Consider the following 54,014-nt stretch of genomic DNA (forward strand, 5'->3'; position numbering starts at 1 on the left):
CGGGCCAACATCGGCCTGGACCGGCCCGGCATCAGCGACGAGGACGTCTGGGCGGCGCTGCGGCTGGCCGAGGCGGACGGGTTCGTCGCCGCGCTCCTTCGAAGGTGGCGGGCGCCGGTTCAATTCGTGCTCAGTCGCGCAGCTGCCCGGCGATCACCGCGGCGATCCGCCGGCCGGCCGCCCCGTCCCACAGCGGCGGGGTGGGCCAGGTCTCGCTGCGGCCCTCGGCCAGCACCTCGGCGACGACCTGCGGCAGCGCGTCGCGGGTCACCAGCCGGTTGGTGCCGTGGGTGATGGTCACCGGCCGCTCGGTGTTGGGCCGCAGGGTCAGGCACGGCACGCCGAGCATGGTGGTCTCCTCCTGGACGCCGCCGGAGTCGGTGACCACCGCGGCGGCCCCCCGGACCAGGCCGAGGAAGTCGACGTACCCCAGCGGGTCGATGACCCGCAGCTTGGGGTGGTCGAAGAGCCCGGCGGCCTCCAGCCGGGCGCGGCCCCGCGGGTGCAGCGGCAGCACGATCTCGGCCTGGTCGGCCACCGCGTGCATCGCCTTCACCAGCGCGGCGGCGTCGGCCGGGTCGTCGACGTTGCCCGGGCGGTGCAGGGTCGCCACGATGTAACGGTCGTCCAGCCCGTACTCGGAGCGCGCCCGGTCCGCGTCGAAGCGGTCCAGGTTCGCCAGCAGGGTGTCGATCATCGGGTTGCCGACCAGGTGGATCTTGTCCGGGTCGGTGCCCTCGTTGCCGAGGTGGGCGATCGCGTCCGGGCTGGTGGCCAGCAGCAGGTCGGAGAGCCGGTCGGTGACCAGCCGGTTGATCTCCTCCGGCATGGTCATGTCGAAGCTGCGCAGGCCGGCCTCGACGTGCGCGACCGGGATCTGCAGCTTCGACGCCACCAGCGCCGCCGCGACCGTGGAGTTGACGTCGCCGTAGACCACGACCATGCCCGGCCGGCGGGACAGGAAGATCTCCTCCAGGCCGGTCATGATCGCCGCGGTCTGCACCGCGTGGCTCCCCGAGCCGACGCCCAGGTTCACGTCCGGCTTCGGCAGGCCGAGCTCGCGGAAGAACACATCCGACATCCGCTCGTCGTAGTGCTGGCCGGTGTGGATGAGTTCCTGCGGCACGCCGAGTTCGGCGAGGGCGCGGATGACCGGGGCCGCCTTCGGGAAGTTCGGCCGGGCACCGGTGACGTGCAGGACGAGATCGGGCATCAGAGCCTTCCAGCAATCGATGGTCGGGCGCCCCAGCGGCGCCCCTGCCCCTCCGGCAGCATGCCAGAGGTGTGGCCAGTTGTTTCCTCAGGTGGGCTCAGACCGGCTGGTCGGCCGAGGTGAGCTCCGCCGCCGGCCGCTCGCCCACCTTGTCCCGGACGATCCGCGCCAGCACCTCGGCGGCCGCCGCCACGTCGCCGACCGGGGACTGGAAGTGCAGCGGCTGCCGGCTGAGCGGGCTGCCCGCCTCGACCAGACCCCAGACCGGGCTGCCACTGCCCTTGTAGTCCGACCACTTCGACGGCAGGTACGGGTTCTGCGCGTGGCTGTCGCCGGTGATCGCGTCGTTGACCAGCAGACAGTCGAACTTGGTGGTCAGGTTCAGGAAGCCCAGGTACTGAGCGTACGGGCCGACCCGCACCGCGTCGGAGATGCCCAGCTCGGCGGCCCGCTTCTGCAGCTCCTCCGGCTTGGTGGTGAACACGTGCATGCGCAGGTGGGCGCGGGTCCACGAGTCCTGCGCGGCGATCCCCGCCAGCACGTCGTCCAGCCCTCGGGTGGCGTAGAAGTTGCCGAAGTACGCGATGTGCGCGACACCGGGCTCGAGCGGGTAATCGGTCTCGGTCATCGAGTAGAAGTTCGGCGACAGCGTCGGGTGCGGGGAGACGACCGCCTTCTTCCGGGCGATCTCCGCCAGCTCCGGGTTGGAGCAGTAGCTGAGCATGTACTCCATCTGGTTCTCGTTGGTGAAGATGATCTCGTCCGCCAGGGCGTACGCGACCTCCTCGGTCCAGATGAAGCAGTTGGTGGTGTCCGGCACCGGCAGGCCCAGCTCCGTCAGACCGGTACGCAGCCGGTCGAGCAGTTCGCCTTCCTTGATCGGCGTACCGCGCTCCTGGTCGGAGATGTCCCGCGACAGCGGGTCGGAGAACTCCGCGGTCCACTTCACGTCCGGGTTCGCCAGCTTGTACGCCGCCGCCAGGAAGTGCGAGTGGGCGAAGTGCGCCCGGCTGTACATCCACGGGTACGGCACCTTGCGGGCGTCCTGCCACTCCGCGATCTGCTTCAGACCGGCCAGGGCGAACTTCTCCATCGACCCGAAGTCCGAGAAGTACGACGGCGTGGGCAGGGCCGCCTTGCGGTTGATGAACGGGCCGGAGATCCGGGTCAGCGACTCGTCGGTGGGCCGGATCCGGTCCATCGCGTTGTAGATGACGTCGGCGGTGCGGCCCATCATCCGTACCCGCTTGCCCATCACGACGCCGCTGGTGTCGGCGTACGGCGGGAAGGCGTAGGCGATCACCAGGCCCCGCTCCAGCACACCGTTCATCCGCTCGTACGGCATGTGGTAGATCGGGTAGCTGTCGATCTCGTCGACCACCCGGCGGTACTCGTCCCGGTGCCGCTTGAGGTACTCGGCGAGGAAGGCCGTCTGCGCCCGGATCCGGGTGGCGAGCAGCTCCTGGGAGCGCACGTCGCACTCGGGCAGCAGCCGCTCCAACCGGGTGATCACTTCCAGCCGCTGGGTCACCGAGAAGTCGAAGGTCGGCTCCGGCCGGGAGACCGAGCCCGCCCGCATGGTGCGGTAGTAGACCGCCTCGGTCGGGCAGGGGTAGAAGTTGATGTGCCCGCGCACCACCACGGTCATCCAGAACAGCACGTCCTCGCCGCTGGCCAGGTCGGTGTCGTAGTAGACGTCGCGGAGCAGGCTGGTGGCGACCAGCTTGCAGGCGTTGAAGGTGGTGCACACCCGCGCCTCGGCCGGCGCGGTCAGCTTGCTGTCGTGCTCCAGCAGCATCGTGTTGATCGGGTTGGCCGCGTCCTCGACGCCGTCCGACCCGACGTTGACCAGCCCGGCGATCGGCACCACCTGGGGGCTGGCGTGGCTGTACAGCACCTCGAGGAAGTTCGGCGAGATGTGGTCGTCGTCGTCGACGAAGGTGGTGTACTCCCGGCGCGCCGCGGCGATACCGGCGTTACGGGCGCGGGACGCCCCGGCCCGGCTCAGCCGCACGATCCGGACCGTCAGCGCGGGGTGGGCGGCGCGGAACTCCTCCAGCACCGCCCGGGTGCCGTCCTCCGGACCGTTCAACACCACGATCAGCTCGAACAGCGCCGGGTCGAGGGTCTGCGCGGCCATCGACTCCAGGCACCGCCCGATGTGCCCGGCGCCCCGGTACGACGGGACGACGACGCTCACCCCAGGGCTGAGCACCCGGCTGTGCGACCCCTCGACGGTGAGGTCGGCCTGGATCTCGTTGTGCAACGCGTCGACCTGCTTGCGCCACTCGGTGATGCCGGCGCGGTCCACGGCGGCCGCCGACGGCCTGAGCCAGGGACGGTCGCCCGCCTTCTCGCTCCGCAGCCCGCTGACCTCGGGAGACTCCCCACCTGCCACGCTTGCACTCCTCGGTATCATCGCGTCGCCGCGGGCGACTGCGGACGGCGCCGCACGAACCCGGTCCGGCCCGACCCCCGTGGAGCGGGTGCCGCGACCCACACTCGCCGGCACATGCGCTAATCTCGCCGCGCATCGTAACCAGGACTCGGGCCCGGAGGTAACGCAGGATGACGATCGATACGGCAGCGGCCGTTGACGTTGAACACCACCTGCGCGGTCCAGGCGCCGATGAGCAGGACCTGCTCATCATCACCGATGACCGGCACCACGGCCACGACTCGCTGACCACGCCCTTCCGGGACGCGGTCGTCCTCGAGGTCGGCGCCGACCCGGACGAGGTCGTCATCGAGGGACAGTTCGACACGATCATCATCGAGCGCAGCAGCGTCGAGCCGCGGTGGCTGGCCGCCGTCAACGTCCGGATCCAGGCCGCCCTGCGTCCCGACGGGCGGCTGCTGGTCGCCCTGGACCCGTCCGGGCCGGCGCTCGGCGCGGAGCACACCGCCGCCGCGCTGACCGGCCTGGAGTGGTTGGGCCTGCAGGCGTTCAGCGGCTCGCCGTGCGCCGTGCTGCGGCCCGGCCCGGCGAGCTCCGCCGCGGCCACCGGCGCCCTGCTCGCCACCGCCGAGGCCGCGGTCCGGCTGACCACCGCCGGCACCGCCCACAGCAGCAGCAGGATCACGCTGGGTGAGGCCCGGGCGGTGGTCGGGCAGTACCTGGAGGACCAGCGCCGCAGCGAGCACGCGCTGCTCAAGCACCTGGACACGCTCGCGCAGGAGCTGGAGAAGGAGCGCGCGGCGCGCGCCCAGGACCACACCGTCAAGGGCGTGCTGCGCATGTCCAGGCAGGGCCGACGGCTGCTCGGCGTGCTGCGTCGCGGCAAGAATTTCGCCCGCAAGGCCAAGCGCAAGGTCAAGCGCACGCTGGGTCGTTGATCACCTGCCAGGGGGTAGCGGGGTGGGGCAAATCCCCGTGCGGCGGGTACGCTGCGTCAGAGTCCACGCTGAGCCGACGGCCGTCGCCGTCCGGGATTCCCCGCAGCGGACGGGCAGAAACGCCCCATAGCACCCCACTTCTCGTCATTCCGGCCGGTCGGCGACAATAGGCCCGAACCGCGCGCCATGCAGTGAAGGAGCAGGCAGTGACTGTCGATGTCGTGATTCTCGGGCTCGGGTACGTCGGGCTACCCCTCGCCCAAGAGGCGACGAAGGCGGGGATGACCGTCCTCGGTTTCGACATCAGCAAGCGGGTCGTGGACTCGCTCAACGCCGGCAAGTCGCACGTCGACGACCTGTCCGACAGTGACATCGCGGACATGATCGGCACCGGCTTCCGCGCCACCACCGACGCGTCCGAGATCAAAGGCGCCAAGGCCGCCGTGATCTGCGTGCCCACCCCGCTCTCCGAGGACCAGGGCCCCGACCTGCGCGCGGTGATCGGCGCGACCGAGGCCGTGGCCGGCAACCTCACCGCGGGCATGCTGGTCATCCTGGAGTCGACCACCTACCCGGGCACGACCGACGAGGTGGTCCGGCCGATCCTGGAGAAGGCCTCCGGCCTCACCGCCGGCACGGACTTCCACCTCGCCTTCTCCCCCGAGCGGATCGACCCGGGCAACGAGAAGTTCGGCGCCCACAACACGCCCAAGGTCGTCGGCGGCCACACCCCGGCCTGCTCCGAGAAGGCCGCGGCGTTCTACGGCCGGTTCATCGAGACCGTGGTGCGGGCCAAGGGCACCCGGGAGGCCGAGACCGCCAAGCTGCTGGAGAACACCTACCGGCACATCAACATAGCGCTGGTCAACGAGATGGCCCGGTTCTGCCACGAACTGGACATCGACCTGTGGGACGTCATCCACGCCGCGTCCAGCAAGCCGTTCGGCTTCCAGGCGTTCTACCCGGGGCCGGGCGTCGGCGGCCACTGCATCCCGATCGACCCGAACTACCTGAGCCACAACGTGCGGGCCAAGCTCGGCTACCCGTTCCGCTTCGTCGAGCTGGCCCAGGAGATCAACGCGACGATGCCCGCGTACGTCGCGCACCGGGCCCAGAACCTGCTCAACGACGCCGGCAAGGCCACCAACGGCGCCTCCGTGCTGCTGCTCGGCGTGACCTACAAGCCGAACATCGCCGACCAGCGGGAGTCGCCGGCCGTCGCGCTGGCCCAGAAGCTCGACGCGCTGGGCGCGAAGCTGAGCTACCACGACCCGTACGTGAACCAGTGGAAGGTCTCCGGCGTCGACGTGCTGCGGATGGACGACCTGGAGAGCGCCGTCGCCGGCGCCGACCTGGTCATCCTGGTGCAGAACCACCGCCAGTACGACGCCGACCGGCTGGCCGAGATCGCGCAGCGCTTCTTCGACACCCGGGGCGTCACCACCACGGACAAGGCGTACCGGCTCTGAGGCCGGTCCCGCCGGGCCGCTCACGGTCCTGAACAACCGCCGAAGCCGCGTCGCGCCACCGTGCGACGCGGCTTCCGCGTCCCCCGCCGGGGGTCACCAGACGCGCCGGCGCCCCGCCCGGTGGCTGCGCACCTCGCAGGGCCGCCCCGGCGGCGCCGTGCCCGGCCGGCGCAGCCGGGCGCCCACCAGCACGGCCACCAGGACCACCGACACCCCCGCCACGGCCGCCCAGGGCAGACGCTCCCGCCGCTCGTCGGTCACCGCGGCGGCAACCGGCACCTCCGTCCCGGCCCCCGGCCGGCCGCTGGCCGGGGTCGTCCCGGCCCCGCCGCGCGGCGAGGCCCCGGCCGCCGCGGTGCTGCCGCCCGGAACCCGGAACACCACGTCCGAGCAGGAGTAGTACGTGTCCTGCGTGTTGGAGTTCTGCCAGATCGTGTAGATCAGGTGCCGGCCGGTCCGGTTCGCCGGTAGTCGGCCCGGCATCTGGTACGCCCCGTCGCGCACCGGCGGGTCGGTGGCCACCAGGAACGTCGGTGGCCACCAGGAACGGGCGCTCCGGCAGGTCCGCCCAGGTGAGCCGGCGGCCCGGCTGGTAGCCGTCGCGGGTCAGGTAGAACCGGAAGGTGCCCCGGTGCGGGATGGTGGTCCGGTACCGGAAGGTGAACCGGGCGCCCGGGGTCAGCTCGGTGGCCGGCCAGTCGTCCCGGGCCAGGTCCAGCCCCCGGTAGGCGGAGAGCCCGCCACTGCACAGCTCCCCGTCGGGGATCCGCTCCCGGTCCCGGCCGTCGATCCGGGCCACCCGCACGTTGTCCCACTCCCGCACTGCCGCGCCGGCGGCCACCGCCGCCCGGCACGGCGGGGTGTCGGCCGACCGGCCCACCGGGCCGCAGGCCGCGGCCCGACTCACCGGGCTGGTGGGGGCGCCGTGCGCGGCGGCGGGCCCGGCAACCGGCAGCACCACCGCGGCGCCCGCGACGACGGCACCGAGAAATCCACGTACGGCCATCAGAAACGACCTCCCGCCCACCGGTAACGTGCCGGAGCCGGCAAAGGTTCGACGGCCGCCGGCCCGGTCAGCTGCCGAGGGACCGGCGGGTGGCCTGGACGTGTCGAACAACTCCTCGAAACAGTCCGGCCCGTGCCGACGGCCGGCGACGTCGGGGTTGCCGACGACGATGTGGCGGAGGATGTCGAGAACGGCCGGGCGGCTCCGTCCCAGGGGGCGGATGCGGCCACCGGGGCCGCAGCACACCGAGGAGACCCAGCATGACGATCCAGCGGATGGACAACGTCCTCATCGTTGTCGAAGACCTCGACGCCGTCATTTCGTTCTTCGTCGAACTCGGCATGGAACTGGAGGGCCGGGGGCCGATCGAGGGACGGTGGGTGGAGCGGGTCATCGGGATCGACGGCGTCCGGCAGGACGTCGCCATGCTGCGGACCCCGGACGGCCACGGCCGGGTCGAGCTGACGATGTTCCACGCCCCGAAGGCGGTCCGCGCCGAGCCGAAGGACGCGCCGGCCAACACGCTCGGCATCCGGCGCATCATGTTCGCCGTCGACGACATCGAGGACGTGGTCGCCCGCCTGCGCGACCACGGCGCCGAACTCGTCGGCGAGCTGGCACGGTACGAGGACGCCTACCGGCTCTGCTACCTCCGCGGCCCGGAGGGCATCGTCGTCGGACTGGCCCAACAGCTCGGCTGAGGGCCGCCCCCTTCTGCATCCCGGGCTTCTTTCCCAGCCACCGCAAACAGTCAAGGGCTGGCCATGAAGGCCAGCCCTTGATCAAAAACCCACCAGCGGTATGGTTCGCATACCGCATATCTGGTGGAGCCGAGGGGACTCGAACCCCTGACCCCCACACTGCCAGTGTGGTGCGCTACCAGCTGCGCCACGGCCCCTTGCTGTCGTCCCCGGTCGCCCGGGCACGCAGAGAACTATACACACGCCGGTCGGCATGGTCATCTCGCGGGGTCCCCGCCGGTGGCGGCTCAGTTGAGCGCGATGTCCGGCGGAAAGTGGGCCACGGCGGCCAGCATGCCGCCCTGCCGGCGCAGCACCATCGGCCACAGGTCGTCGGGGCGGTCGACGAACGCGTCGCCCGGCAGCGCGTCGAGGACGAACCAGGAACCCTCCTCGATCTCCTGCTCCACCTGCCCGGCGCCCCAGCCGGAGTAGCCGGCGAAGACCCGGATGACGCCGATGCTCTCCCGCAACCGCTCCGGGTCCACCGACAGGTCGATGGTCCCCACCGCGCCGGAGACCCGCTGGAAGCCCTTGAGCGGCTTGATCGGGTGCCGCATCCGGGCCAGGCAGATCGCCGAGTCGGGCTGCACCGGCCCACCCTCGAAGAGCACCGCCGGATGCCGGGCCAGATCCCCCCAGTCGCCGAGGACGTCGGCCACCGGCACCTCCGTCGCCCGGTTCAGCACCACGCCGAGGGCGCCGCCCGGCTCGTGCGCGACGAGCAGCACCACCGTACGGTCGAAGTTCGGGTCCTTCAGGGTGGGAGTCGCGACGAGCAGCCGCCCGGTCATCGACTCCATCGCGCGGCCACCGATCGCCTGTCCCTCTCCCTGCATCTCGGACATCCGTCAGCCGTGCACCGGGACGGATGCGACGCCGCCGGCAATCCGCGCTGTCAACCCCATGCCTGGCACCATAGCTTGCGCTCCCGCCGGTGGTTAAGGTCTGACGGGCGGATGATCGAGCGGGATCCAGGGGAGGACCGATGGGGCCAACGGCCGAACTCGCCGTGATCGGCGGCTCGGGGCTCTACGCCCTGCTCGACGGGGCCACCGAGCACCAGGTGGAGACCCCCTACGGCCCACCGTCGGACCCGATCACCATCGCCGAGGTGGGCGGCCGACCGGTGGCGTTCCTGCCCCGGCACGGGCGGGACCACCGGCACCCGCCGCACCTGATCCCGTACCGGGCGAACCTGTGGGCGCTGCGGTCGCTGGGGGTACGCCAGGTGCTCGCCCCGTGCGCGGTGGGCGGTCTCCGGCCGGAGTTGGGCCCGGGCACCTTCGTGGTGCCCGACCAGCTGATCGACCGGACCAGCGGGCGGGCTCAGACCTACTACGACCGGGGCGCGGTGCACGTCTCCTTCGCCGACCCGTACTGCCCGACCGGGCGCCGTACGCTGCTCGACGCCGCCGCGGGGCACCGCGTGGCGGCGGTCGACGGCGGCACGGTGGTGGTGGTCGAGGGGCCCCGCTTCTCCACCCGCGCCGAGTCCCGCTGGTTCACCGCGATCGGCGGGTCGGTAGTGAACATGACCGGCCATCCGGAGGCGGTGCTGGCCCGCGAACTGGCCCTCTGCTACACCTCGATCGCCCTGGTCACCGACCTGGACGCGGGGGTGGACCGAGCCGGGTCGGTCACCCAGCAGGAGGTGTTCCGGGTCTTCGCGGAGAACACCAACACGCTGCGTGCGGTGCTGCTGGACGCGGTGGCCGCGCTGCCGGCCGAGCGGGACTGCCCGTGCGGCGCGGCCCTGGACGGGATCCAACTGCCCTTCCCGCTGCCCTGACCGGCGGAGCGTGGCCGGCGACTTCCGGCGAGAGCCGGGAAGCTCCCGAAAAGCCCGCACCGTCCCGTTAGATTCGATCGGGTCGGGGAACTAATTCGTCGAGCCGTCTCCGACACCGGTGCGGCAGACGGGGGCAGTCGGCGATGGCAACGGTCCGCGACACGACGTACGACCTGCTGCGCGACCTGGGCCTCACCACGGTCTTCGGCAACCCCGGTTCCACCGAGGAGCCCTTCCTCCGGGACTTCCCGGCGGACTTCCAGTACGTGCACGCCCTGCAGGAGGCGACGGCCGTCGGCATGGCCGACGGGTACGCCCAGGCCACCGGCCGAGCCGCGCACGTGAACCTGCACACCGCCCCGGGCACCGGCAACGGCATGGGCAACCTCGTCACCGCCTGGCACAACAAGACGCCCCTGATCGTCACCGCCGGCCAACAGAACCGCGAGATGCTGCTGATCGAACCCCGGCTGGCCAACCGCCGGGCGGCCGAGCTGGCCCAGCCGTACGTGAAGTGGAGCTACGAGCCGGTCCGGGCGCAGGACATCCCGGCGGCGCTGATGCGGGCGTACGCCACGGCGATGCAGCCGCCGGCCGGTCCGGTCTTCCTCTCCCTGCCGATGGACGACTGGGACCAGCCCGCCGGCCCGCCTCCGCAGGTCCGCACGGTGGCCACCCGGTTCGCCCCCGACCCGGCGCGACTGCGGGACTTCGCCGCCGTGCTCGCCGCCAGCCGGGCGCCCGTGCTGGTGCTCGGCGCGTCGGTGGACCGGGCGCAGGCCTGGCCCGCGGCGGTCGGCCTGGCCGAACGGCTGGCCGTCCCGGTCTGGGCCGCCCCGGCGCCGGAGCGGGCCGTCTTCCCCGAGGACCACCCGAGTTTCCGCGGCGTCCTGCCGTACGCGATCGGGCCGCTCGCCGACGCGCTGCGCGGCCACGACACGGTGCTGGTGGTCGGCGCGCCGGTGTTCCGCTACTACCCGCACGTGCCGGGCGACTACCTGCCCGCCGGCGCCCGGCTGCTGCACGTCACCGACGACCCGGACGAGTCGGCGCGGGCCCCGGTGGGCGACAGCCTGCTCGGCGACGCCGGGCTCGCGCTGGACGCGCTGCGGGAGCTGGTGCCGCCCGCCGACCGGCCGCCGCCCGCGCCCCGCCCCGACCCGGACCCGCCCGAGGTCGCCGAGCCGCCCGGCCCGGACGCGCTGTTCGCCGCGCTGGCCGCGCACTGGCCGGCCGACGGGGTGCTGGTGCAGGAGTCCCCGTCGAACCTGTCCGCCCTGCGCCGCCGGCTGCGGGTCAGTCGGCCGGCGTCGTACTTCACCATGGCCAGCGGCGGGCTGGGATTCGGGCTGCCCGCGGCGGTCGGCGTGGCGCTGGCCGAGCGGGACACCGGGCGGCGGCGCCCGGTGGTCGCGGTGATCGGGGACGGCTCGCTGCACTACTCGGTGCAGGCGCTCTGGACGGCCGCGCGGCTGGGGCTGCCACTGCCCGTCGTGGTGCCGGTGAACCAGCAGTACGCCATCCTCAAGGCGTTCGCCGACCTCAAGCACACCCCCGGCGTGCCCGCCCTGGACCTGCCCGGCCTGGACGTGGCCGCCATCGCCCGCGGCTACGGCTGCGCGGCCACCGTCATCGACCACCTGGACCAGCTCGGCGAGGCCCTCGACGCGGCGCTCGCCGCCGACCGGCCGACCGTGCTGCCGGTGCCGATCAGCACCGACGTGCCCCGCATCCTCTGAGCCCGCCCGCGGTCAGCGCCAACGGGCAGCCTCGGCGAAGGGCAGCGGGGTGCCGGTCACCACGTCCAGCACGGGCCGGTCGCCCAGCGGCGCCCGTAGGGCGATCTCCACCGGCTCCAGCTTCAACATCATGTCGCAGACTCCGGTGCTGCGGACCACCCCGGCGCCCACCACGACGAGGTCGTCCCACTCGGTCACCAGTGGGGTGATCCCGGTGTCGCAGCTGCCCACCCCGACCGTGTACCGCAGCCGGGCCCCGTCCACCCGCTCCAGGCGCTGCGCGCCGGCCACCTCCGCCGGGGCGGGCCGGTCCGGCCGGGCGGCGTCGGACGGCTCGGTGACGGCGGCCGGCGCGACGGCGACCCGGGCCACCGGCACCGCCAGCTCCGCCACGGTGAACAGCCAGGCCGGCACCTCGGCCGTGCCCCGGGTGGTGCGCAGCTGCACGGTGCCGAGCCGCGCCTCGGTGACGGTGAGCGGCACGCAGGCGGTGGACGGCTCGCTGTGCACCGCGCTGTCCGGGCCGGGCTCGATCGTCGGCCCCGCCACCTTGGGCCGCCCCGCACACGGCGGCGGATCACCCAGATCCAGCTGCCGGTACGCCTCGGCGGCGCTGATCAGCGGCACGGTCATCGTCGCGTCCGGGAACCGTACGGTGCCCCGGCCCGGCACCGCAGCCGGCAGCTCGATCTGGTCCCGGTACCAGCCGGCCTCGAACGCCGCCTCGGTGTCGGGATCGAACTTCGGGTCACCGGTCAGCACGGTCGGGCCCTGCAACGGCACGAAGCCGATGGCCCGCCCGGGATCGGCCCGCCACGCGTCGGCGATGTCGGCCGACCGCTGGTGAAACGCCTCCCAGCGATGGTCCATCGGGTCAGCCGCCAGGCCGGAGCCGACCGGCGCGCAGCCGGCCGCGACGACCAGGACAGGCAGGCCCAGCAGGGCGATCACACGACGCATACCACTTCGACGCCGGCCGTCCCCCGCCGGTTCCGCCGCCCGCTCAGGTCTCGCCACCCAGGTCCGTCTGGTACGCCTGCCAGATCAGGTCCGCTCCGCGCTGCCGGTGCCGGGACATCGCCCGCAGCAGCTGCCCGGCCCGGCCGCGCAGTTCCTCCGCCGGCACTCCGGGCAGCTCCGCGGCGCGCTGGAGGCCGGCCAGGCCGGCGGCGATGGCCGCGTGTTCCCGGGTCAGCAGCCGGACGCCCCGGTCCAGCCGCGGCGCCTGACCGAGCAGCTCGGCGTACCGGCCGGCGGGCCCCTCGGTGACCCGGACGTGGTCGGCGAAGCCCGCGCGGACCGGGGCCAGCCGCAGGATCAGCCGCTCCCGCCAACGGGCCTCCCGCAGCGGCACGGCGAGCACCCCCGCCAGCGCGCGCACGTCGGCGCCGAGGGAGGACCGGGGCGGGTGCCCCGCGGGCGGGCGGACGGCGTACGGCTGCTGGATTCCACCGGTGACCATGGGCACCTCCCGCGCTGTGCTACTACCGCGTACAGCGATGGTGGCCCCCGTTCGTTCGCCCTGTCCAGGGGCGGTGGCCGCCTCATTCGACCCATCCGTACCAGTGGCCCCGCTGGTCACGCCGCACTCCGCCCGGGGCGGCCGGGTCAGCCCAGCGGCCGGGCGGCCATCTCGCGCAACTGCCCGGCGAGGGCGTGCACGTCCCCGTCGCGGCCACCGGTGGGGCGGCCGGTGGTCATCGCGTCGGCGAGGGCGCGCAGCTCGTGCGGCGGCAGGGTGGCCAGGCCCATGCCGCGCAACGGGATGGTGACCTGCCGGCCGCTGCTCGGGTCCCGGGCGACCACGGTGGGCACCCGGAGCACCGTCTCGTCGCCGGTCCGGTACGCCGCGGCCCCCGCACCGATCTCGGCGGTGGCCAGGTCCACCGTCCGGGTGAGGAAGGCGCCGCGCACCTCGGCCCGGGTCCCGTCCAGCCACGCCGCGGTGCGCAGCACCCGCAGCACGAACCAGATCCCGAGCAGCACGAACGGCAACCCGCAGAGCCCGATCAGCCGCATCCCGCCCAGCCCGTCGTCGGCCGGCGATCCGGCCAGGTCGGGCGGAAGCATCCCGGGCGGCAGGTCACGGGCATCCTCGTACGACGGCAGCGGGTCGCCGAAGCCGGTGATCCGGCGCAGCAGGGCGTCCGCGGTGAGGGGCAGCAGCACGAAGGCAGCGCCGAAGGCGGTGAACAGGATGCCCACCACGGCGGTGAAGGCGCGTTGCCCGGGCGCGGCGCCGACCGACAGGCGCAACCTCTGGTACGTCACGATCCGCAGGGTAGGCCGTCCGGTCCAGCCGCCGTCCGGCGGGCGTACCCCCGTGACCACGGACGGCGTGACCGGCTGGCCACGGCGGGGGCCGGCGCGACCGGCCGCAGAGACGGCTGTGCGCCCCGGTCCGCTGATGGACCGGGGCGCACAGGCCAGGTGGTGGAGGTGCCGGGAATCGAACCCGGGTCCTTCGCCGCCTTGTCAGGGCTTCTCCGAGCGCAGCTCGCTGTGCCTCTACTCGGCCCCTCCGATCACGCGAGCGAGTCGGTGTGACGGGCCCAGTCGCTGATTGATCTCGCCGCACGGACCCCGCGACCGGGTCCGATTGGCCAGCCTCCTAGCTGATGCCGGCTAACTGGGTCGAAGGCGCTCCCAGGCCGACAGACTCACTACTCGCCTCAGGCGGCGAGAGCGAAGTCAGCGCGATTGTTCTTGGCGCTTATTGGTTTCCGACGACCGATTCACGAGACGACGTCGGCTTCCTCGGCTCGCTTCCCCTGCCGCAACGTACGAAGTCGAAACCAGTCACCCCCTCGACAGGCCGCCGTGCTGGCGGCACTGACAAGCCTAACGCCTGCCGCAACCGGATTCATCCCGAGCCCCGCCGGATCCTGCCGACCGGACGAAACGGGATGAATCACTCGTTCATCCCCTTACCGCGCCGGCCGGCCGCCCGCTGGATCTCCCGGTCCGCGTCCCGCTTGGCGAGGTCCTGCCGCTTGTCGTACGACTTCTTGCCCTTGGCCAGGGCGATCTCGACCTTGGCCCAGCCGTCGGAGAAGTAGACCTGCAGCGGAACCATCGTCAGGCCGCCCTCGCGGGTCTTGCCGATCAGCCGGTCGATCTCCAGGCGCTTGAGCAGCAGCTTGCGGGTACGCCGGGGCTCGTGGTTGGTCCAGGTGCCCTGGGTGTACTCCGGGATGTGCATGGCGTGCAGGTAGAGCTCGCCGTTGCGCTCCTGGGCGAACGCGTCCACCAGCGAGGCCCGCCCGGCCCGCAGCGACTTGACCTCGGTGCCGGTCAGCGCCATACCCGCCTCATACGTGTCGAGGATGGCGTAGTCGTGGCGGGCCTTCTTGTTGGAGGCGACCACCTTGCGGCCCTTTTCCCGTGGCATCGGCGCCACCTCCCTCCCGTTCGGCCCCCGGCCACCGGCCGCGGAGCGGAGATCATGCTACCCGAGGGACAAGGGCCCCTCCGCGCCGTTTATTCCTGGCGCGAAGGGGCCCTCCGGAGAGCTGACGCGGTAACTAGACCGCCGGTAGCACTAGACCCGCAGGTAGAAGCGGAGGGTCACCCAGGCGGTGATCGCGGTGACCAGGCTGCCGATGCCGGCGATGATCGGGAACATCAGGAAGATCTCGGACCAGGAGATCGGCGTGATCAGGCCCTCCAGGGAGGCCATCGACCCGCTCCCGAGCAGGTACTTGCCGACCACCAACCAGCCGAGTGCCAGGACCGCGCCCATCAGGCCGGCGACCACCGCCTCCAGCACGAACGGCGCCTGGATGAACCAGTTCGAGGCGCCGACCAGTTTCATGACCGCGACCTCCCGCCGCTTGCTGTACGCGGCCACCTGGATGGTGTTGGCGACCAGCAACAGGGCGGCGGCGGCCATCACGACCGAGATGAACAGGGTGAAGTTCTGGATCCCGGTGAGCACGTTGAACACCTTGTCCAGCAGCTTGCTCTGGTCGACGATTTCTTCGACGCCACCGGTGTCCTTGTACTGGTCGTAGATGTTCTTGTACTGCTCGGGGTTGACCAGCTTCAGCCGGAAGGACTCCGGCAGCTGGTCCGCCTTGACGGCGTTCACCAGGTCCGGAGCGTCCTTGTACATCTCCTGGAAGCGCTCGTACGCCTCCTTCTTGTCGACGTACGTGCTCTCCTTGACCAGCGGGTCGTTCTTGAGCTTCGCCTCCAGCTCGGTGCGTTCCTCCGCGCTGACCTCGGTGTCCAGGAAGATCGAGACCTCGACGTTCTCGTAGTAGAGGTCCTTCATGTCGCCGACCTTCTGGTACAGAAGGCCGCTGAAGCCGAGCAGGAACAGCGACACCGTCATCGTGATGATCATCGCGATGGTCATGGTGACGTTGCGCCACAGCCCGACCATCACCTCGGTCAGGACATACTTCATCCGCATCGGGAAATTCCTCCGGCTCTCCGGCGTGAGGTGTTCGTCGTCAGGGATCTACGGCTCGGCGAAGCGTTCGGCTCAGCCGTAGACGCCGCGGGCCTGGTCGCGCACGATGCGGCCGCTCTCGATCTCCACGACGCGACGGCGCATCTGGTTCACGATGTTGGAGTCGTGCGTGACCATCACGACGGTCGTGCCGGTGCGGTTGATCCGGTCGAGCAGGCGCATGATCTCGATCGAGGTGTCCGGGTCCAGGTTTCCGGTCGGCTCGTCGGCCAGCAGGATCAGCGGCCGGTTCACGAACGCCCGCGCCACGGCGACCCGCTGCTGCTCACCACCGGAGAGCTCGTGCGGGTAGCGGTGCTCCTTGCCGCCCAGACCCACCAGCTCGAGAACCTCCGGCACGACCCGGCGGGCCACCGCCTTGGTCTTGCCGATCACCTCGAGGGCGAAGGCCACATTCTCGTACGCGGTGCGGTTCGGCAGCAGCCGGAAGTCCTGGAAGACGCAGCCGATCGAGCGCCGGAAGGCGGGTCGCTTCCAGGAGCGCATCGAGGTGACGTCCTTGCCGTTCACGACGACCCGACCCTTGTTGGGGGCGACCTCGTGCAGCAGCATCTTGATGATCGTCGACTTGCCGGAGCCGGATGGTCCGATGAAGAAGACGAACTCACCCTTCTCGATCGCGACGGACACGTTGTCGAGCGAAGGCCGGGACGCCTTCGGGTACGTCTTCGTCACTTGCTCAAGCTGAATCACGGGTGGTGAGTCTACGCCGTGTAACGACGGAGCCAAGCGCCCCGCCCCGGCGATGCGAGGCGCGTCATCGATTCACCCGGTCAACGAAAGATCGACGACGCGCTCCGCCCACGCGTGATCACGCAGCGTCGCCGGCCAACTGTTGCTGCTTACGCCACCGGATCCCGGCCTCGATGAAGGGGTCCAACTCCCCGTCGAAGACGGAGGCCGGATTGCCGGTCTCCTGCTCGGTTCGGAGATCCTTCACCATCTGATACGGGTGCAGGACGTACGACCGCATCTGGTCGCCCCACGAGCCGGCGGCGTCGGTCTTCAGGCCCTGGAGCTTGGCCTGCTCCTCCTGCCGCTTGCGCTCCAGCAGCCGGGCCTGGAGCACCCGCAGCGCGGAGGCCTTGTTCTGCAGCTGGGACTTCTCGTTCTGGCAGGTCACCACGATGCCGGTCGGGATGTGGGTGAGCCGCACCGCGGAGTCGGTGGTGTTGACGCTCTGCCCACCCGGGCCCGAGGACCGGTAGACGTCGACCCGCATCTCGTTCTCGGGGATGTCGATGTGGTCGGTCTGCTCCACCACCGGCAGCACCTCGACGCCGGCGAAGCTGGTCTGCCGGCGACCCTGGTTGTCGAACGGGCTGATCCGCACCAGCCGGTGGGTGCCGGACTCGACGCTGAGCGTGCCGTACGCGTAGGGCACCTTCACCGTGAAGGTGGCCGACTTCAGGCCCGCCTCCTCGGCGTACGAGGTCTCGTAGACCTCGGTCGGGTAGCCGTGCCGCTCCGCCCAGCGCAGGTACATCCGCAGCAGCATCTCGGCGAAGTCCGCCGCGTCCACGCCACCGGCGCCGGCCCGGATGGCGACCAGCGCCTCCCGGGAGTCGTACTCGCCCGACAGCAGGGTGCGGACCTCCATCTCCTCGATGGCCTTACCCAGCCCGGCGATCTCCGTCTCGACCTCGGTCAGCACCCCCGGGTCGGACTCGGCCTCAGCGAGTTCCAGCAGGACCTGCGCGTCGTCGAGCCGGGAGCGCAGGCTGCCCAGCTTGTCGATCTCGCCGTTGACGTACGACAGCTGCGAGGTCACCGCCTGCGCCCGGGCCTGGTCGTCCCAGAGATCCGGCGCGGACGCCTGCTCCTCCAGCCGGGCCTTCTCCTCGCGCAGCTTGTCGAGGTCGAGCACCGCCTCGATGTTGCGCAGGGTGGCGTCGAGTTCCTTGAGCTGTTCGGCGTAATCGGCAGCTGTCACGACAGACAAGCGTACTGTGCCACCGGCGGCTTGTTCACCTCAGCCGCCCGACCCGCCGCAGGCGGTCAGCCGACGGGTGCACTCTTGAGCCAGGACAGCGCCGCCTTGTGATAGGCGACCGCGAACTCCAGCGCGCTGGCGTCGTACCCGTCGCCCTCCTTCTTGGCGTTCTTCACCTGCTCGCGGACGGCCGCGAGGGCCTCGGTGTGGTACTCGTTCGCCGTCGCGTACAGGTTCTTGAGCTGGCTGGCCGAGTGCAGGCCGCCGAAGGCGATGCGCAGGGCCACCGGGTTGCGGATGGTGTCCCGCCCCGGGTTCTCGGCCAGCCAGCGGGAGAACGTCCGTTTTCCGGCCGCGGTGATCGCATACGGCTGACTCATCCGGGGACCCGGCTTGCCCAGCCGCACGAAACCCCGCTCGGCCAGCACCGGAAGCTCCCGGTAGACCTGACTGCGCGTCATCGACCAGTACGGCGCCAGCCGGCGCTCAGCGGCGGCCATCAGCTGGCCGCCTGTCATCGGTCCGTCGTGCAGCAGGCCGAGCAGGGCCGCCGCCGTCGGGTTGACTCCGGATTCCGCCATGCCCTCTAAGCTGCCACTTTGCCGACCCGACGTCCAGGATTTGCCGTTTTCGCCACCCATCGGGATTTCCAATGTGCACTGTCGGCCGACGACAGTGCACCGCGCCCGCCGCCCGCCACCGGGCGCCCGGGCGCGGTTAGCAGGGGCGCCTTGTCAACAGACGTCTGTTGACAAGGGGCCCCTCCTTACACCTCAGCCCATGTGGGGGTAGGTGTGGTCGGTCGGCGGGACGAAGGTCTCCTTGATCGTCCGCGGCGACGTCCAGCGGACCAGGTTGTGCCAGGAGCCGGCCTTGTCGTTGGTGCCGCTGGCCCGGGCCCCGCCGAAGGGCTGCTGGCCGACCACCGCGCCGGTCGGCTTGTCGTTGATGTAGAAGTTGCCGGCCGCGTACCGCATCTTCTCCGCCACCTGGTCGACCACCCGGCGGTCGGTCGCGAAGATCGACCCGGTCAGCGCGTACGGGGCGATCGACTCGGCCTGGCGGACCACCTCGTCGAAGCGCGCGTCGTCGTAGACGTGCACGCCCAGGATCGGGCCGAAGTACTCGGTGGTGAAGGTCTCGTGCGCGGCGTCCGAGCACTCGAAGAGCGTCGGCCGGACGAAGTATCCGACCGAGTCGTCCGCGGTGCCGCCAGCCAGGATCTTGCAGCTGTCGTCGCCGGAGATCAGCTCCAGCGCGGCGCTGTGCCGGCCGAACGCCTTGTCGTCGATGACCGCCCCGCCGAAGTTGCTGAAGTCGGTCACGTCGCCGTAGGTCAGCGAGTCGGCGGTGGCGGCCAGCCGGTCGCGCAGCCCACCCTCCCAGATCGACCGGGGGACGTACGCCCGGGACGCGGCCGAGCACTTCTGCCCCTGGTACTCGTAGGCGCCCCGGATCAGCGCGGTGTGCAGCGCGTCCACATCGGCGCTGACGTGCGCGACCACGAAGTCCTTGCCGCCGGTCTCGCCGACCAGCCGGGGGTAGCCCCGGTAGCTGGCGATGTTCTCCCCGACGGTCCGCCACAGCTGCTGGAAGACCTTGGTCGAGCCGGTGAAGTGGATGCCGGCCAGGTCCGGGTCGGCGAGCACGACGTCCGAGACCTCCTCGCCGCGCCCGGTGACCATGTTGATCACGCCGGGCGGCAGGCCGGCTGCCTCGAACAGCCGCATGGTGAAGTGGGCGGCGAACTGCTGGGTCGGACCCGGCTTCCAGACCACGGTGTTGCCCAGCAGCGCCGGCGCCGAGGGCAGGTTGCCGGCGATCGCGGTGAAGTTGAACGGGGTGACCGCGTAGACGAAGCCCTCCAGCGGGCGGTGGTCGAAGCGGTTCCACACGCCCGGCGAGGAGAGCGGCTGCTCGGCGAGGAGGTTGCGGGCGAAGTACACGTTGAACCGGAGGAAGTCGATGAACTCGCAGGCGGCGTCGATCTCGGCCTGCACGGCGGTCTTCGACTGGCCGAGCATGGTGGCCGCGTTCAGGGTGTCCCGCCACGGGCCGGCGAGCAGGTCGGCGGCGCGCAGGAAGATCGCGGCCCGCTCCTCGAACGGCAGCGCCCGCCACATCGGCGCGGCGTCCTTGGCGGCCTTGACGGCGGCGCGCGCGTCGTCGTGGGTGGCGTGCCCGGTGACGCCGAGCACGTGGGCGTGCTTGTGCGGCTGCACCACGTCGATGGGCGCACCACCGGCCATCCGCTGCTCGCCGGCGATGGTCATCGGCAGGTCGATCCGCTCGGCGGCCAGCTCGGTCAGCCGCCGCTGGAGCCGCTCCCGGTCGGCGCTGCCGGGCTCGTAGTTGTGGACCGGCTCGTTGCGCGGCTCGGGTACGGAGAACACGGCGTCCATCACAGGCTCCTGTGCGATCTCGACGGCGGTGGCGAAATCGGACCCGCGGGCAGCGACCGGGCGGCCGGCTGCCGGGCGCCACGCGGCGGACCGGTCGCGGCGGCGGGACCTCGGCCGATTGTCCCACGCCGACGAGGCCACCGGTCGCGCGCCCGCCACCCGGCCGCTCCGTCGATCGTGAGGTCCGGACAGGTCATCGGCAGCGATCCTTTTCCGGGCAGGCCCGACAACCGAAGGAACGGAGGGTGCGCGCACGGCGGCGGGGCCGATTCGCCGGGCGCGTAGGCTGGTTTGCCGGTGATGTGCCCGCCTCCCGCGGGTCCGGTGTCGAAGGGGAGACGATGAGCAACCAGCCCGGCAGCTCGACGGCCGCGCAACCGGACCGGCCCGCCGACGCCGACCCGGGCGTCGCCGGCGGCCCGCCGGCCGGCGACACCGTGACCGGACCGGCCGACGGCGCCCTGACCCGGCCGGCCGGCGACACCACAGCCGGGCCGGCCGCGAAGGCCGGGCCCGAGCCGGCCGAGGACGCCCCCGGCGACATCGAGCCGACCACCGGCGGAACCGTCTGGGCCCCCGGCGCGCCGGTGCTGGCCCTGGTGGCCGCCGGCTGGCTGGCGGCCATGCTCTGGTCTACCCGACAGGCGATCGAGTCGGCCGCCGCCGGCGTCACCGCGCTCAGCCTCTCGGCCTTCGCGCTGCCCGGGGTGATCTCCGCCGCGCTGGTGGCCGGCACGGCCGTCGCGCTGGCCACCACCGACCTGGTCGCCCGCCGCGGCGCCGACCGGGCCACCCTGCGCTTCCTGGTGGCGATCGGCACCGGCCTGCTGGTCGGGCTGGTCACCGCCGTGGCGATCAACCTGACGTACCCGGACAACGCGACCACCAACACCATCGCCGGCACCAGCGCCGCCGCCGCGATCATCGGGGGCGCCCTCGCGGGCGCCCGCACCGCCGCCCCGGTCGGCGCGGTCGTCGCCGCCACCCTCGGCACGCTGGTATTCGTGGTGGCCTTCAGCCGGGCCCGCGACCCGCTGTTCGACCTGTTCGGCGCCGACGGCACCCAGGCCGGCATGGTGGCCGCCGCCCGGTGGGTGTCCCGCACCGAGTCCCTGCTCGCCGGCCTGCTGGCCGGACTGATCGCCTTCGGCTACCTGAGCTGGGCGCGCCGCCGGGCGGCACGCCGGGACCCCGCCGCACCGGCGCTACGCTGGCCGGCGTACCTGCTCGCCGGGGCGGGGCCGGGCCTGCTCCTGCTGCTCGCCGAGCTGATCATCCGGGTGGGCGGTCGCCGGCTGCTGGACCTGGCCGCCGCGCTGAGCGACGCGGACGCCGTGGCGCAGACCTCGATGGGCGCGTCCCGAATGGACAACGCCATCTGGGTGCTCTTCGTCGGCGCGCTGACCGCGCTGATCGCCTTCGGCCGCACGCTCGGCCCGACCCAGCAGGAGGACGAGGAACCGGCCGACCGCTGACCGGCGGTCGCCACCGATTCCGCCGGCCGGGGTCGGCGGTCAGGAAGCCGCGCGCAGCAGCAGCTCCAACTCGGTCACGTCGTACCACTCCAGCTCGTGGTCCTCGGCGCCGTCGACGGTGAACTGGGCGTCCGGGTCCCCGGCCAGCGCCTCCCGGGCCACCGCCGCGGCAGCGGCCACATCCTCGACCGCCTCCGCGCCGTCCACGTGCAAAGCGGCCACCGCACCCACCGGCACCGGCCCTCGCAGCAGCACCGCGCTGGAGCCGAGTTCGCCGTCGGCCCGACCGACCGACGCGGCCGGCAGGTCGGCCGAGACCACCACCCGGCGGCTGGGCGCCGACGGGTCGTCACGCAGCAACAGCAACGCGTCCTGGGCCGCCCGGGTGAAGGCGACGTACTCCAACTCCTCCTCGTCGCCCTCGGCGTACCACTCGCGCAGGCCGGGGGTGACCGCGTGCGCCCCGGACCCGATCAGGCCCTCCTCGCGCAGCCGCCCGAGCATCGGGACGGTCGCCGGCACGTACACCCGGACAAGCTCGTCGGTCACCGGTCGTCTCCCCTGCTCGAACCCGGACCGGCGGCCGCCGGTCCCGGGCGCAGATCATGCCGTACGCCGTGACCGTCATACACCGCGCACCGGCCAGGCGGAAGTTCCACGCCGGCGTGTCCCCCGACAGCGGCCCGGCGTGCCGGCGCGCCGGGCGTTGGGCCGCCGAAGCCACCGATGGCAAACTGAGGCAAACGACGTCAACCCCGGGAGTTCACCATGGAACCGAGGTTCCTCCTGCTCTCCGACGTGGCCGCCGAGCTGAACGTGTCGGACTCGCAGGTGTACCACATGGTGCGGAGCGGGGAGCTGCCCGCCATCAAGATCGGTGGGCGGGGCCAGTGGCGGGTCGAGCGGGCCCGCCTGGAGGAGTACATCCAGCAGAAGTACGCGGAAACCGCCGGGTGGGTCCGGGACAACCCGCTGAGCGACCGCGACGGGGAGTGACCCCACGGCTGCCGCCGGCATTGACCAGAGGCGTTCTCATGCCGGAGAATCGAGGCTGTCGAAGGCAAACGTAAGCAAACGTAAGGATCGAGGCTGACGATGGCCGACTCCCGCCGTCCCGTGTCGCCGCGTCCGCCGGTCCGGCTGCGCCCGGCCCCACCGATCGACCCGCCGTTCACCGACGAGGAGGCCGGCCCCTGGCTCCCGCCGGCCGGCCTGCAACTGGCCCTCGACCTGTTCGAGCGGGCCCGTCCCGAGCCGGCCCGTCCCGCCGGGCGGCAGCGTGGGCCCCGGCCGGCGCCCGCCGGGCCGGGACGGCAGGGGTCAGCTCCGATCCCGCCGACCGCCCGGGCGTCGGCCACCCCGGAGGCCGCCCGGGCCGCTCACCGGTTCGTCGCCACCTGCCTCGAGATCCTCAACGGCTACCGGCCGATCGGCCAGATCCGCCCGCTGAGCGAGCCCGGCCGCTCCGCCGACGTGGTCGAGCAGCTCGCCCGGGCCGCCGCCCGCTCCGGGCCGGTCCGCCGCCGCTCGACCCGCCCCGCCGTGCGCCTGCGCCGGCTGCGGGTGTGCGAGCCCCGACCCGCCGCCGTCGAGGTGGCCGTCGTGCTGGGCAACGCCGCCGGGCGCAGCTGGGCGATGGCCCTGCGCCTGGAGCAGCGGCGCGGCAACTGGCTCTGCACCACCATGCAGGTGCTCTGACCGCCCGCCGGCCCGCGCCACCGAGACCCCGAGCCCGGAAACGCGGACGAGCCCCGACCCCCGACCTCGCCGCCGAGACCCGGGGCCCGGGAACGCGGACGGGCCCCGGCCGAAGGCCGGGGCCCGTCCGGGCGGACTGGGTCAGTTGCCGCCGCCGGCGGCGCCGTGGCAGCGCTTGTACTTGCGGCCCGAACCGCACGGGCAGGGCGCGTTGCGGGACGGCCCGTTGCTCGCCTCCGCCTGGCCCGGGGCGCTCGTCCGCCGGGACGCGCCGGCCGCGGCCATCGCCTGGCCGCTGGCACCGGCCGCGCGGCGCGGCCCGTTGGCCCGGGCGGCCGGCCGCTCCTCGGAAACGCCGATGCCCAGCGCCGGCGCCTGCTCCTCGGAACGCTCGATCACCGGGGCACCCCGACCGGCCTCGCCGTCGACGGCGGGAGCGGAATACTGCAGGCCCTGCTGCTGCGGCGCCCGGTTGAGACCCTTGGCCCGGATCTCCACCGGCTTCTCCAGCAGCTGCACCTCCTCGGCCTCCGGCTCCGGCTCCTGGACCTGCACCTCCAGGTTGTAGAGGAAGCCGACCGTCTCCTCCTTGATGCCGTCCATCATGGTGGCGAACATGTCGAAGCCCTCGCGCTGGTACTCGATGACCGGGTCGCGCTGGGCGTACGCCCGCAGGCTGATGCCCTCCTGGAGGTAATCCATCTCGTAGAGGTGCTCGCGCCACTTGCGGTCGATGACCTGGAGCAGCACCATCCGCTCGAGCTGGCGGGTCGCCTCCTCGCCGAGGGTCTCCTCGCGCCGGTCGTACGCGGCGTTCGCGTCCTCCTTGAGGCGGGCGAGCAGGAAGTCCTGGTCCATGCCGGCCCGGGAGCCGACCTCCTCCTCCAGCTCGTCGACGGTGACGCCCACCGGGTAGAGCTGCTTCAGGCTGGCCCAGAGCTGGTCGAGGTCCCAGTCCTCGGCGTAGCCGGCGCTGGTGGCGCCCACCACGTACGCGCCGACCACGTCGTCGATCATGTTGCGGACCTGGTCGGAGAGGTCCTCGCCGTTGAGCACCCGCAGCCGCTCGGCGTAGATGACCTGGCGCTGCTTGTTGAGCACCTCGTCGTACTTCAGCACGTTCTTGCGGATCTCGGCGTTCTGGCCCTCGATCTGGGCCTGGGCGCTCTTGATCTGCCGGGTGACCATCTTCGACTCGATGGGCACGTCCTCCGGGATGTTGAAGCGCTCCATCACCGCCTCGACCGCACCGGCCCGGAACCGCTTCATCAGCTCGTCCTGCAGCGACAGGTAGAACCGGGACTCGCCCGGGTCGCCCTGCCGGCCGGCGCGACCGCGCAGCTGGTTGTCGATCCGGCGGGACTCGTGCCGCTCGGTGCCCAGCACGTAGAGGCCACCGGCGGCGGCGACCTCCTCCGCCTCCGTCTCACAGGCCTGCTTCCAGGTGGGCAGGACCTCCTCCATCGCCTTGGCGTACTCGTCCTCGTTCTCCGCCGGGTCGAGGCCGCGCTGGCGCAGCTCGTTGGCGGCGAGGTACTCGGGGTTGCCGCCGAGCAGGATGTCCGTACCCCGGCCGGCCATGTTGGTGGCGACCGTGACGGCGCCCTTGCGGCCGGCCTGGGCGACGATCTCCGCTTCCTTGGCGTGGAACTTCGCGTTCAACACCGAGTGCGGGATGCCGCGGCGGCGCAGCAGCTGGGAGAGGATCTCGGAGTTCTCCACCGACACCGTGCCCACCAGCACCGGCTGGCCGGCCACGTGCCGCTCGGCGATGTCCTCGATGACCGCGTTGAACTTGGCCTTCTCGGTCTTGTAGATGACGTCCGCCCGGTCCGCGCGGACCATCGGCCGGTGAGTCGGGATGGTCACCACGCCGACCTTGTAGACCTTGTTGAACTCCCCCGCCTCGGTCTGGGCGGTACCGGTCATGCCGGAGAGCTTCTCGTAGAGGCGGAAGTAGTTCTGGAGGGTGATGGTGGCCAGGGTCTGGTTCTCCTGCTTGATCTCCACCCCCTCCTTGGCCTCGATCGCCTGGTGCATGCCCTCGTTGTACCGGCGGCCGTGCAGGATGCGGCCGGTGAACTCGTCGACGATCAGGACCTCGCCGTCGCTGACGATGTAGTCCTTGTCGCGCTTGTACAGCTCCTTGGCCTTGATGGCGTTGTTGAGGTAGCCGACCAGCGGGGTGTTCACCGACTCGTACAGGTTGTCGATGCCGAGCCGGTCCTCGACCTTGGCCACCCCGCGCTCGGTGACCGCGATGGTGCGCTTGGCGTAGTCGACCTCGTAGTCGCCCTCGCCGTCGGTGCCCGCCTGCATCCGGCCCACCACGCCGGCGAACTCCTGGTACCACCGGGCGGAGTGCTCGGCCGGGCCGGAGATGATCAGCGGGGTGCGGGCCTCGTCGATGAGGATCGAATCGACCTCGTCGACCACCGCGAAGTTGTGGCCGCGCTGGACCAGCTCGTCCCGCGACCAGGCCATGTTGTCGCGCAGGTAGTCGAAGCCGAACTCGTTGTTCGTGCCGTAGGTGATGTCGCACTCGTACGCGGCGCGGTGCTCGCTGGCCGGCCGGTTGGGCAGCACCACGCCGACGGTCAGGCCGAGGAACTCGTGCACCTGGCCCATCCAGGCGGCGTCCCGCTGGGCCAGGTAGTCGTTGACCGTGACCACGTGCACGCCCTTGCCGGAGAGCGCGTTGAGGTAGACCGCCATGACCGAGGTCAGGGTCTTGCCCTCACCGGTCTTCATCTCGGCGATGTTGCCGAAGTGCAGCGCCGCGCCGCCCATCACCTGGACGTCGTAGGGGCGCTGGCCGAGCACCCGCGCCGCCGCCTCGCGGACGGTCGCGAAGGCCTCCGGCAGCAGGTCGTCGAGGGACTCACCGTCGGCGATCCGCTCCCGGTACTGCTCGGTCAGGCCCCGCAGTTCCTCGTCCGTGAGGTTGACGTAGTCGTCCTCGATCGAGTTGACGGCGTTGGCGATGGCCTTGAGCCGGCGCACCATACGGCCCTCGCCCGCGCGGAGGACCTTTTCCAGAATCGACACGGATCAACGCTCCCCTAGACAGTCTCGAACCATCGTAGGCGTTCCGCCGGGGCGATGGTCACTGGTGGCGGCGCTCGGAAGCACCGAATCCGGCACAACGGGCAGTCGACGCGCCCGACGGGCGGTATCGGGTTACGCCCAGCGCGAACGATCGGGCACCATGCCCCGATGGAGCCTGTGGAGATCACCGAGGACGGCCTGCTGCTGCGCCCCTGGCGGCCCACCGACGCGGCCGACGTGCACCGCGCCTGCCAGGACCCGGACATCCAGCGCTGGACCACCGTACCGCGCCCGTACCTGCCGGAACACGCCAGCGGCTTCGTCACGGAGTTGAGCGGTCGGGCCTGGGCCGAGGGCAGCGGGGCGCTCTTCGCGGTCTGCGACGCGGCCACCGGCGAGCTGCTCGGCTCCTGCGGCCTGGTCTCGATCGACCGTGGCCTCGACTCCGCCGAGCTGGGCTACTGGACCGCGCCGTGGGCGCGCGGCCGGGGGGTGGCCGTGCGGGCGTCCCGGGCGGTCTCCCGGTGGGCGTTCGACGCGCTCAAGCTGCGCCGGCTGGTCTGGCAGGCCGAGTTGGGCAACCACGCGTCCCGGCTGGTGGCACTCCGCACGGGCTTCCGGATCGGCGGGGAACTGCGGCTCGCGCACTCCACCGGGGGCGGGCGGCCGGACGGCTGGGTCGGCTCGCTGCTGCCCGGGGAGGTGCCCGACCCCGGCGAGGTGGGGCCGGCCGGCCCGGGCACCCTCGACGCCCGCCGGGCCGCGGTCTTCGGCCGGCCCCAGCCCACCCTCTTCGCCACCGCCGCCGGCGCCGAACTGCGCCTGCGGCCGATGGAGGAACGGGACCTCGACGACGTCGTCACCACCTGCCAGGATCTCGACACCGTCCGGTGGACCTCCGTGCCGCACCCCTACCAGCGCACCGACGCCGACGGCTACCTGAACTTCGTCCGGGACAGCTGGGCCCGGGGCACCAGCGGCTGTTTCGTCATCGCCGGTCCCGACGACCGCTTCGCCGGGACGATCGACCTGCGGCTGCAACCCACCGACCCGCTGCTGGCCGACGTCGGCTTCATGACCGCCCCGTACGCCCGGGGCCGCGGCTGGATGCCGGCCGCGCTGGTCGCGCTCGCCGCCTGGGGGTTCACCACCCTCGGCCTGGCCCGGATCGAGTGGAGCGCCAACGTCGGCAACGCCGCCTCCCGGCGCGCCGCGGAGAAGGCCGGTTTCACCGTCGAGGGCACCCTACGCGGCGCGCTGACCCACCGGGGCAAGCGGGTGGACATCTGGCGGGCCGGCCTGCTCGCCGAGGACCTGGCGTGATCCGGAGGTGATCGAGGCCGGCGCGCGGTGTCGCGCCGGCCGCCGGGTGCCGGCATGTAGGGGTACGCCGCGCCGCGACCGGCCGCGAATCTTGGCAAGTTGTCGTTCGCCAGGAGCGGCAACTGCCCAAGATCTCGTGGCCGACGAGCCGGATCGGCGCCGGGTCGCGGCGGGGTCACCCGCCCCGAGCCCGGTGCCGGCCGGCGTCGTGGGTGGTCAGGGGTCAGACGTCGAGGGAGATGATCCCGTAGTCGTAGGCGTGCCGGCGGTAGACCACGCTGGGCCGGCCGGACTCCTTGTCGTGGAACAGGTAGAAGTCGTGCCCGACCAGTTCCATCTGGAACAGCGCGTCGTCCACGGTCATCGGCTCGGCCGGGTGGACCTTCGCCCGGGCGATGTGCCAGGGCTGGTCGTCGTACTCGTCGGCGGGCTCGGCGTCCCGCTCCGCGACCGCGGTGGCCGCGTGACCGTTGAGCGCCGTCAGGCCGGGGCCGTCGAGATCGGCCACCGGCAGGCCGGCGGTGGCGGCGGCGACCGACAGCGGCGCATGCCGGCCGCGGTGCACCCGCCGGCGGTCGGCGGCCCGGCGCAGCCGGGTGTCGAGCTTGGCGATCGCCGCGTCGAGCGCGCTGTAGAAGTCGCTCGTGCAGGCCTCGGCCCGGATCACCGGGCCCCGGGAAACGCAGGTGATCTCCACCCGCTGGCAATGGTCCGACTGGCGCGGATTGCGCTCGTGGAACAACTCCACATCCACGCGAATGAGTTTGTGATCGTAGCGCTCGATCTTTGCGAGCTTCTCCGCCACGTGCACCCGGTAATGGTCGGGCACCTCGACATTTCGGCCCTTGACCACGATGTCCATCTGACCTCCCTATTTTCGGACGGTCGTTCGTTCCGGCTTCCCCGGTCACGACGCCTTCGGGAGATCCCACGCTCGGCGTCGACCGGTTCGGTACGGCTACGCCTCCTCTCACCACCAGGGGCGGGTGGAATGACCTCCTACCCCTGACACGAAAACGCTAACCTCTGTTCGACCAGCCGTCACCCCCGGTTGTCATTGTGGTCCAGGAATTTTCACAGCTCATACACCAACGGGTGAAACGGAAACACGCACGGTCACGAATGGTGTCGTTTCACGGTCGCCGCCAGGACCGCCGCGACCGCTGGTGACCGTCCGGTCGCGGTCAGCACACCGTTGACCGCGGCAATCGTCGCCCCGGTGGTGACGATGTCGTCGAGCAGCACCACGACCGGCTCCGCCGCCCCCCGCCGGCCGGCCGGGACCGGCCGCCACGCCGGGCGGGCCCGGAACGCCGACGCCGCCGCCTCCGCCCGGCCGGCGCTGTCCAGCGTCACCGAGTCCGGCCGCGGCAGTGCCCGCACCGCCCGCTCCACCCGGACCTGCCACCCCGCCCCGGCGAGCCGGGCCGCCGCGTGCCGGGCCAGCCGGCCCAGATGGTCGCCGTACCGGGCCCGGGCCGCCGCCGCGGTGTCCGGCACCGGCACCAGCAGCACCGGCCGCCCGCCGCCCACCGCCACCGCCACCACCTCCGCCAGCAGCGCGCCCAACGGCCGGGCCAGCCCGTGCCGGCCCCGCTCCTTGTACGCCAGCAGCGCCCCGCGCAGCGCACCAGCGTACGGGCCGAGGGCGAAGCAGGGCGGCAGCCCGGGCGGGGCGGGGGTGGGGCGTACCGGGTGGGGGCGGTGCGCCTCCAACTCGGTGACGCAACTCGGGCAGACCCCGTGCCGGCCACCCGGCCGCCGCTGCCCGCACCCCGCGCAGTCGGCGGGCAGCACCAGGTCGGCCAGATCCGACCAGAGCCCGCCGACGCCGGGCACGTCAGTAGAGGAAGAACGGGGCGGTCGGGTTGGACTCCCGCTGCCCCGCCGGGGGCGCCGACTCGACTCCCTGCACCTGGGTCCGCTTGATCGTGTCGAACTGCGGGTCCGACCAGGAGACGCCGTTCGCCTCGTACATCACCGCGTTGGTCGGCTGCGCCACCACCTCGTTGGTGGGGTACGCGGTCAGGTGCGTGACCCGGGCGCCGACGTCCGACTTCAACACCGTCTGCGCCGCGCCGTCGACGCTGACCTCGTAGACCGCGGGACGCCCCACCGAGCCGGCCGCGACCAGCTTGTTCTCGTCGCCCCAGTCGACCGCGGACAGGTCGGTCAGCGAGGTGGGCAGCCGCCGGGCCGGCCCCGCGGTCACCACGCCGCCGTCGAGGTTGACCGCCGTGACGTAGAGCTGGCCGTTGACGATCACCGCGATCCGGTGCCCGTCCAGCGCGGCGGCCACCGCGCCGACCCGGCCGGGCACACTCAGCGGCACCGGGATCAGCCGGGGCGACTGGTCGAAGGTGTAGAGCCGGCCGTCGGCCACCACCAGCCCGTGCGGTTGCCCCTTGTCCAGCGCGCGCAGCCACACCGGCCGGCCCATCGAGGCGTACGAGCCGGGCGCGGTGTTGAACACGTTGACCGGGTCCCGCCCGGTGCCCACCCGCAGCCGCAGTCGCTTGTCCGCCCCGGTGACCACCAGCGCCGCCAGGATCTGGTCGTCCGTCCGGTTGAGCGCCGCCGCGACGACGTGGTGGTTCTCCTCCGCCACCACCGGCACCGGGCCGCTGGCCTCGCCGGGGAAGGCGAGCGGGTGGATCGCCCCGTCGTACACGCAGAACCGCTGCGCGCTCTCGGACAACCGGTACACCGGGTTGACCGTGCGCTCCCGGTCCAGGTCGATGGTGCGCCGGGTCTGGTTACGGATCTTCAGATCGAGCGGGCCGTCCAGCCAGTCCAACGACCAGGCGAGCTGGGTGGCGAGCCGGTTCAGCTTGCCCGCGTCCTCGCCCGGCATGGCGAGGTTGACCTCCCACCGGTCGCCAGCGCCGGTGGCGTTGTTGATCAGGTCGGTGCGGTCCGGCAGCCGGGTGACGCCCCGGGAGAGCCACTCCGACGGCCCGCCGATCAGCCACCGGACCACCTCGTTGACCCGTCGCTCGTTGGGCACCGCGAGCGGCAGGTAGCGCTGGTCCGGCACCAGCCGGGTCTGGTCGCTGTTCCAGAAGTAGACCGTGCGGGGCTGGTAGTACTGTCGCAGCGCGGTGTCGCTGAGCAGCAGCACGTTCGGCGGGTCGGTCACGTACAGGCTGGGGTTGCTGTTCTCCACGCCGGCCGAGTCCGCGTAGCGCAGGGTGAAGCGGTACTCGGACTCGGTGGCCACCGGCGGCGCGAGGGTGCCGTCCGCGCGCAGCAGGCCGATCTGCTGCACCGCGATCCGCACCGAGAAGGTGCTGTCGCTGTTCGTGGTGATCACCGGGGACTCGCGCAGCCGGACCACGGTGAGGGCGACCTCGCTGCCCTGCTTGGCCTGGAGACGGTCCTGGCTCTCCTGGCCGATGAACTGCTTGGCCCGCGGATAGGCGCCGTCCGGCTCGCCGGCCGGGGCGGCGAGGAAGTTCAGCACGAACTTGCGCGGGTCACCGCCGGCGGCCGGCCGGCCCGGCGGCTCGTCCCGCACCCCGTTGGCCGAGCCGGCCTCACCGGCGGGCAGGCCGCGCCCGTCCACCTGCACCTCAGTGAAATCCGGGATGCCGCAGCCGGCCGACGCGGTGGCGAGCAGGGCGGCGCAGAGCAGCCCGGCCAGCCGGCGCCTCACGACCGGGCCTCCGCCCGCTCGGGGTCGGCACCGGTGGCCGGGCCGATCGCCAGCGCCCCGCCGCTGCCCGGCCCGATGGCCAGCCGGCCGCCGTCGCGCGGACCCCCGAACGGCAGCGGCGCGTCGGCGGGCACCAGGCGCAGCGGTGACGTGGTCAGCCGGTCGCCGGCCCGGGCGGGCAGGGTGAGCCGGAACTGGGCGCCCTGCCCCGGCGCGCCCCAGGCCTCCAGCCAGCCGCCGTGCAGCCGGGCGTCCTCCAGGCTGATCGACAGGCCCAGGCCGGTACCGCCGGTCTGCCGGGCCCGGGACGGGTCGGCCCGCCAGAACCGGTTGAAGACCAACTTCTCCTCGCCGGGCTTCAGCCCGACCCCGTGGTCGCGGACGGTGACCGCGACGGCGGTGTCGTCCGCGCCGAGGGTGATCACCACCGGCTTGGACTCGCCGTGCTCCACCGCGTTGCCGACCAGGTTGCGCAGCACCCGCTCCACCCGGCGCGGATCCACCTCGGCGATCACCGGTGTGGTGGGCACGTCCAGCTCGACGGTCACCCCGACCCGCTCGGCCAGCCCGGCCAGCCGGTCGGCCACCCGGTGCACCACCGGCACCAGGTCGGTCGGCTCGGCGTCGAGCATCGCGAACCCGGCGTCGAACCGGCTGATCTCCAGCAGGTCGGTCAGCAGCTCCTCGAACCGGTCCAGCTCGGCCTGGAGCAGCTCGGCGCTGCGGGCGACGGCAGGGTCGAACTCGTCCCGCTCGGCGAAGATCAGGTCGGCGGCCATCCGGACCGTGGTCAGCGGGGTACGCAGCTCGTGCGAGACGTCGGAGGTGAACCGCCGCTGCAACCGGGACATCTCCTCCAGCCGCAGGATCTGCCGCTGCAGGTTGGTCGCCATCTGGTTGAACGAGGCGGCGAGCAGCGCCAGGTCGTCCTCGCCGTTGACGGCCATCCGCTGGTCGAGGAGGCCGGCGGAGAGCCGCTGGGCGGTGCGCGCAGCCAACCGGACCGGAGTCACCACCAGCCGGGTCACCAGCGCGGCCAGCAGCCCGAGCAGGAGCACCAGAGCCACCCCGGTGGCCACCACGGTGGCCCGGGCGTCCGCCGCGGTGGCCTCCTGCCGGGTCAGCGGCACGAGGTAGTAGAGCTCGACCTGGCCGAACTGGGTCGGCACGGGCGAGCCGTACACGAGGTACTTGGTGCGGCCCTCGCCGGTGAGCCCGCCGGTGCGGATCTGGTGCGCGATGTTGCCGCCGGCCACGGAGGCCCGCAGCTCCCGGCTGATCAGCGGCTGGAAGTCCACGTCCGGCGAGCTGCGTGGCTTGATGACCGTGGTGTAGTTGTCGGCGGTCAGCGCGACCACCACCCCGCTGGTCTGCTGCGGGTCACCGCCGGCCAGGTAGTTGACCGTGCCGTCGATGGTGTCCTGGAACTGGGCCTCCTGGGGCTGGTTGAACAGGCTCAACTGCTTGGCCGAGTAGTCGCTGCCGCTCTGCAACCGCAGCAGCACGTCGGTCTTGGCGTTCTCCACCAGGATGCTGGTGATCTTGTCTGCGATCAGGTAGGCGAACCCGCCGACCAGCAGGCTGGAGGCGACCAGGGTGATGGTCACCACCCGCACCTGCAGCGACCGCCGCCAGGTCTGGTGCAGCCCCGCGACCAGCCGGGACGACCAGCCGGTCAGGGCGCGCCACAGCTCCACCGCGGCGGAGCGGCGGCGGGCGGCGGGGTTCGGGGGTACGCGGAGAGTAGCCACTGGGTGACCAGATTAGCCCGTGCCCGCCTTGTAGCCCACGCCCCGGACCGTGAGGATGATCTCCGGTCGCTCCGGATCCGGCTCGATCTTGGCGCGCAGCCGCTGCACGTGCACGTTGACCAGCCGGGTGTCGGCGGCGTGCCGGTAGCCCCAGACCTGCTCCAGCAGCACCTCCCGGGTGAACACCTGCCGCGGCTTGCGGGCGAGCGCGACCAGCAGGTCGAACTCCAGCGGGGTGAGCTTCACCTCCTCGCCGTCGCGGCTGACCATGTGCGCCGGGACGTCGATGGTGATCTGGTTGCCGGGCGGCCCGATGGTCAGCATCTCCGGCGCCACGTCCTCACCGCGCCGCAGCCGGGCCCGCATCCGGGCGACGAGTTCCTTCGGCTTGAACGGCTTGACCACGTAGTCGTCGGCGCCGGACTCCAGCCCGAGCACCACGTCGACGGTGTCGCTCTTGGCGGTCAGCATGACGATGGGCACGCCGGACTCGGCGCGGATGGCCCGCGCCACGTCGATGCCGCTCATGCCCGGCAGCATCAGATCGAGCAGGACGATGTCGGGTCGACTGTCCCGGAACGCGGCCAGCGCCCGCTCACCGTCGGCGACGAACGACGGCAGGAAGCCCTCGCTGCGCAGCACGATGCCGAGCATCTCGGCGAGCGCGGGGTCGTCGTCGACCACCAGTACCCGAGCTCTCATGGGGTTTATGATGCATCCCCGTTTCAGTTAGGTGGAATCGGCGTATCCGGCACGCTCGGGCCCCGGATCGGCCCGGGCGCACCCTTCGGTGCCGCACCGACGCCGCCGCGACCCGTGACGGATCCCCCCATGATCCCTGGTCCCGGGCCGGACCGCCAGCGCCCCGGCCGGTTCAGCCGAACAGGGCCCGCCCCCAATGGTCGCCGGCGTCCCGCACGCCGGGCGGGCAGGCGAACAGGGCGCTGGAGACATGCCGCAGATACTCGTTCATCGCGTCGTGCCGGGACAGCTGTGTCTGGACGGGCACGAACTGCCGTCGCGGGTCCCGCTGGTACGCGATGAAGAAGAGCCCCGCGTCCAGCCGGCCCAGCCCGTCCGAGCCGTCGACGAAGTTGTAGCCCCGGCGCAGCAGGTGCGCGCCGTTGTTGCGGCTCGGGTGGGCCAGCCGGACGTGGGCGGTCTCCGAGATCACCGGCTGGCCGTCCTCGCCCGGAGCCGCGAAGTCCGGCTCGTCGAACTCCTGCCGGCGGCCCAGCGGCGCCCCGCTGCCCTTGGTCCGCCCGACGATCTGCTCCTGCTCGGCCAGCGAGCTGCGGTCCCAGGTCTCGATCTGCATCCGGATCTTGCGGGTGACCAGGTACGACCCGCCGGTCATCCAGTCCGGCCCGTCCCCCGGCTGGGCCCAGAGCTGGTCGCGGAGCAGGTCGACGTCCTCCGCCTTGAGGTTCGCGGTGCCGTCCTTGAAGCCGAACAGGTTCCGTGGGGTGGCCTGCTGCCGCGAGGTCGACGAGGTACGCCCGAAGCCGAGCTGCGACCAGCGGACGCCCACCACGCCCATGCCGATCCGGGCCAGGTTGCGGATGGCGTGCACCGCCACCTGAGGATCGTTGGCGCAGGCCTGGACGCAGATGTCCCCGCCGGAGATTTCCGGGCGCAGCGCGTCCCCGGCGAAGTGCGGCAGGTCGGCCAGCGCCGGCGGACGCCGGTCGGCGATGCCGAACCGGTCCCGCCCCTCGGCGTCGCGGAACAGCGTCGGCCCGAAGCCGACGGTGAGGGTGAGCTGCGACGGGGGCAGGCCCAGCGCCTCACCCGTGTCGTCCGGCGGCGCCTCGGGCACCCCGCCCACCGCGCCGAACACCCCGGCGCCGTGCCCCGCGGTCATCCGGGCGGCGGCGGCCGACCACTCCTGGAGCATGGCGACCAGCCGGGCCCGGTCCTTGGTGATCACGTCGAAGGCGACGAAGTGCAGCCGGTCCTGGGCCGGGGTGGTGATGCCCGCCTGGTGCGCGCCGTGGAAGGGCACCGCGTCGGCTGCGGAGCCCGGGTTCGCCGACGCGTGGTCGGTCGCGCCCCGGATCAGCGCCCCGGCCCCGCCGGAAACCCCGGCGACACCGGCCACCCCGACGCCGGCCAGCGCGATCGCCCGGCGGCGGGACACCGTACCGCCGCGCCGGTTCTCCACCGGAGCGCCGGCCGATCCGGTCGGCTCGCCGCCGGGCGCCGGCCCGGTCGGTGCGGTGGCGTTGCTCATCGGGCCTCCTGCTTCGACGGGTGACCCGGCCGCGTGGCGAGCGGGCCGGGCCGCGGTCGGGCGGTCAGCGGGCGACGGCCGCGGCGACCCGGCTGACCGGCTCGGCGAGGGCGTTGACGCTGTCCGACAGTTCCTTCAGCTCGGCCGTGCTCAACGCGGTGTGCAGCTTCCAGCCGTCACCGGCCCGGTGCCGGCCGAGCACCTGCTCCACGTTGGCGAACTCCGCGTCGAGCTGCCTGACCAGGTCGGGCGCCCGCTGCTCCAGGGCCGGGCGCAGCGCGGCGATCGCCGCCTTGGAGCCCTCCAGGTTGGCGCTGAAGTCCCACAGGTCGGTGTGCGAGTACCGCTCCTCCTCGCCGGTGATCTTGCCGCTGGCCACCTCGTCGAGGAGCGCCTTGGCCCCGTTGGCGAGCTGGAGCGGGGTGAGCTTCTCGGCGTTGGCCTTCGCCACGATCGCCTTGACGTCGGTGAGGAGCTGGTCGGCGATCGGGCCGTCCTTGCTGATGTCGCCGGTGGTCCAGAGGTCCTTCTCGATCCGGTGGAAGCCGGTGAACTCCATGCCCTCCTCGACGACCTCCTCCCGGCCGTCGATCTTCGGGTCCAGGTCGCCGAAGCTCTCCGCGACCGGCTCGATCCGCTCCCAGTAGGTGCGGGTCACCGGGTAGAGCGCCTTGGCCCGGGCCACGTCGCCGGCCTTGACCGCGGCGACGAACTCGCCGGTCCTGGTCAGCAGCTCGGCGGTCTGGCTGGTCACGTAGCGCTGGTAGCCGGCGGTCGCCTCGGCCAGCGTGGCGTCGACCGCCTTCGGCGTCGCCGCCGCGCCGGTCACCTTGAGCGCGCCCCGGATGCCGCGGCCGCTCATCCCGGGCTTGCAGGCCGTCTCGTACGCCCCGGCCGGCAGCTCCACCCGCAGCTCGCGGGTCAGCCCCGGGGCGACGTTCTCCACCTCGCCCATCACCCGGTCACCGGCGGCGTAGACGTAGAACTCGTTGACCTTGCTGCCGGAGTTGCGTACCGAGAAGGTGATCTGGCCGGCGGTCAGCTCGGTGGTGCCGACCTCGCAGGTGGTGTCGGTGGCCTTGACGGTCACCGCGTCGCTGGTGGCGGCGTCCTTCTCGCCGTCCGCACCACAGGCGGTGACGCCGGCGACGGCCAGCACGCCGGCGGCGGCGAGCAGCACAGGGCGGATGGTACGCATGGTTGTCGTTCTCCTCGGGCGGAAGGCGGGTCAGGCGCGCTGCGGCGCGGAGGGGTCGGTGGGTGCGGTGCCGGCGGGCTTGTCGGCGTCCCGGGCGAGCGGGGCGCGCTTCGGCTTGGCCGGCTTGCGCAGGAAGAGCACCAGCACCGGGACCGCGTACGCCACCCAGGCGACCATCTCCAGCACGGTCGGGTTGGCGGTGATGTTGAACATGCCGCCGAGCAGCGCCGCGTACCAGGAGCTGGGGTCGAGCACCGAGGAGATGTCGAAGGCGTGATTGGTCAGGCCGGGCAGGACACCGGCCTCCTGGAAGTCGTGCACGCCGTACTTGAAGATGCCGGCGGCGACCAGGATCAGCAGCGCGCCGGTCCAGGTGAAGAACTTCGACAGGTTGATCTTCAGGGCGCTGCGGTAGAGCAGGAATCCGAGCACCACCGAGGTGGCGATGCCGCCGAGCAGCGCGAGCAGCGGGCCGCGGCCGGCGCCACCGGCCGCGCTCTGCGCGGCGGAGTAGAAGATCAGCGCGGTCTCCAGGCCCTCCCGGATCACCGCGAGGAAGGCCATCCCGGTCACCGCCACCGCGCCGACCGCGAGCGCCTCGGTCAGCCGGCCGCGCAACTCGCCACCGATGCTCCGCGCCGCCTTACGCATCCAGAAGATCATCCAGGTGACGAAGACCACGGCCGCCACGGACGTCACGGCGTCGAAGAGTTCGCGCTCGTCGGAGGTGTCGAGCAGACTGGTGGAGGTGTACTCGATCAGCCAGCCGAAGAGCACCGACAGCGCCACGGCCAAGGCGACACCGACCCAGACGTGTGGCAGCCGGTCGCGCCGGTGCGACTTGACCAGGAAGGCGACGAGGATGCTGACCACCAGGGTCGCTTCCAGGCCTTCTCGCAGGCCGATCAGGTACGTGGCGAACATCGGTACTCCGTGATCAGTTAGGCACGCCTCAGCTAAGTTAGGGCAGCCATACCTTCCTCCTGATCCGGGGTGCCGTCAAGTCGTTCATGGGCACATCACCCGGGGCAGTGACCCGCGCCGCGCTGTGGCAGGATCCGGCCCGTGGCGGGTGTGAAGGGGTTCCTCCCCTGGCTGGCGGTCCTGGCCGTGGTGCTGCTGCTCAGCGTGCTTCGGCTGCGGGCGCTGGCGGCCGCCGTCTCCCTCGGCTGGCTGGCCTGGTGCGTCTGGACCTGGGTCCGCCCCGCCCGCCGCCGCTGAACCGCCGCCGCCGCGTACCGAAAAGACCGGGCCGGCCGCGCGGCGGCCGACCCGGTCCTGCGCCGTGGCTCAGTAGCGGTAGTGCTCCGGCTTGAACGGGCCCTCGGGCGAGATGCCCAGGTAGGCGGCCTGCTCCTTGGTCAGCGTGCTCAGCTTGGCGCCGAGCGCCCCCAGGTGCAGCCGGGCGACCTTCTCGTCCAGGTGCTTGGGCAGCACGTAGACGCCGATCGGGTACTCGTCCGTCTTGGTGAAGAGCTCGATCTGGGCGATGGTCTGGTTGGCGAACGAGTTCGACATCACGAAGCTCGGGTGGCCGGTGGCGTTGCCCAGGTTCAGCAGGCGGCCCTCGGAGAGCACGATGATGGCGTGGCCGTCGGCGAACTTCCAGAGGTCGACCTGCGGCTTGATGTTCTCCCGGGTGACGTCCGAGCGCTTCGCCAGGCCGGCCATGTCGATCTCGTTGTCGAAGTGACCGATGTTGCCCACGATGGCCTGGTGCTTCATCCGGGCCATGTGCTCGTTGGTGATGACGTCGAAGCAACCGGTGGCGGTGACGAAGATGTCCGCCTGCTCGACCACGTCGTCCAGGGTGGCGACCTGGTAGCCGTCCATCGCCGCCTGAAGGGCGCAGATCGGGTCCACCTCGGTCACCACGACCCGGGCACCCTGGCCGCGCAGCGACTCGGCGCAACCCTTGCCCACGTCGCCGTAGCCCATGACCACGGCCATCTTGCCGCCGATCAGCACGTCGGTGGCCCGGTTGATGCCGTCGATGAGCGAGTGGCGGCAGCCGTACTTGTTGTCGAACTTGCTCTTGGTCACCGAGTCGTTGACGTTGATGGCCGGGAAGAGCAGCGTGCCGTCCCGGTGCATCTCGTAGAGCCGGTGCACGCCGGTGGTGGTCTCCTCGGTCACGCCCTTGATGCCGGCGGCGATCCGGGTCCACCGCTGGCCGTCCTCAGCCAGCGAACGGTGCAGCAGCTCGAGGATGACCGCGTACTCCTCGGAGTCGGCGGACTCGACCGGCGGGACGGCCCCGGCCTTCTCGAACTCGGCGCCCTTGTGGACGAGCAGGGTGGCGTCGCCACCGTCGTCCAGGATCATGTTCGGGCCCTGCCCGTCGGGCCAGTTCAGCGCCTTTTCGGTGCACCACCAGTACTCCGGCAGGCTCTCGCCCTTCCAGGCGTAGACCGGGACGCCGGCCGGGGCCTCGGGGGTGCCCTCCGGGCCGACCACGATCGCCGCGGCGGCGTGGTCCTGGGTGGAGAAGATGTTGCAGGACGCCCAGCGGACCTGCGCGCCGAGCGCCACCAGGGTCTCGATCAGGACGGCGGTCTGGATGGTCATGTGCAACGAGCCGGTGACCCGGGCGCCGGCCAGCGGCTGCGCCTCGGCGAACTCGCGCCGGATGGCCATCAGGCCCGGCATCTCATGCTCGGCGAGCCGGATCTCCTTGCGCCCGAACTCGGCGAGCGACAGATCCGCCACCTTGTAGTCGCCCTCGGCGAGAGTGCTCGGGCGGGCCTCGGTCGACGAGCCCACGGGGGCCGCCGGGAGGGTGCTGGTCATGGAAGCTCCTGTCGAACGGTTAGCTGCGCAGCCTTCTACCTTACGCGCCGGATAGACAACCGGCTTACGGGTGCGTGCGGACAGCGCACGGGGCGGTCGGCATGGACGAACTTTCCGTCCACGGGCCGGCCGCCCCGTGCATCCCCCCGGTTTGGTTCCCCCGCGCGCGTGCCCCGACGTTCGTCGCGACAACGCTGCGTACCCATAGAGTCACACTCCGCAGTCACCGCGTCAAGCGTTTCCGGAATTTCCGACTTGCGCGTGTCGGCACCGGGCCGGCCTCGCGGGGCCGCCCGTCAACGCAGGCCGGCGGTGGCCACGTACCCTTCGCCCGCGCCGCCGACGACCAGCGCGCCACCGGCCGCCGTGCCGACCGCGGCCTGCCCGGGACGCAGCGTCACCGCCGCCACCCCGTCGTCCACCGACAGCTCGCCGGAGCGACAGAGCACCACCCGCGGCCCGGGCAGCGCCAGCCGCACGTCCGGCACGGTCGCCGCGCCGACCCGCACCCGGTGCAGGGCGAAGTCCTCGACCGGCACCGGCCAGGTCACCACGCCCGGCGACACCGGGCGGGGCGCAACCACCGGGTCGTCGAGCACCTCGAAGCGCAGCACCCGCAGCAACTCGTCCACGTCGACCCGCTTCGGGGTCAACCCGCCGCGCAGCACGTTGTCGCTGGCCGCCATGATCTCCACGCCGGTGCCGCCCAGGTAGGCGTGCAGGTTGCCGGCCGGCATCCAGATCGCCTGCCCCGGGTCCAGCCGCACGTGGTTGAGCAGCAGCGCCACCAGCACCCCCGGATCGCCCGGGTAGGCGACGGCCAGCCACCGGACCAGCTCGGCGTCCGGGCCGGCGACGTCCGCCGCCACCACCGCCTCGACCAGCCCGGCCCGCTGCGCCGCGGGCCAGGTCAGCAGCGCGCGTACGGCCTCCCGCAGGCCCGCCGGGCCGTCCCGCAGCGCGGCCACCACCGGTGCCAACGCGGGTACGCCGAACCGGGCGAGCGCCTCGGCCGCGACCGCCGGGTCCCGGAAGCCGCAGAGCGCCTCCATCGGCGAGAGCGCGACCAGCAGCTCCGGCTTGTGGAACGGGTCGACGTAGTTACGCACGCCGGCCTCCCGCGCCGCGTCCGCCTCGTGCCCCGCCCGGGCCTGCTCCGCGTCCGGGTGGGCCTGCAGACTCAGCGGGGCGTCCGCCGCGAGCACCTTCAGCAGGAACGGCAGCCGGACGCCGAACCGGCCGACGATCCGCTCGCCGAGCCAGCGCTCCGGCTCGGCGACCAGCAGGTCGACCAGGCTGACCCGGCCACCCGCCCGGTCCACCGTGGCCGGTGCGCCCGGGTGGGCGCCCAGCCACAGCTCCGCCTCCGGGCCGGCGCTGGGCACCGGCCGCCCCTGCAACTCGGCGATCGCCGAGCGGGAACCCCAGGCGTAGTCGCGGATCGGCCCGTGCAGCAGTTCCATCGCTCAGCTCCCGGGGCGTCCGGCGATCTCGCCCGAGGGGTGCGCGTCGTCCGCCCCGGCGGCGGGATCCGGCTGCGGTACCGCGGTGGCCGCGGCGGACCCGGTGCCGGCCCGCTCGGCGGCGACGCTGTAGATGTCCGGCTCCAGGTAGATGACCCGGGCGATCGGCACGGCCGCCCGGATCCGCGCCTCCACGGCGTTGATGTCCCGGGCCACCTCCTCCGCCGTCTCGCAGGCGGGGACGCCGATCTTCGCCGCCACCAACAGCTCCTCCGGACCGAGGTAGAGCGTCTTCATGTGGATGATCCGCTCGACCTCCGGGCCGCCGGTGACGGCCTGCTCGATCGCCGCCAGATCCGTGGGCTCCGCGCCCTCACCGAGCAGCAGACTCTTGGTCTCGATCGCCAGCACGATCGCGATGACCACCAGCAGGACACCGATCATCGCGGTGCCCGCGGCGTCCCACCGGCCGTTGCCGGTGACCAGCGTCATGCCGACGCCGAACAGCGCGAAGACCAGACCGACCAGCGCCCCGAAGTCCTCCAGCAGCACCACCGGCAGCTCCGGGGCCTTGGCCCGGCGGATGAACCGGACCCAGGTCTGCTTGCCCCGGATCAGGTTGGACTCCTTGATGGCGGTCCGAAAGGAGAAGCTCTCCATGACGATGGCCGCCACCAGCACGGTGACCGGCACCCACTGCCAACTATTGATGCCGTGCGGATCGGCCCACTTGTGGTACGCCTCGTACAGGGCGAACAGGCCACCGAGGCTGAACAACACGATGGAGACGATGAACGCGTAGACGTACCGCTCGCGGCCGTAGCCGAAGGGGTGCTGCGGGGTGGCCTCCCGCTTGGCCCGCTTGCCACCGATCAGCAACAGCCCCTGGTTGCCGGAGTCGGCGACCGAGTGGATCGACTCGGCCAGCATCGACGAGGAGCCGGTCAGCAGGAACGCGATGAACTTGGTGACGGCGATGCCGACGTTGGCCAGCAGGGCGGCGATGATCGCCTTCGTCCCGCCGTTCGCGCTCACGCCGCCCCCGTCCCGACCGTGGCGGGTCGACCCGTACCGGGTCCGGTCGTTCTGTCGCTCACTGGTTAGCCAGCTCCTTCATCTCGGTGATCGCCGGGACCGCCATCGGGTCCAGGCCGTGGGCGAGCGCGAGGTAGACCGAGGCGAAATCCGGTACGGCCGTCAGCGAGGCGAGCCGCTCCAGCGCCGAACCGCCCTCGGCGGTCACCACGTCGCAGCGCACCCCGCGCCGCTCGGCCAGGGTCTGCACCGCGTCCGCCCGGCGTTCCTCCACCGCGAGCGGCTCGTCGGTGTCGTCCTCGGCGTTGAGCCCGCCGTCGCGCAGGATGACCAGCCGTAGCCGGGTGGCGTCACCGTCACCGTCGTCGGAGCCCGGGTCGGCGAAGATGTCCCGCGCGGACTCGAACAGGCCGCCGAACACTCCGTCGAGCAGCCCGACCCGGCCCCGGCCGGCCTCGCCGAGCGCGCCGCTCACCACCGGATAGCGGGCGTTGGCCGAGAGCGTGTCGCCGAACCGGCGGGCGGCCACCGTGGCCAGCGGCGACGAACCCCAGACGATCGGGATCGACCCGGCCAGCCCGAGGGCCAGCGACTTCGCGGGGTTGACGAACGACTCCGCGGTGGACCGGCAGCGGTCCGCGTCGGCGTCGAGCCGCGCGGCGGTCTCCGCGAGATCCGCCTCGTTCACCTTCACCAGGCCGAGGCTACGGGCGGCGAGCAGAACCGGCACGGTGAGCGCCCACAGGCTGGCCCGGGCGGGCGCGCGCCGGGGCACCGGGATGAACGGCGCCCGGGCCCGCTCGGCCACCGACTGCAACTGCGAGTCCGGCGCGCCCACGGCGACCAGCCGGGCGCCGCGCCGATGGGCGGCCTCGGCGGCACCGAGCGCCTCGGGGCTGCGCCCGGAGGCGCTGACCGCGATCACCACGTCGGCCGCGCCGACCCAGCCGGGCACGCCGGCGCTGCGGTGCGAGATGACCGGCACCGGGCAGCGCGGGCCGGCGACCGTGGCGAGCACGTCACCGGTACGCGCGGCGGTGCCGATGCCGGCGACGACCACCGCACGGGGCCGCAGGTCGTCGGTGAGCACCGACAGGTTCGCCTCGGCCGCCAGCGCGGCGGACTCCCGTACCTGGGCGCCGGCCGAGGCGGTGAACCGCAGCATCCCGCCCGGGTCGCGCTCGGCGAGCCGATCCGGGTCGTCGAGCAGCGCCTCGTCGGCGTGCCGGTGGCCGCTGACCCCGGCCGTACCGTCCATCTCCATCACCGGGTCGACTCGCCTCGCGTCCCGTCCACCGGGCCGCCGCGCGCCTCGTCCAGCAGCAGCACCGGCACGTCGTCGCGGACCTCGAAGACCCGGCCGCACTCGGTGCAGGTCAGGGTCTGCGCCTGCGCGTCGTAGTCGAGTGGGGCGTGGTGCGTGTCCGGGCAGGCGAGGATCTCGAGCAACTGCGGGTCCAGGGCCACGGCGCGGCTCCTTCCACGTATGCGGTCGACCGGTCGACGGTGCCGACCGGCGCACGCGATCTTATCGGCGAACCCGGTCGAGCACCTCGTCGCGGAGCGAGATCATCCGCTGCCGGGACGGGGCCTCGACGTTGAGCCGCAGCAACGGCTCCGTGTTGGAGGCGCGCAGGTTGAACCAGGCGCCGTCGGGGAAGCGGAGGGTGAGCCCGTCCAGCTCCTCGACCTCCGCGTCCGGGTACGCGGCGCGCACCTCGGCGACCTTCGCCGCCTGGTCCGGCACCGTCGAGTTGATCTCGCCCGAGGGGACGTACCGCTCGTACCGGGCGGCCAGCTCCGACAGCGGCAGCTCCTGCTCGCCCAGCGCGGCGAGGGTGTGCATGGCGGCCAGCATGCCGGTGTCGGCGAACCAGAAGTCCCGGAAGTAGTAGTGGGCGGAGTGCTCGCCACCGAAGATGGCGTTGGTGCGGGCCATCTCCGCCTTGATGAAGGAGTGGCCGACCCGCGCCACCACCGGCTCGCCGCCCTGCTCCCGGATGATCTCGGGCACCGCCGCCGAGGTGATCGGATTGTGGATCACCGTGGCGCCCGGGTGCTTGGCCAACTCCCGGACGGCCACCAGCGCGGTGATGGCGGACGGCGACACCGGCTCACCCCGCTCGTCAACCACGAAACAGCGGTCCGCGTCGCCGTCGAAGGCCAGGCCGAGGTCGGCGCCGTGCGCCACCACCGCCCGCTGGAGGTCGACCAGGTTGGCCGGGTCCAGCGGGTTCGCCTCGTGGTTGGGGAAGTTGCCGTCCAGCTCGAAGTAGAGCGGCACGACGGTCAGCGGCAGCGCCGGCAGCACCGCGTCACCCAGCACGCTCGGCACGGTGTGCCCACCCATGCCGTTGCCGGCGTCGACGACCACCTTCAGCGGGCGGATGCCGGAGAGGTCGACCAGGGTGCGCAGGTGGGCCGCGTACTCGGGGCGCAGGTCCCGCTGCTCGGCCGGGCGGGCCGGCTCGCCGGTCGGGGCGTCCTCGCCCTTGTCCAGCAGCGCCTGCGCCCGGTCCCGGATCTCCGCCAGGCCGCTGTCCTGCCCGATCGGGCGGGCGCCGGTGCGGCACATCTTGATGCCGTTGTACCGGGCCGGGTTGTGGCTGGCGGTGAACATCGCCCCGGGCAGGCCGAGCGCGCCGGAGGCGTAGTAGAGCATGTCGGTGGAGGCCAGGCCGATCTCGATCACCGTGCGGCCCTCGGCGCGTACGCCGGTGGCGAAGGCGGCGGCCAGGCCGGGCGACGTCTGCCGCATGTCGTGCCCGATCACCACCGCGTCGCCCGGCTCGCCGGTGGCCGCCAGGAACTGGGTGAAGGCGGCACCGATGGCCCTGGCGACCGGCTCGTCCCACTGGTCCGGCACCGTGCCCCGGACGTCGTAGGCCTTGATGATCTGGGACAGATCAGACACCGATTTCGCTCCTCAGCCGCAGGTCCTCAACGAACCTGAGCGTATCGGAGCGGTGACCTCCGCCCCGGCTCAGCCGGGCAGCCGGGGCATCACCGTGGTGGCGTCGCCCCCCGCCGGATCCGGCGGCGGGTTCTTTCCCGCCCCGGCGGGCGGCGCCGGAGGCCGGCCGGCCGGGCCCGGCTGGCCGGGGACCGGCGGCTGCGGCACGGCCCCGCCGTAGACCCCGCCGGACGGGCGCGGCGCGGAAGCGCCGTACACACCCCCGCCGGACGGGGCCGGCCGCTGGCCGTACACCTGACCGGTCGGGGCCGCCGCGGGCCCGCCGGCCGAGCGGTACGTGGTCGGGCCGGAACCGCCCGGCGCCGGCCCACCGGACCACGGCTCACCGCCGGTCTGCTCCCGCCCCGCCCGGTCGGCGCGGGACCGGCGGACCAGCAGCACGATCAGGCCCGCGCCGACGAGCACCAGGGCCAGGCCGACGAACATGATCGGGGAGATGCCGGAGCTCTTCTCCTGGGCGACCGGCCGGCCGCTCTGCTGGCCGACGGCGGCGGCGGCCGTCGGTGCGGCCACCGCGGCGGCGGTCGGCTCCACCGTGGCCACCGCGCTCGGGGTCGGGGTCGGGGTGGGCTTCCCGGTCGGGGTCGGCTCCGCCGCCCGGCCGCCGACCACCCGGGCCGTGTCGCTGCCGCGCTCGAACGCCTCGGCACCGGCGTCGGTCGCCTCGCCCACGATGGTCAGCCGCCCGGCCGGCGCGCCGGCCAGGAAGGCCACCCGGTACTTCACCGTGACGCTCTTGCCCTTGCACAGCCGGGGCTTGTTGGGTGTGGTCCGCCCGGTCTGCACCCCGCCGTTGCCGTCGCCGACCGGCACCGGCCACCAGCGCCCGCCGTAGTTCACCTTCACTTCGACCTGGTCGGCCGACAACCCGTCGAGCCGCAGGCCGAGCGCGGTGTGGACCAGAGCGCAGCCGTCGCTCTTCTTCCGCACCTCCAGTGACACGCCCTCGGCCGAGCCACCGGCGGTGAAGCTCCCGGCGGCGCGCACCCGCACCGAGTCGTCATCCGCGAGCGCCGGTGCCGCCCCGACGGCCACCAGGCCGACCAGCAGCGCGCAGGCCGTCGCGAGCCGCGCCACGTGCCGACGTACCGACATGATCACCTCGCAGTTTCGTCCCGATCGGTCCGGGCTGCTCCCGGCGGTCCGGCGGACAGGCTACTACCGGACCCTGTTCCCACCTGGTCATAGAGCGCCCCGGATGTGCGCCGCATTACCCGTCAGCCGGCCTCGCCCCGGGCGGAGAGGGCCGCCCGGCAGAGCCGATCGGCGGTCCGCGTCGTCTCCGGCAACCGGTGCCGCGGGGTGAGCGCCAGCACCCGCGCGCAGGCGTTGTCCAGACTCATCCGATGCCCGACGCTGACGAACACCGGCTTCACGCCATCCCGGGTCCGCAGCACCCGCCCGACCGTCCCACCCCGGTCGACCAGCGGCGCACCCGCCCCCCGCTCCCGGGCCGGCACCACCCACGTACCGACCAGCGGGCTCTTGCCCACGCCGATCGCCGGCAGCCCGGTCAGCACACCCAGATGACAGGCCAACCCGAACCGGCGCGGATGCGCCAGCCCGTGCCCGTCGCACACCAGGAGGTCGGGACGGACGGTCAACCGATCCAGCGCGTCGAGCAGCGCGGGCAACTCACGAAAGGCGAATAGCCCCGGCACGTAGGGAAAAGCCGGCCGACCCGCCACCACGGCCGAGTCGACGACCGCCAGGGTCCGCGCGTCCAGCACCGTCACGGCCGCCGCGAGCCGGCCACCGCTCTGGGCGTACGCGACGTCCAGGCCGGCAACCATCGCGGGCGCGGTCGGCCCCGGCCCGACCATATCGACCAGCGGGCGCAGCCGGTCCTGCACGGCGTACGCCCCCTCGACGGTGCGCGGGGCCGACCGGCCGCCCAGCGGCGAGGTCACGCCGACGTCCCATGACATGTCGCCTTCGCGCACGCCGACACGCTACCCGGCGGCCGGGACAGAACCCGATGTCCAGTTGGCCCGATCAGGTCTGTCGGCCCTGCCGAAACTAACCATGCCCGGAATCGAACCTTCAACGCGACACCCCCACGACCGGCACTGGCAGGCTCGGTCCAGTTGGATCCGCAACGTTGATCTCAGCTCAGTGGTACGGGACTCAACCGTCTTACTGCTCCGGATCACGCGCGAGATCCCCGCCGATGTTGGAGGGTCTTGCCAGCTCAGATTCACCCCCGCTTCATATCGGCCGTACACCCAACAACGCCGAGTGCGGTCTCCTTGCGCAGCAGATTCCTCGAACTCCTGGCCCTTTCCATGTCCGCCAACTGGCGGCTACGCCGGTGTCCGTCCTTGTAGGACGGTCCGCCCTGCACCTCACGGGTAGGGTGCTCGCCATGGAACACCGTCGCCTCGGCACCAGCGGCCTCATGATCAGTAGGGTCATATTCGGCAACTGGTTGACCCATGGAGAGACCATCTCCGAGCCCGCTGCGACGGCTTGCGTGCGGGCGGCGTTGGACGCTGGGATCGACACTTTCGACACCGCGGACGTCTATGCGAAGGGCGCTGCCGAGACTCTGCTGGGCGAGGCTCTCCGGGGCACTCCCCGGTCTTCGTTGACGATCGCCTCGAAGGTCTGCCTCCCAGTGGGCAGCGGTCCAAACGACCGGGGACTGTCCCGAAAGCACATCATGGAGTCCTGCCACGGCTCGCTGCGCCGGCTCGGCACTGACTACATCGACCTATATCAGGCGCACCGCTTCGACGAGAACACGCCGCTGGAGGAGACGTTCCAGGCGTTCGACGACCTGATCCGACAGGGCAAGATCTTGTACGTCGGGGTGTCCGAGTGGACGGCGAAGCAACTGGAAGCGGGGCTGGCCGCGAGCGACGGACTCCGCTCCCGGATCGTCTCGAACCAGCCGCAGTACAACATGTTGTGGCGGGTACCTGAGCCGGAGGTGGTGCCGGCGTGTGCGAGTGCCGGCATCGGTCAAATCGTCTTCCAGCCCCTCGCCCAAGGCGTACTTTCGGGTAAGTACCGACCCGGTGAGGCAGCACCCGTCGATTCGCGGGCCGCCGCCGGTGGCCGGGCGCCGACGTTCATCCGCCGGGTCCTCGGTGCGGAGCTGCTCGAGCGGGTCCAGCAGCTCCGGCCGATCGCCGACGCCGCAGGCATCTCGATGGCCCAGCTCGCGGTGGCATGGACACTGCAGCGCCCGACCGTCTCGGCGGCCATCATCGGTGCCTCGCGTCCGCAGCAGGTCACCGAAAACGCCGCCGCCGCCGGGGTGCGGCTCGGGGACGACCTGATGGCACGGGTCGACCAGGTCCTCGGTGACCTAATCGACCGTGACCCCACCAAGACCGCACGCATGATGGCCGTCGAACCAAGCTGGGCGGCGGGTACCAGCTAGAACTGAGAGCGGGCAGCCCGCCAGGCCGGTTCGTTGCGGGCCGGGGCCACTAGCCCTTGTCAGTCCTCGGCGAGCGTCGGATCCGCTCCTGGATCACCGGTGGCCTGGAGTTCCCGCTCGAACATGACGAAGGTCTTGCGTCGGATCCCATACACCAGGGCCCACTCCGTCGGAGTCAACTGTCTCCGTTCCCGCTCCTGGACGTCGAGAATCGCCTGCACGGTCTCGTAGAGAGCGAAGACCGGACCGCTGCCCTTGAGGTGATGCGCACGTGCCCGTTCAGTCAGTTGAACGAACTGATCGCGGGAGATCTCGTGAATCTCGTCGCCCCCGACGAGCAGCAATTTGTTGATCAAGCGGTCGGCAGAAGTCCAGCCTCCCGTTTCGCTGGAGAGGCGCCATGCGATGCGCCCACCACCCACCGAACTAACGATCTTGACTGGAGAGTCGAAGTAGTCGAAGAACCTCACCATTCGACGGTCCCGCTCCTGGCTCAACCCTGCCCCTCCTGGACACCCTTCGACAAAGCTCGGCGGTAGGCCATCCGACCGCTACGGAGCAAGCGTGGCGCACGGCGCCAAGGGCGACATCGAGCTGCACCACCATCCGCTGGTCCGCGCCTACCTGGACGGCCTTCCCGCCGGTCACCTGGTGCGCGGCGGCGACCGGCACGCCGAGCTGATCGTCGTCTCCGATGTCCTGCACGAGTACGACCACCGCGCAACGGCGGGTGAGCCGACGTTGACCGGAGGCGAGGCGCGGGCGCTGCTCGCCGCCAGCGGGCTCCAGGTCTTCCAGATCCGCGAACCCGGCGACCGCGACGGCGGTGAGGTTCGGGATCTCTGCGAGTCCTGCACGAGGGTGCTGGTGGCCTTCGACGTCCTGCCGTGGGGCGAGCTGGGTCGCCTGGTGGAAACACCTCCCCTGCCCGCCAGGTACCGGACCCCGACCGCTTTCCGCCGGCGGTCGCCCAGGCCCTGGCCGACGCGGGCTGGGATCAGAGCGAGTTCAACTGGGCGATGGCCGAGGGCGCGATGGCGGAACCTGCGAGGTGTTGGGGAGAAACCACCGCCACGAGCCGTTCCCCGCCGCCGAACGCGTATTCCTCGATTTCCCCGGAATTCTGACCTTCCGGCGCCGTCCCGGCCGGGACGTCTTCATCCGTGTTCGCCACCAACCCGACCTGGGCGGCGCACACCGCCGAGACCCTCGCCGACTTCGGGCGGGCGCTCGGCGTCCGGCTCTTCCCGGTCGGCCGGGAACGGCACGACAGCATCCTGGCCGTCGACGAGCACGGGCGCATCTTCGCGCTCGACCAGGCCGGCGAGTGGTTCGTCGGCGCGGACGTCGACACCGCCCTCACCAACCTGCTGCTCGGCCACGCCCCCGCCCGGGTGCGCGACGACGGCACCTGGTGACGACGGGCTACAACTCCACGCCGGTCAGCACCATGACCCGCGGTTCGGTGTAGTCCTCCATCGCGCTGCGCAGCCCCTCCCGGCCGACGCCGGACCCCTTCACCCCGCCGTACGGCATCTGGTCCGCCCGGTATGACGGCACGTCCCCGACGATCACCCCGCCGACCTCCAGCGTCCGGGCTGCGCGGAAGGCGGTCTGTAGATTGTGCGTGAACACGCCAGCCTGCAACCCGTACGCCGAGTCGTTGACGGCGCTGAACGCGGCCCGGTCGTCCGCGACCGGGGCGACCACCAGCACCGGCCCGAACACCTCCTCCCGGCACACCCTGGCGTCGGCGGGCACCCCGGTGAGTACGGTCGGCGGGTAACCGGCGCCCTCGCGCCGTCCGCCGGTCTCGATGGTGGCACCGGCGGCGACCGCCTCGTCGACCCACGCCTCGACCCGGCGCGCCGCGTCCTCGGAGACCAGCGGCCCGACGTCGGTCAGCGGGTCCGTGGGGTCGCCGCTGCGCAGCGCCTCGACGGAGGCGACGAGCCGGGGCAGGAACCCGTCGTAGAGCCATTCGTGCACGTAGACCCGCTGCACGGCGATGCAGGACTGCCCGGCCTGGTAGTTGGAGAAGGTGGCGATCCGGTGCGCCGCGAAGGTCAGGTCCTCGTCGGAGTTCCAGTCCTCGCAGATCACCGCCGCCGCGTTGCCGCCGAGTTCCAGGGTGACGTGCTTCTCCGGGGCGGCCCGGCGGATGGCCGCGCCGACCGGCCCGGAACCGGTGAACGACACCACCGGCAGCCGGGGGTCGGCGACCAGTTCGGCGGCCCGATCGTTGGGCAGCGGCAGCACCGAGAACATCCCCTCGGGCAGCTCGGCCTCGGCCAGGAGTTCGCCGAGCAGCAGCGCCGACAGCGGGGTGGCCGGGGCCGGCTTCACGATGATCGGCGCGCCGACGGCGATGGCCGGGGCGACCTTGTGGGCGACCAGATTGAGCGGGAAGTTGAACGGCGCGATCCCGAGGACGGGCCCGCGCGGCACCCGTCGGACCAGCGCGATCCGTCCGGTGGCCGCCGGGTCGGTGTCCAGGCGTTGCAGTTCGCCGGAGAACCGCCGGGCCTCCTCGGCCGCCCACCGGAAGGTGGACACGGCCCGCCCCACCTCGGCTTTTGCCCACTTGACCGGCTTGCCGTTCTCGGCGGTGATCAGCGCCGCCACCTCGTCGGCCCGCTCGGCGAGCCGGCGGGAGACGTGGTCCAGGGCGGCGGCGCGGACGTGCGCGGGCAGGGCCGCGGCCTGCGCGGCCACCCCGGCCGCTGCCGCGACGGCGGCTTCGACCTGGTCGGGCGTGGCCAAGGTGGTACGCCCCACCGTCCGGCCGTTGTAGGGGTGGGTGACGGTCAGCTCGCCCTCGCCGTGCGCGGGGCGGCCGGCGACGAAGATTGCGGTCGGCTCCACAATCCGGGAGCGTAGACCAGAGCGGCCCGCGCGGAAACAGTGGCTCAAAGCCTTGTCTGCCGCGAATTCAGTAGCCAAGATGGCAGTCAGATTGCGAATACCTCCGCTGACCTCGTCCCCCGGCCACCCCTCGGAGAAGATCCCATGAGCGACCAGCAGCAGCTGCGCAACTTCGTCAACGGCGAGTACGTCGATCCGGTGGACGGCGGCTACGCCGATCTGATCGACCCGTGCACCGGCGAGGTCTTCGCCCAGGCGCCCGTCTCCGGCCGGGCGGACGTGGACGCGGCCATGACGGCCGCCGCCACCGCCTTCGAGAGCTGGCGGGACACCACCCCGGCCGAACGGCAGAAGGCGATGCTCAAGCTCGCCGACGCGGTCGAGGCTCGGGCGGCGGAGCTGGTCGACGCCGAGGTTCGCAACACCGGCAAGCCCCGCCAGCTCACCACCGAGGAGGAGCTGCCCCCGGCGGTGGACCAGTTCCGCTTCTTCGCCGGTGCCGCCCGCCTGCTGGAGGGGCGCTCCGCCGGTGAATACCTGGCCGGCCACACCTCGTACGTGCGGCGCGAGCCGATCGGCGTCTGCGCGCAGGTGACGCCCTGGAACTACCCGCTGATGATGGCGGTCTGGAAGATCGCCCCGGCGCTGGCCGCCGGGAACACGGTGGTGCTCAAGCCCTCCGACACCACCCCGGTGTCGACGCTGCTGCTGGCCGAGATCGCCGCCGAGTTCTTCCCGCCGGGCGTGTTCAACGTGGTCTGCGGCGACCGGGACACCGGCCGTGCCCTCGTCGCGCACCCGACCCCGCAGCTGGTGTCGATCACCGGCTCGACCCGGGCGGGCATGGAGGTGGCCTCGGCCGCCGCACCCGACCTCAAGCGCACCCACCTCGAGCTGGGCGGCAAGGCCCCGGTGGTGATCTTCGACGACGCGGACGTGGCGGCGGCGGCCGAGGCGATCGCGGTCGGCGGCTACTTCAACGCCGGCCAGGACTGCACCGCCGCCACCCGGGTGCTCGCCGGCCCCGGCATCCACGACGACTTCGTCGCGGCGCTGGCCGAGCAGGCCCGCAACACGAAGACCGGCGCGCCGGACGACGCCGACGTGCTCTACGGCCCGCTGAACAACGCCAACCAGCTGGCCCGGGTCAGTGGCTTCCTCGACGGCCTGCCCGACCACGCGAACGTGCAGGCCGGCGGATCGCGGGTGGGCGAGCGTGGCTACTTCTACTCCCCGACCGTGGTCTCCGGGGTGCGCCAGGCCGACGACATCATCCAGCAGGAGGTGTTCGGGCCGGTCATCACCGTGCAGCGCTTCTCGGACGAGGACGAGGCGGTGCGCTGGGCGAACGGCGTCGACTACGGCCTGTCCGCCTCGGTGTGGACGAAGGACCACGGCCGGGCGATGCGGATGACCCGCCGGCTGGACTTCGGCTGCGTCTGGGTGAACACCCACATCCCGTTCGTGTCCGAGATGCCGCACGGCGGCTTCAAGCACTCCGGGCACGGCAAGGACCTCTCGGTCTACAGCCTGGAGGACTACACCCGGATCAAGCACGTCATGCACAACATCGAGGGCTGACGTGAGCGCGAGGAGCGAGCCGGGCCGGCGAGCCCCGCAGCCGCGAACGAAAGACGGCACAGCACTTATGGCTTCTTCCGACGAACTGCACAAGCGGCGGGGGGCGGCGGTGGCCCGCGGCGTCGGCAGCGTGATCCCGGCGTACGTCGACCGGGCCGGCGGCGGGACGATCACCGACGTCGACGGGCGGGAGTGGATCGACTTCGCCGCCGGCATCGCGGTGACCAACGTGGGCAACTCCGCCCCGAGGGTGGTCGCGGCGATCCGGGAGCAGGTGGAACGCTTCACCCACACCTGCTTCATGGTGGCGCCGTACGAGTCGTACGTGGCGGTCTGCGAGCAGCTCAACGCGCTCACCCCGGGCGGGTTCGAGAAGCGCTCGGCGTTGTTCAACTCCGGCGCCGAGGCGGTGGAGAACGCGGTGAAGATCGCCCGGCACGCCACCGGGCGGCCGGCCGTGGTGGTCTTCGACCACGCGTACCACGGCCGGACCAACCTGACCATGGCGTTGACCGCGAAGAACATGCCGTACAAGCACCGGTTCGGGCCGTTCGCCGGGGAGATCTACCGGGTGCCGATGTCGTACCCGCTGCGGGACGGCGGCCTGACCGGGGCGACCGCCGCGGCCCGGGCGATCGAGATGATCGAGAAGCAGGTCGGCGCGGAGAACGTGGCCGCGCTGCTGATCGAGCCGATCCAGGGCGAGGGCGGGTTCGTCGTACCCGCGTCGGGGTTCCTGCCGGCGCTGCGGGAGTGGGCGACGGCGGCCGGGGTGGTCTTCGTCGCCGACGAGATCCAGACCGGCTTCTGCCGGACCGGGGACTGGTTCGCCTGCCAGCACGAGGGGGTCGAGCCGGACCTGATCACCCTCGCCAAGGGCATCGCGGGCGGGCTGCCGCTGGCGGCGGTGACCGGGCGGGCGGAGCTGATGGACGCGGTGCACGTCGGCGGCCTGGGCGGCACGTACGGGGGCAACCCGATCGCCTGCGCCGCCGCGCTGGCGGCGATCGAGACCATGCACGAGTTGGACCTGGCCGCGGCGGCCCGGCGGATCGAGGCGGTGATGGGCGAGCGGCTGCGCGCGATCGCCGGGCGCGACCCGCGCGTCGCCGAGGTACGCGGCCGGGGCGGGATGCTCGCCGTGGAGATCGTGCAGCCGGGCACGCTGACCCCGGACCCGGTCGCCACGGCGGCGGTCTCCGCGGCCTGCCACGCCGCCGGCCTGCTCACCCTGACCTGCGGCACCTACGGCAACGTGCTGCGTTTCCTGCCGCCGCTGGTCATCTCCGACGACGAGCTGGCCCGCGGCCTGGACATCCTCGACGCGGCCTTCGGCTGACTGTGAGGCTGGCTTGGTCGGTCCGCAAGTGATGGGCTGATGGTCGGCAGCAGTGGGCGTGACTCTTCGTCTGACTGGCTTCGTGCCTTTC

General features: G+C 72.2%; 48 protein-coding genes, 1 tRNA gene, 1 other RNA gene and 2 pseudogenes. 15 read left to right on the forward strand and 37 right to left on the reverse strand.

Annotation, left to right across the window (positions count from 1 at the left end):
* Positions 1-130 precede the first annotated feature (130 nt).
* A complete protein-coding gene (gene wecB, locus AB0H57_RS25250) occupies positions 131-1,213 on the reverse strand; it encodes a UDP-N-acetylglucosamine 2-epimerase (non-hydrolyzing) (RefSeq protein WP_357510475.1) in 1,083 nt (360 codons plus the stop codon).
* Positions 1,214-1,310: 97 nt separating this feature from the next.
* Positions 1,311-3,611: a glycosyltransferase gene (locus AB0H57_RS25255; protein WP_357510477.1), complete on the reverse strand. Its 2,301-nt coding sequence runs from the start codon at positions 3,609-3,611 to the stop codon at positions 1,311-1,313.
* Between the two features lie 170 nt (positions 3,612-3,781).
* Between AB0H57_RS25255 and AB0H57_RS25260 the strand changes: the two genes are divergently transcribed.
* Both AB0H57_RS25260 and AB0H57_RS25265 read left to right on the forward strand, forming a co-directional pair.
* Positions 3,782-4,549: a hypothetical protein gene (locus AB0H57_RS25260; protein WP_357510479.1), complete on the forward strand. Its 768-nt coding sequence runs from the start codon at positions 3,782-3,784 to the stop codon at positions 4,547-4,549.
* A gap of 206 nt (positions 4,550-4,755) precedes the next feature.
* Complete coding sequence (locus tag AB0H57_RS25265) at positions 4,756-6,018, forward strand: nucleotide sugar dehydrogenase (protein ID WP_357510481.1); 1,263 nt, start codon at positions 4,756-4,758, stop codon at positions 6,016-6,018.
* 93 nt (positions 6,019-6,111) lie between these two features.
* Here AB0H57_RS25265 and AB0H57_RS25270 read toward each other — a convergent pair whose 3' ends face one another.
* Both AB0H57_RS25270 and AB0H57_RS25275 read right to left on the reverse strand, forming a co-directional pair.
* On the reverse strand, positions 6,112-6,540 hold the full coding sequence (locus AB0H57_RS25270; RefSeq protein ID WP_357510483.1) for a lytic polysaccharide monooxygenase: 429 nt from the start codon (positions 6,538-6,540) through the stop codon (positions 6,112-6,114).
* Between the two features lie 67 nt (positions 6,541-6,607).
* Positions 6,608-7,024: pseudogene (locus AB0H57_RS25275) on the reverse strand (lytic polysaccharide monooxygenase); the annotation flags it as partial.
* Between the two features lie 260 nt (positions 7,025-7,284).
* Between AB0H57_RS25275 and AB0H57_RS25280 the strand changes: the two are divergent.
* Positions 7,285-7,725 (forward strand): VOC family protein, encoded by a 441-nt coding sequence (locus tag AB0H57_RS25280; protein ID WP_357510485.1) that lies wholly within the window; start codon positions 7,285-7,287, stop codon positions 7,723-7,725.
* A gap of 121 nt (positions 7,726-7,846) precedes the next feature.
* Here the strand turns inward: AB0H57_RS25280 and AB0H57_RS25285 are convergent.
* Positions 7,847-7,922: transfer RNA gene (locus AB0H57_RS25285), tRNA-Ala, on the reverse strand.
* 90 nt (positions 7,923-8,012) lie between these two features.
* Positions 8,013-8,603 carry a YqgE/AlgH family protein gene (locus tag AB0H57_RS25290; RefSeq protein WP_357510557.1) on the reverse strand — a complete coding sequence of 197 codons (591 nt, stop codon included), beginning with the start codon at positions 8,601-8,603 and terminating at the stop codon, positions 8,013-8,015.
* Positions 8,604-8,752: 149 nt separating this feature from the next.
* Here AB0H57_RS25290 and AB0H57_RS25295 point away from each other — a divergent pair, with 149 nt between their 5' ends.
* Together AB0H57_RS25295 and mdlC are read left to right on the forward strand one after the other, a co-directional pair.
* The gene (locus AB0H57_RS25295) at positions 8,753-9,556 is read left to right on the forward strand and encodes an S-methyl-5'-thioadenosine phosphorylase (RefSeq protein ID WP_357510487.1); all 804 of its coding nucleotides are present in this window, start codon (positions 8,753-8,755) and stop codon (positions 9,554-9,556) included.
* 143 nt (positions 9,557-9,699) lie between these two features.
* On the forward strand, positions 9,700-11,295 hold the full coding sequence (gene mdlC, locus AB0H57_RS25300; RefSeq protein ID WP_357510489.1) for a benzoylformate decarboxylase: 1,596 nt from the start codon (positions 9,700-9,702) through the stop codon (positions 11,293-11,295).
* Between the two features lie 12 nt (positions 11,296-11,307).
* On the opposite strand, the gene AB0H57_RS25305 is transcribed toward mdlC, so the two are convergent.
* From AB0H57_RS25305 to pruA, 10 genes are all read right to left on the reverse strand, one after another.
* Positions 11,308-12,255: a hypothetical protein gene (locus AB0H57_RS25305; RefSeq protein WP_357510491.1), complete on the reverse strand. Its 948-nt coding sequence runs from the start codon at positions 12,253-12,255 to the stop codon at positions 11,308-11,310.
* Positions 12,256-12,298: 43 nt separating this feature from the next.
* Positions 12,299-12,757: a hypothetical protein gene (locus AB0H57_RS25310; protein WP_357510493.1), complete on the reverse strand. Its 459-nt coding sequence runs from the start codon at positions 12,755-12,757 to the stop codon at positions 12,299-12,301.
* Positions 12,758-12,903: 146 nt separating this feature from the next.
* Complete coding sequence (locus AB0H57_RS25315) at positions 12,904-13,566, reverse strand: hypothetical protein (protein ID WP_357510495.1); 663 nt, start codon at positions 13,564-13,566, stop codon at positions 12,904-12,906.
* Between the two features lie 160 nt (positions 13,567-13,726).
* Positions 13,727-14,102: a transfer-messenger RNA gene (ssrA, locus tag AB0H57_RS25320) on the reverse strand.
* Positions 14,103-14,206: 104 nt separating this feature from the next.
* Positions 14,207-14,686 carry an SsrA-binding protein SmpB gene (gene smpB, locus AB0H57_RS25325; protein ID WP_357510497.1) on the reverse strand — a complete coding sequence of 160 codons (480 nt, stop codon included), beginning with the start codon at positions 14,684-14,686 and terminating at the stop codon, positions 14,207-14,209.
* A 150-nt stretch (positions 14,687-14,836) separates the two neighbouring features.
* Positions 14,837-15,712, reverse strand: coding sequence for a permease-like cell division protein FtsX (gene ftsX / locus AB0H57_RS25330; RefSeq protein WP_357510499.1), 876 nt, complete (start codon positions 15,710-15,712; stop codon positions 14,837-14,839).
* Positions 15,713-15,784: 72 nt separating this feature from the next.
* Positions 15,785-16,465 carry a cell division ATP-binding protein FtsE gene (gene ftsE, locus AB0H57_RS25335; RefSeq protein ID WP_222954530.1) on the reverse strand — a complete coding sequence of 227 codons (681 nt, stop codon included), beginning with the start codon at positions 16,463-16,465 and terminating at the stop codon, positions 15,785-15,787.
* 118 nt (positions 16,466-16,583) lie between these two features.
* Positions 16,584-17,705: a peptide chain release factor 2 gene (gene prfB / locus AB0H57_RS25340; RefSeq protein WP_357510501.1), complete on the reverse strand. Its 1,122-nt coding sequence runs from the start codon at positions 17,703-17,705 to the stop codon at positions 16,584-16,586.
* A gap of 65 nt (positions 17,706-17,770) precedes the next feature.
* A complete protein-coding gene (locus tag AB0H57_RS25345; protein ID WP_357510503.1) occupies positions 17,771-18,286 on the reverse strand; it encodes a PadR family transcriptional regulator in 516 nt (171 codons plus the stop codon).
* 192 nt (positions 18,287-18,478) lie between these two features.
* Positions 18,479-20,107, reverse strand: a complete 1,629-nt coding sequence (gene pruA / locus AB0H57_RS25350) for an L-glutamate gamma-semialdehyde dehydrogenase (protein WP_357510505.1) — start codon at positions 20,105-20,107, stop codon at positions 18,479-18,481.
* 341 nt (positions 20,108-20,448) lie between these two features.
* Here pruA and AB0H57_RS25355 point away from each other — a divergent pair, with 341 nt between their 5' ends.
* The gene (locus AB0H57_RS25355; protein ID WP_357510507.1) at positions 20,449-21,582 is read left to right on the forward strand and encodes a hypothetical protein; all 1,134 of its coding nucleotides are present in this window, start codon (positions 20,449-20,451) and stop codon (positions 21,580-21,582) included.
* Between the two features lie 39 nt (positions 21,583-21,621).
* Here the strand turns inward: AB0H57_RS25355 and AB0H57_RS25360 are convergent, their stop codons facing one another.
* Entirely contained in the window at positions 21,622-22,131 is a 510-nt protein-coding gene (locus AB0H57_RS25360; protein ID WP_357510509.1) for a hypothetical protein, read from the reverse strand.
* A gap of 219 nt (positions 22,132-22,350) precedes the next feature.
* Between AB0H57_RS25360 and AB0H57_RS25365 the strand changes: the two genes are divergently transcribed.
* Both AB0H57_RS25365 and AB0H57_RS25370 read left to right on the forward strand, forming a co-directional pair.
* Complete coding sequence (locus AB0H57_RS25365) at positions 22,351-22,578, forward strand: helix-turn-helix domain-containing protein (protein ID WP_357510511.1); 228 nt, start codon at positions 22,351-22,353, stop codon at positions 22,576-22,578.
* 99 nt (positions 22,579-22,677) lie between these two features.
* The gene (locus AB0H57_RS25370) at positions 22,678-23,280 is read left to right on the forward strand and encodes an Rv3235 family protein (RefSeq protein WP_357510513.1); all 603 of its coding nucleotides are present in this window, start codon (positions 22,678-22,680) and stop codon (positions 23,278-23,280) included.
* 141 nt (positions 23,281-23,421) lie between these two features.
* Here the strand turns inward: AB0H57_RS25370 and secA are convergent, their stop codons facing one another.
* The gene (secA, locus tag AB0H57_RS25375) at positions 23,422-26,328 is read right to left on the reverse strand and encodes a preprotein translocase subunit SecA (protein WP_357510515.1); all 2,907 of its coding nucleotides are present in this window, start codon (positions 26,326-26,328) and stop codon (positions 23,422-23,424) included.
* A gap of 168 nt (positions 26,329-26,496) precedes the next feature.
* Between secA and AB0H57_RS25380 the strand changes: the two genes are divergently transcribed.
* On the forward strand, positions 26,497-27,651 hold the full coding sequence (locus AB0H57_RS25380; protein ID WP_357510517.1) for a GNAT family N-acetyltransferase: 1,155 nt from the start codon (positions 26,497-26,499) through the stop codon (positions 27,649-27,651).
* Between the two features lie 223 nt (positions 27,652-27,874).
* On the opposite strand, the gene raiA is transcribed toward AB0H57_RS25380, so the two are convergent.
* The 8 genes from raiA to efeU all read right to left on the reverse strand — a co-directional run bounded on the left by raiA (position 27,875) and on the right by efeU (position 37,412).
* Complete coding sequence (raiA, locus tag AB0H57_RS25385) at positions 27,875-28,513, reverse strand: ribosome-associated translation inhibitor RaiA (protein ID WP_357510519.1); 639 nt, start codon at positions 28,511-28,513, stop codon at positions 27,875-27,877.
* Positions 28,514-28,767: 254 nt separating this feature from the next.
* A complete protein-coding gene (locus AB0H57_RS25390; RefSeq protein WP_357510559.1) occupies positions 28,768-29,448 on the reverse strand; it encodes a ComF family protein in 681 nt (226 codons plus the stop codon).
* 43 nt (positions 29,449-29,491) lie between these two features.
* Positions 29,492-31,306 (reverse strand): LpqB family beta-propeller domain-containing protein, encoded by a 1,815-nt coding sequence (locus tag AB0H57_RS25395; protein ID WP_357510521.1) that lies wholly within the window; start codon positions 31,304-31,306, stop codon positions 29,492-29,494.
* Positions 31,303-32,985, reverse strand: coding sequence for an MtrAB system histidine kinase MtrB (mtrB, locus tag AB0H57_RS25400; protein ID WP_357510561.1), 1,683 nt, complete (start codon positions 32,983-32,985; stop codon positions 31,303-31,305). The genes AB0H57_RS25395 and mtrB overlap by 4 nt, the downstream gene beginning before the upstream one ends.
* Positions 32,986-33,069: 84 nt before the next feature.
* The gene (gene mtrA, locus AB0H57_RS25405; RefSeq protein ID WP_357510523.1) at positions 33,070-33,759 is read right to left on the reverse strand and encodes an MtrAB system response regulator MtrA; all 690 of its coding nucleotides are present in this window, start codon (positions 33,757-33,759) and stop codon (positions 33,070-33,072) included.
* A 172-nt stretch (positions 33,760-33,931) separates the two neighbouring features.
* Positions 33,932-35,290, reverse strand: coding sequence for an iron uptake transporter deferrochelatase/peroxidase subunit (efeB, locus tag AB0H57_RS25410; RefSeq protein ID WP_357510525.1), 1,359 nt, complete (start codon positions 35,288-35,290; stop codon positions 33,932-33,934).
* 64 nt (positions 35,291-35,354) lie between these two features.
* Entirely contained in the window at positions 35,355-36,488 is a 1,134-nt protein-coding gene (efeO, locus tag AB0H57_RS25415) for an iron uptake system protein EfeO (RefSeq protein WP_357510527.1), read from the reverse strand.
* Between the two features lie 30 nt (positions 36,489-36,518).
* Positions 36,519-37,412: an iron uptake transporter permease EfeU gene (gene efeU / locus AB0H57_RS25420; RefSeq protein WP_357510529.1), complete on the reverse strand. Its 894-nt coding sequence runs from the start codon at positions 37,410-37,412 to the stop codon at positions 36,519-36,521.
* 141 nt (positions 37,413-37,553) lie between these two features.
* Here efeU and AB0H57_RS25425 point away from each other — a divergent pair, with 141 nt between their 5' ends.
* The gene (locus tag AB0H57_RS25425; RefSeq protein WP_357510531.1) at positions 37,554-37,709 is read left to right on the forward strand and encodes a hypothetical protein; all 156 of its coding nucleotides are present in this window, start codon (positions 37,554-37,556) and stop codon (positions 37,707-37,709) included.
* Positions 37,710-37,778: 69 nt separating this feature from the next.
* Here the strand turns inward: AB0H57_RS25425 and ahcY are convergent, their stop codons facing one another.
* The 8 genes from ahcY to AB0H57_RS25465 all read right to left on the reverse strand — a co-directional run bounded on the left by ahcY (position 37,779) and on the right by AB0H57_RS25465 (position 46,573).
* The gene (gene ahcY / locus AB0H57_RS25430; RefSeq protein WP_357510533.1) at positions 37,779-39,278 is read right to left on the reverse strand and encodes an adenosylhomocysteinase; all 1,500 of its coding nucleotides are present in this window, start codon (positions 39,276-39,278) and stop codon (positions 37,779-37,781) included.
* 296 nt (positions 39,279-39,574) lie between these two features.
* Positions 39,575-40,741 (reverse strand): mannose-6-phosphate isomerase, class I, encoded by a 1,167-nt coding sequence (gene manA, locus AB0H57_RS25435; protein ID WP_357510535.1) that lies wholly within the window; start codon positions 40,739-40,741, stop codon positions 39,575-39,577.
* A gap of 3 nt (positions 40,742-40,744) precedes the next feature.
* On the reverse strand, positions 40,745-41,776 hold the full coding sequence (locus AB0H57_RS25440) for a cation diffusion facilitator family transporter (protein WP_357510537.1): 1,032 nt from the start codon (positions 41,774-41,776) through the stop codon (positions 40,745-40,747).
* A gap of 58 nt (positions 41,777-41,834) precedes the next feature.
* A complete protein-coding gene (locus AB0H57_RS25445) occupies positions 41,835-43,034 on the reverse strand; it encodes an SIS domain-containing protein (protein ID WP_357510563.1) in 1,200 nt (399 codons plus the stop codon).
* Between the two features lie 5 nt (positions 43,035-43,039).
* Complete coding sequence (locus tag AB0H57_RS25450; RefSeq protein WP_357510539.1) at positions 43,040-43,243, reverse strand: Trm112 family protein; 204 nt, start codon at positions 43,241-43,243, stop codon at positions 43,040-43,042.
* Between the two features lie 61 nt (positions 43,244-43,304).
* Positions 43,305-44,690, reverse strand: coding sequence for a phosphomannomutase/phosphoglucomutase (locus AB0H57_RS25455; protein ID WP_357510541.1), 1,386 nt, complete (start codon positions 44,688-44,690; stop codon positions 43,305-43,307).
* A gap of 69 nt (positions 44,691-44,759) precedes the next feature.
* On the reverse strand, positions 44,760-45,845 hold the full coding sequence (locus tag AB0H57_RS25460; RefSeq protein ID WP_357510543.1) for a hypothetical protein: 1,086 nt from the start codon (positions 45,843-45,845) through the stop codon (positions 44,760-44,762).
* Positions 45,846-45,967: 122 nt separating this feature from the next.
* The gene (locus tag AB0H57_RS25465) at positions 45,968-46,573 is read right to left on the reverse strand and encodes an endonuclease V (protein WP_357510565.1); all 606 of its coding nucleotides are present in this window, start codon (positions 46,571-46,573) and stop codon (positions 45,968-45,970) included.
* Between the two features lie 542 nt (positions 46,574-47,115).
* Between AB0H57_RS25465 and AB0H57_RS25470 the strand changes: the two genes are divergently transcribed.
* Positions 47,116-48,138 (forward strand): aldo/keto reductase family protein, encoded by a 1,023-nt coding sequence (locus AB0H57_RS25470; protein WP_357510545.1) that lies wholly within the window; start codon positions 47,116-47,118, stop codon positions 48,136-48,138.
* A gap of 59 nt (positions 48,139-48,197) precedes the next feature.
* Here the strand turns inward: AB0H57_RS25470 and AB0H57_RS25475 are convergent, their stop codons facing one another.
* A complete protein-coding gene (locus AB0H57_RS25475) occupies positions 48,198-48,611 on the reverse strand; it encodes a hypothetical protein (protein WP_357510567.1) in 414 nt (137 codons plus the stop codon).
* A gap of 91 nt (positions 48,612-48,702) precedes the next feature.
* Between AB0H57_RS25475 and AB0H57_RS25480 the strand changes: the two are divergent.
* A pseudogene (locus AB0H57_RS25480) lies at positions 48,703-48,954 on the forward strand (YwqJ-related putative deaminase); the annotation flags it as partial.
* A 181-nt stretch (positions 48,955-49,135) separates the two neighbouring features.
* On the opposite strand, the gene AB0H57_RS25485 reads toward AB0H57_RS25480, so the two are convergent.
* Complete coding sequence (locus tag AB0H57_RS25485; protein WP_357510547.1) at positions 49,136-49,312, reverse strand: hypothetical protein; 177 nt, start codon at positions 49,310-49,312, stop codon at positions 49,136-49,138.
* On the opposite strand from AB0H57_RS25485, the gene AB0H57_RS25490 reads away from it, so the two are divergent.
* Complete coding sequence (locus AB0H57_RS25490; RefSeq protein ID WP_357510549.1) at positions 49,302-49,556, forward strand: SUKH-3 domain-containing protein; 255 nt, start codon at positions 49,302-49,304, stop codon at positions 49,554-49,556. The genes AB0H57_RS25485 and AB0H57_RS25490 overlap by 11 nt on opposite strands.
* 7 nt (positions 49,557-49,563) lie before the next feature.
* On the opposite strand, the gene AB0H57_RS25495 is transcribed toward AB0H57_RS25490, so the two are convergent.
* Positions 49,564-51,003 (reverse strand): aldehyde dehydrogenase family protein, encoded by a 1,440-nt coding sequence (locus AB0H57_RS25495; RefSeq protein ID WP_357510551.1) that lies wholly within the window; start codon positions 51,001-51,003, stop codon positions 49,564-49,566.
* Positions 51,004-51,147: 144 nt separating this feature from the next.
* On the opposite strand from AB0H57_RS25495, the gene AB0H57_RS25500 reads away from it, so the two are divergent.
* On the forward strand, positions 51,148-52,584 hold the full coding sequence (locus tag AB0H57_RS25500) for a gamma-aminobutyraldehyde dehydrogenase (RefSeq protein ID WP_357510553.1): 1,437 nt from the start codon (positions 51,148-51,150) through the stop codon (positions 52,582-52,584).
* A 67-nt stretch (positions 52,585-52,651) separates the two neighbouring features.
* Positions 52,652-53,923, forward strand: coding sequence for a 4-aminobutyrate--2-oxoglutarate transaminase (gene gabT / locus AB0H57_RS25505; protein WP_357510555.1), 1,272 nt, complete (start codon positions 52,652-52,654; stop codon positions 53,921-53,923).
* Positions 53,924-54,014: the final 91 nt, after the last annotated feature.

This window comes from Micromonospora sp. NPDC050686, from assembly GCF_040654475.1.
Lineage (GTDB): Bacteria > Actinomycetota > Actinomycetes > Mycobacteriales > Micromonosporaceae > Micromonospora.

Excerpts from the sequence above, each read along its gene's own strand:
- ftsX (WP_357510499.1), bottom strand. The coding sequence starts at position 15,712 with ATGCGGATGAAGTATGTCCTGACCGAGGTGATGGTCGGGCTGTGGCGC.
- AB0H57_RS25500 (WP_357510553.1), top strand. The coding sequence starts at position 51,148 with ATGAGCGACCAGCAGCAGCTGCGCAACTTCGTCAACGGCGAGTACGTC.
- AB0H57_RS25345 (WP_357510503.1), bottom strand. The coding sequence starts at position 18,286 with ATGGCGGAATCCGGAGTCAACCCGACGGCGGCGGCCCTGCTCGGCCTG.
- raiA (WP_357510519.1), bottom strand. The coding sequence starts at position 28,513 with ATGGACATCGTGGTCAAGGGCCGAAATGTCGAGGTGCCCGACCATTAC.
- efeO (WP_357510527.1), bottom strand. The coding sequence starts at position 36,488 with ATGCGTACCATCCGCCCTGTGCTGCTCGCCGCCGCCGGCGTGCTGGCC.
- AB0H57_RS25295 (WP_357510487.1), top strand. The coding sequence starts at position 8,753 with ATGGGGCCAACGGCCGAACTCGCCGTGATCGGCGGCTCGGGGCTCTAC.
- AB0H57_RS25460 (WP_357510543.1), bottom strand. The coding sequence starts at position 45,845 with ATGTCGGTACGTCGGCACGTGGCGCGGCTCGCGACGGCCTGCGCGCTG.
- mtrA (WP_357510523.1), bottom strand. The coding sequence starts at position 33,759 with ATGAGAGCTCGGGTACTGGTGGTCGACGACGACCCCGCGCTCGCCGAG.
- smpB (WP_357510497.1), bottom strand. The coding sequence starts at position 14,686 with ATGCCACGGGAAAAGGGCCGCAAGGTGGTCGCCTCCAACAAGAAGGCC.
- AB0H57_RS25470 (WP_357510545.1), top strand. The coding sequence starts at position 47,116 with ATGGAACACCGTCGCCTCGGCACCAGCGGCCTCATGATCAGTAGGGTC.
- AB0H57_RS25260 (WP_357510479.1), top strand. The coding sequence starts at position 3,782 with ATGACGATCGATACGGCAGCGGCCGTTGACGTTGAACACCACCTGCGC.
- AB0H57_RS25355 (WP_357510507.1), top strand. The coding sequence starts at position 20,449 with ATGAGCAACCAGCCCGGCAGCTCGACGGCCGCGCAACCGGACCGGCCC.
- wecB (WP_357510475.1), bottom strand. The coding sequence starts at position 1,213 with ATGCCCGATCTCGTCCTGCACGTCACCGGTGCCCGGCCGAACTTCCCG.
- mdlC (WP_357510489.1), top strand. The coding sequence starts at position 9,700 with ATGGCAACGGTCCGCGACACGACGTACGACCTGCTGCGCGACCTGGGC.
- AB0H57_RS25305 (WP_357510491.1), bottom strand. The coding sequence starts at position 12,255 with ATGCGTCGTGTGATCGCCCTGCTGGGCCTGCCTGTCCTGGTCGTCGCG.
- AB0H57_RS25380 (WP_357510517.1), top strand. The coding sequence starts at position 26,497 with ATGGAGCCTGTGGAGATCACCGAGGACGGCCTGCTGCTGCGCCCCTGG.
- AB0H57_RS25365 (WP_357510511.1), top strand. The coding sequence starts at position 22,351 with ATGGAACCGAGGTTCCTCCTGCTCTCCGACGTGGCCGCCGAGCTGAAC.
- AB0H57_RS25370 (WP_357510513.1), top strand. The coding sequence starts at position 22,678 with ATGGCCGACTCCCGCCGTCCCGTGTCGCCGCGTCCGCCGGTCCGGCTG.
- AB0H57_RS25445 (WP_357510563.1), bottom strand. The coding sequence starts at position 43,034 with ATGGACGGTACGGCCGGGGTCAGCGGCCACCGGCACGCCGACGAGGCG.
- efeU (WP_357510529.1), bottom strand. The coding sequence starts at position 37,412 with ATGTTCGCCACGTACCTGATCGGCCTGCGAGAAGGCCTGGAAGCGACC.
- AB0H57_RS25280 (WP_357510485.1), top strand. The coding sequence starts at position 7,285 with ATGACGATCCAGCGGATGGACAACGTCCTCATCGTTGTCGAAGACCTC.
- AB0H57_RS25475 (WP_357510567.1), bottom strand. The coding sequence starts at position 48,611 with ATGGTGAGGTTCTTCGACTACTTCGACTCTCCAGTCAAGATCGTTAGT.
- AB0H57_RS25465 (WP_357510565.1), bottom strand. The coding sequence starts at position 46,573 with ATGGTCGGGCCGGGGCCGACCGCGCCCGCGATGGTTGCCGGCCTGGAC.
- AB0H57_RS25310 (WP_357510493.1), bottom strand. The coding sequence starts at position 12,757 with ATGGTCACCGGTGGAATCCAGCAGCCGTACGCCGTCCGCCCGCCCGCG.
- gabT (WP_357510555.1), top strand. The coding sequence starts at position 52,652 with ATGGCTTCTTCCGACGAACTGCACAAGCGGCGGGGGGCGGCGGTGGCC.
- manA (WP_357510535.1), bottom strand. The coding sequence starts at position 40,741 with ATGGAACTGCTGCACGGGCCGATCCGCGACTACGCCTGGGGTTCCCGC.
- efeB (WP_357510525.1), bottom strand. The coding sequence starts at position 35,290 with ATGAGCAACGCCACCGCACCGACCGGGCCGGCGCCCGGCGGCGAGCCG.
- AB0H57_RS25290 (WP_357510557.1), bottom strand. The coding sequence starts at position 8,603 with ATGCAGGGAGAGGGACAGGCGATCGGTGGCCGCGCGATGGAGTCGATG.
- pruA (WP_357510505.1), bottom strand. The coding sequence starts at position 20,107 with ATGGACGCCGTGTTCTCCGTACCCGAGCCGCGCAACGAGCCGGTCCAC.
- ahcY (WP_357510533.1), bottom strand. The coding sequence starts at position 39,278 with ATGACCAGCACCCTCCCGGCGGCCCCCGTGGGCTCGTCGACCGAGGCC.